The following is a 57,671-nucleotide window of genomic DNA, read 5'->3' as shown; positions in this document are numbered from 1 at the left end:
GCGTCGCGCCGTGCGCCGAACAGAAGTTGTTGGAAAGATTTGAGCCCATTCGGCGCTCGCATGACCTGGCGAAAATGCCGCTGATCAAATTCAATACGGCGCCGGATAGCTGGCAAAGATGGTTTGGCGAAATGGAGCCGGAACTCGCGTCACGGGAGCCGGATCTGGTCGGCGACAGTCTGCTGACCGGAATACAAATGGCTAGGTCCGGCATGGGCGTGATACTTGCACCGTTCCCACTCGCATCGCCAATGGTCACCAGCGGCGCTCTGAGCGTGGTGAAGCTGTGGGGCTCCTTGCGGATGGGACTACGAGACTTTTACTTTACCTATCGGAAGGTGGACACAACTTCCGAGAAGATAAAGGCGGTTCACAAATGGCTGAAGGTCATAGCCAGGGACCTCGAAGCGGAGTGTGCAACATTAGGGATTTGAGGAGGCTTCAAGCCCCCGCACCTGCCTGCTCTCCGTGCGAAATTGGCCTCCGGCCCTCGCGATGTCGGATGAAGCGAACGGCATGCTCGATCAGCGCATCTGCGTGACGACACGTCGCAGCGATCCGAGCGTACGCTAGTTCGATCAAGACTCGCGCCATCCTAATATAAACGTTTGCGAGCCGACAGCGCAAAGCTGCCACCAGGCCTATTCATTATTGAATTGGCGAGGCCATTGCATGAACGGTAATTATGAGCCTGCCCAACGGACGGAAGACTAGCCATGCCAACCAGCGCTGCTTCTGCCGAACAACAAGGCGCTGATCTTATAGGGCACAGTCGGGAGAATTCTCCAACGGTTGGCCATATCCGCAAACGGACGGTTCACGCAAATGGGCTCGATTTCCCGATCCTCGAAGCGGGGAGCGGCCCGCTCGTGTTGTGCTTGCACGGCTTTCCCGATCATGCGCGGAGCTGGGCTTACTTCCTTGACCGTCTCGCCCAGGAAGGATATTGGGCCGTCGCGCCCGCGCTGCGCGGATATTGGGCAGGCGGCGCCGCACCTGACGGATCGTACCGCGCCTTGGCGACCGGGCAGGACGTAATAGCGCTCATCGAGGCGCTAGGGGCCGAAAAGGCGGATCTCATCGGTCACGACTTGGGAGCACGTGCGGCCTACGCCGCGGCAAGCCTCGATGCGGCCCGCGTTCGCAAACTTGTCGGGCTGGCGGTTCCCTATGGAAAGGGATTGACAACAGCTTTCGTCGCTGACGGCGATCAGCAGCGACGAAGCTGGTATATGTTCTTCTTTCAAACACGCCTGGCGGAGATGGCTGTACAGCTCAACGATTTTGCATTTCTCGACCGACTTTGGCGAGAATGGTCGCCGGGCTATGTGCTGCCGGCTGCGGATCGGTCTGCTCTCAACGAGACGTTTGGGCAACCCGGAGTGCTAACTCAGGCGCTGGCATATTATCGGCAGTTGTTCACACCGCCATCTGAGGCGGAAGCCCAAGCCGTTGAAGCTCGTGCGAGCGGTCCAATCGCCGTTCCGTCGCTTTATCTGCACGGGACGGACGACGGCTGCATGTCCGCGCAGCTTAGCGAGGGCATGGAGGCAATGTTCACGAATGGACTCGAGCGCGTCGTGATGCCAGGTGCCGGTCATTTCCTGCACCTCGAACAACCCGATGATGTGTTGAACCACGTCCTGCGCTTCCTGAAATGCTGATCAGTCTCTGAGAGCCCGCGGCTATCCGTCCGTCGATGAACGCTTCGGTTTGATGAAACCCACAAGGATAACTCGATGTCGAAACGGAACCCCATTCTGATCACGGGAGCTGGCGGCGAGGTTGGCTCCGTCAGCAAGACGATGATCAGCATGCTATTGGAGAAGCAATATCCGGTGCGTGCTTTCGTGAGGCGGGACGACGAGCGAGCGGACGCGCTTCGACGGGCCGGTGCCCAAGTATTCGTCGGTGATCTCCTCAACATCGCCGACGTCGCGGCCGCCCTGAACGGGTGCCGGCGGGTCTACTTCAGCATGAGTTTGAACCCGTACTATGCGGACGCAAGCATCCTGATGACCGCCGCGGCGCGCGCCCAAGGGAACATCGAGGTCTTCGTCAACATTTCGGAATTCGAGCAGTCATTTATGACGTTCGATAGAATGACGGCAGCGCGCGACGTACGGCTCGCTTGGCTCGGAGGACTTGTCGCCGACTGGTCACCGCAACAGAGGGCCCATTGGGCAGCCGAGGAGGCGCTAAAATGGTCCGGCCTGCCGGTCGTCAACATCCGCGCAACCATGTTTGTCGAGAACCCGATCCTTGCATGGTTTCCACTGAAACAGTTGCTCGGTGCGGGCGAACTCCATCTACCCTTTGGTACGCAGAAGATCGCACCGATCGCCGCTTACGATGTTGCGGAGATTTGCACGAAGATCCTGATCGATCCCTCGGCGCATATATCGGCATCATACGCACTGACCGGGCCGGAGTTGAAGGACATGCATGGGTTTGCAGAGGATTACGGCGCCGCGTTGGGGCGGCGTATTTCGTATGTACCCCAGGACGTGGATCTCTGGGTCGAGACGTACATCAATACTGCCCTCGCGTCGCGCAGTCCGCATATTGCAGAGCACCTCGGAACCATCACGCGCCTGGTCGCAGGCGGACGTTATGATGTTGTCAATGGTGAGCTTGAAGCGCTGCTGGGGCGTACTCCCAAAGGCGTCCGTTGGGCGCTCGAACGATCCCCCCGTATTCGCGAAGCACTGGCGAAGGGATGATCTCGGCATCGTCCCGCAAGGCAGCTCTGCACCGTCCGGCTTGTGCGCAGGATATCTAAACCCGAGACAATGCACCGGAAGGCATCGCGCACCCCTGCTCGCCCAAAAACCAGGAGCGAGACTCCGAAAATTCATTCTCCAGAAAACGTCGCACCTGCAGGGTCAACTTCCTCAGATCGCTCTCGCGCCGACGAAGAAGCCAGACGTCCATTGACGAGGATTCCCGAGGCAGAACTCGAACCAGGCCTTCCATGCGAGCGAACGGGACCGCCAGGAACGCCAATCCGAGCCCTTGAGTGGCGGCGGCAAAATGGTTGATGATCGGCATAACTCGCAAGCTGCCCTTGACGTCACTCGCCGCCCTGAAGCGGGTGAGCAACTCCATTTGGCCGGCCCGTTCGCTGTGAAGTCCCGCGAAATCGGCCGAGCTGCCGATGATCTCGTGATCGAAAAGATCCGCTATCGTCCGCGGTGCGGGACGGTCGGCGAGATAGGCTTCGGAGGCGAACACACCGAAAGCAATCGTTGCGACTTTCTTCCCTATCAACTCGTTGTCGCCCGGATGTCCAAACCGTATTACGAAATCGAGATCGCTGGAAGCTAGGTCCTGTTGTTGGATCGTAGAGTTGATCTCGAGTCGAACCTCGCTCCTGAGCGCGCGCAGCTTCTTGACCCGCGGAAGCAGCCAATGCTTGGTCAAGCCTTCCGTGGCCGATATCTTGATCGCGAGCGACCGATCGCCGACGCGAAGCGAGAGGCCGCGATGAAACGATTCGAAAGATCTCAACATTTCTTCGGCAGATCGACGCAGAACCTCGCCCTCCTGCGTCAGCCTGACTCCGGAAGATATGCGAAAAAACAATGGAGCTCTCATATACCGCTCCAGTTCCTTCAATCGCCTGCTGAGCGTTGGCTGGCTCATTCCGAGTTCGCTCGCCGCGCGGTTGACGCTCCCTATTCTCGCCACCGCGAAAAACACTCGAAATAGATCCCAATTTGCCTCGGCGATGCGGACCATTCGCGGCGGAATCGCCTCGAGTTGATCAGCAGGTTCTGAGGATGAAACGGCATGCGAAACGCCGCCGTCTCTCCCAGATTTCGTGGTCCAAAGCTCGGCGGTCATTTTCCACCCACGAGGCTAACCTTTAGACTTGGTCTCTTCCGAAGAAGGGCTTGGCAGTACATGTCCGGTAGATCAGGCGTTGCTGTAACGCATTCTACTTTCGCGCCTGTAACGTCGGTCATGGGCACGTTGCAATCTGGTCGCGTCGGCCCTTTTGCTAAGCACCGGCGTTGAATGCAGCAGCGTTCCGTTGAACGAACTGGCGCACGGTCATCGCAGGCTCGCCTATCAGGCTTTTCACATCGTCGGAGAACCGATCATAGCGTCCTTCTTGATGAAGGACCGCCATCGTTGCAAGGTGGGCGACGAGATGGGGTGGAACGCCCATGCTTGCCAGTTGCTCCTTCCATGGTTCAAGCGGCACATCAACATATTCGATACGGCGACCGAGCGCTTCGGAGAACTCGCGCGCGACGCCGTCCAGATCCTGCGACACCGGACCGGTCAAATGATAGATTTTTCCGATGTGCTTCGACGGGTCGGCAAGAATTTCAGCCATAACCCGGGCGGTGTCATAGGCTGCGATCGCCGACGTCTTGCCGCGAGCGAACGGCAGCATCAGTTTGTTCTGTGCACTTACTGTATGGGCGGAAAGACGAAAAAAGAATGCGTCAAGAAAAACGGTCGGCCGCACCTCCACTACTGGCAGCCCTGCCCAGCTAAATATTTGCTCTGCGAGCCAATGCTGTTTTTGTGCCGGGCTGGGCGTGGTCGCATGGACGCTCATTTCGGCGACAGTCATTTGCGATATGTTGACGAATGCTTTGACCCCGTGATGTTTCGCAATGGCTGCCATGTTTGCGGCGGCTTCAAGGTAGGTACTTGCAATCGACATTCCGAAGTAAATGCGATCGCATCCCTCCACCGCGCGATGCACGGCCTTCAGATCCAATAGGTCGCCGACAACGACGTCCGCGCCTTTCTGACGTAGCGCATCGGCGCGACTGTCGTCTGTGCGAACGAGCGCGCGCACCTTCAGTCCGCGATCGATAAGCATCTCCGTCAGGGAACGCCCGACCGCTCCCACCTGCCCCGCCGCACCTGTAACCAAAATTGGGCTTTCAGGGTTCATGACATCTCGCCGTTTCAAAGGAGCACGTTCGTTACGATGTTGCAGGCGCCGGGAAGCAGGCCAACAATGTCTATATTATACTTACTTGTTTTTTACAAGTCACTAGCTGCGTGACTGCGTTGGAGAAGGCAGCGGTGGCTACCCCGGCGTTCGATCAGGTCTATTGCCAGATCAGCTCGCTGCGTTGGGTTGGTACGTCGAGCCCCGGTTTGGCTCAATGTCCTCAGTTTTTCTGGGAAACAGCTTTAGCTGCGGATTTTACCCGCTGAACCGGCCGGCGGACCAGGGCGTCGGTAGCTTGTTGCAGGTGCTGGAAACACTCATCGTGCTTGAGACCTCGATCCAACTTACCGCCGACGTGCCGGATGCCCCATCGGCCAAGGGCCAGAACGATGACGCCGAGTTCATAACCCCGGTCGGTAAGGGTATAAGCGGCTCGCGGGGGGTGATCGCTGTAGAACTTGCGACTTACGAGACCATGTGCCTCAAGTGTTTTCAGACGATCAGAGAGCACGTTGGGCGCCATGCCGGGCAGACGTTCCTGGAGGTCCTGAAACCGCATCGTGCCGGGGAGAAGGTCACGGACGATCAGTAACGTCCAGCGGGCGCCCACGATATCGAGCGTCCGCGCCACAGGACAAGACGCATCAAGGCTATTCTTTGCCATTCGGGGCTTAACCACCTGGTTTTCTGCAAATCGATCACGGGCCAACATGTGCCTTGCTGATATATAGTCAATATTTCTTTGATTGGAACACCTTTTGGCCGGTTTCCAACCCACAGTTGGCCAGCCGGTCGGGGGCCGATCGTGCGGGAATGAGCCGAAACATGGCGGAGAGCCAGCAGCAGCTGGCGATTATCCGATTCGGCGGAAGTTCAAATCGATCGCACGGCGGCAGAGAGGGCCGCCCAGCGCTGCGCAATGCCTCGTCTCTGGGCAAAACGGCCTGCCCGCATTGGTATCGCTCGCCCTTTCGCCGGGGGATGTGGCGGCAATCGTGACATTGAGACGCTCACGGCGACAGGTGGCGCCTGTTGCCGTGAGGCCCCGACGTTCCCTCTGTGATCACTCCGATGAGGCGTCAAGTACTTCGCTGAAAAGGTCCCAGCGGGTGCCGGTCCAGCGCTGCAGCCTCATCTGCGTGTAGTTCATGTTGATCTTGTCGCTCGTAGTGACGCTGATGCCGGGCAGCAGCGTCGGCAACGCCACATTCTTCAGGCTCTTTGCCTGCTTGACGATGTTTTCTCGGGACAAGTCGTTGCCGCACTGCTTGATCAGGTGCTCTAGCAGCATGGCTTGCGTGTAACCGAACAGGTAATTGCCGTCGGCAATGTCGGCGCCGGTCATGTACTTGTCGATGAAGGCCCGATAGTTCTTCATCCCGTCGGTACTGTCCCACTGCGCATCGGTCGCATCCATCACAATCGTGCCGACTATCACCCCGGTTGACCTCTCAAGACCCGCGGGTTTCAGGGTCGCACCAACAGAAGCCGAGGGGTAGTTCAGCAGGATTGTTGGCTGCCACCCGATCTCGGCAGCCTTACGAATGGCTTGCGCAGCGAATTTTGGCGTTCCCGCCACCAGAAGCGCCTCCGCACCTGAACTCTTCAAGGTCACGACCTGAGAATCCACCGTCGGATCGTTGATCTCATAGGAAATCGCAGTGACCTTCTTGTCGAAATCATTCTTCAGGATTGCCTTGAAAGCGTTGACGTAATCTTTGCCCAGATCATCGTTCTGATAGAGGATGGCATACTTCGCCTTCGGCAGCGTCTTCGTCAGGAATTTGGCGTAGATCTTTCCCTCGGTATCGAAACTGACCAGGCTGGTTGTCGTCAGGGGAAAATCCGTTACATCTGTGAATTTGTTCGACCCAGAGACGATAGCTATGGTCGGCACGCGTTTTGAGATCAGATATTTCGCCACCGCCGTATTGGCGGGTGTGCCAAGCTGGCTAAACATGAAGGCAATTTCATCGCTTTCAACAAGCTTGCGAGCATGCTCCACCGCCTTTGGCGGGCTGTAGGCGTCGTCATAGGCGATGTAGTTTATCTTCCGGCCGTTGATGCCGCCGCGGTCGTTAACGGATTGGACATAAGCGAGGATACCTCGGCCAACGAGCCCGATCGACGATGCGGGTCCGCTGAAAGGAAAGATTCCTCCGACCTTGATTTCAGAGGGCGTTACGCCCGGGGCATCAGCGGCAAGCGCGGATGATCCCAGGGCCAACAGCGACAACGCGAAAGCAGGTTTAAAAAACTTGAGCATGGCGTCCTCCCGATGAACCGCGGAGCGCGCGCCCTATCGGGCCGCAATCCTGCAACCTGCGGCCACTGGTTGGGCCGTCGTCTTTTCTCCAACTTACAGTTCTATTTTCGAACTCGTCAAGTACATTCAAAGCCGATTCACGAGGGGGATAGAAGGATCTCAACTTCAATCGGCCGCGAAAGCCCGTTGCGCCGGTCGCTATTCGGAAACTGGTCCTACCTTTTCGGTAAGGACGTAGCGTTCCTATATGATACTTATGGTATGCTGAAGTGCGCCCTGCGAATGCAGCCCTGCAGCATACTTGACCACCTTGTAGATGCTGTCGCCAACCAAAGGGCCGCCCCTGACTGCGGAACGCAGCCGGGTTCGTATGCACATCATCGGGTGCCCTGGATGAACAGCTCGATCAACGCAATGATGGTCTCTGGAGCGTCTTCCTGACTGAAGTGTCCTGCATTCGGCAGCTTAATGACTGGCCCCTCTGGCCATATTGCCTTGAAATCAGAGATCTGGCTCTCCGGCGCAATCGCTCGATCCTTCATCCCGACCGCAAGCATCGCAGGCTTCGACTGCAGGTTTTTGAGTAGCGGAAAGCCCTCATTGAGGTACGGAGCGATCCGACCGAGCAAAGCGTCAAGCGGAAACTCGATTGCACCCACACAGTCCTCTTTAGTTGGAAAGGCCGAGCCATAGGCCGCAAGCCAACGGGAATCTACCGCCGACAAATTTTCGAGACCTTGTGTCTTCATAATACTGAGAATATTGGCTTCCAGGTGTCCCAACACCTCGCCGATCGTACCGGCTTTGTGATGTTTAAGGATGAATTGAAACCAGGGCGTCGATCCTGCGGATGTTTTGCCATAGCCGGTCAACGTATTGAGGAGAAACAGGCGCCTGACGCGGTCCGGATGTCGCAGCGTGAATGCTGAGCCGATCAGCCCGCCCCAATCCTGCACAACGAGCGTAATGTTCCTGAGATCGAGCGCTTCGATCAATTTAGTCAGGTTGTCGACATGAGCTCTCAGTGAATACTCGCGATCGCGAGGAGTTTCGCTCTTTCCAAAACCCATGTGGTCAGGAACAACGACTCTGTGCGTGGCGGAAAGCGGCGGAATGAAACGCCGATAGAGGTATCCCCAGGTGGGCTCGCCATGCAGACAAACGATGGGTTCACCGGCCCCCTCGTCGACGTAATGCATCCGAAAGCCGTTCCCCTCAAAGAACCGAGGTTCGAACGGCCAACTCCCGCCAAAGGTCTCGTGCGCGTCAATCATCGGAGATCGCAGCTCCTTCGGTTCTCTTCATGCACCGGCTTCGCCAAGGGATGAAGGACGACACAGAGGTCACTCGTCAATTTCGACGCCTGGCGACGAAGCCTATCAAATCAAGCGGTTGCCGGGCTTTTTGAGTTTTCGTTCCTCAGTTCCCGGCGCAGAATCTTGCCAACATTGCTCTTCGGAAGTTCAGATCTGAATTCAACGTGCTTCGGCACCTTGTACGGCGTTAATTGCATCCTGGCGAAATCGATAACGTCTTGCGCCGTCAAATGCTGATCGAGGCGGACCACAAACACTTTGACAGCTTCGGTGGATTTTGCGTCGGGGATACCGATCGCGGCACATTCCATGACTCCCGGATGGCTGGAGACTACTTCTTCGACTTCGTTTGGATAGACGTTGAAGCCGGAGACAATGATCATGTCCTTCTTACGATCCACGATCTTGGTGAACCCGTCGGACGACATCACGCCGATATCGCCTGTCCGGAAGAAACCGTCGCTTGTCATCACAAGAGCCGTTTCATCAGGTCTGTTCCAGTAACCGGCCATCACCTGCGGCCCCTTGCAGCAAATCTCGCCGGCATCGCCGAGCGCCACCTCCTTGCCATCATCATCCCGGATCGAAATGTAAGTGGACGGGAGAGGCAGGCCGATCGTTCCGGAGAACTCTGCAAGATTTGCCGGCGTCGAGGTCACAGTCGGGGCCGTTTCTGATAGGCCGTAGCCTTCGGAGAGAACACATCCTGTCGCAGCGAGCCATTTATCTGCGACAGTCTTTTGGGTCGCCATTCCTCCACCGATTGCAAGCTTCAATTCCGAAAAGTCGACGTTCTTGAAATCGGGATGACGTAGAAGGCCGTTGAACAAGGTGTTGACGGCAGGGAAACTATGGACCTTGTACTTTCGTAGCTCCTTGACGAAACCAGGAATATCCCGCGGATTTACAATCAGAAGGTTGGTACCGCCTACTCGCACGGAAAACAGGAAACATGCCGTGAGCGCGAAGATGTGATAGAGGGGCAGCGCGCAGACTGTCAGGAAGGGCTCAACCAGTGGCGGCTTGTGCAAGACCGGTTTTGTCCACGCAGCAATTTGAAGCACGTTGGCCACCATATTGCGGTGAAGTAACGTTGCGCCTTTTGAGACGCCCGTCGTGCCGCCGGTATATTGGAGAAAGGCAACATCGTTGGGGCCTATTTTTGGCTTCTTCAGCCTCATCTTCCGACCGGCAGACAGCGCATCGTTGAACGAGACAGCGCCTGGCAGGGAATACGCAGGGACCATTTTCTTGATCGTGCGCACCACAAAATTGACGACTACGCCCTTGAAACCAAGCAGATCACCCATCCGGCCGACGATAATGTGCTTGATGCTTGTCCGCGGCAGCACCTTTTCCAGAGTCGTCGCGAAATTCTCTAGAATAACTATGGCTTCCGCGCCGGAATCCTTGAGCTGGTGCTCCAGCTCCCGCGGAGTGTAAAGAGGATTGACGTTCACTACTGTATAACCCGCACGCAAAGCGGCAGTTAACGCGACAGGATTTTGCAGAACATTTGGCATCATGACCGCAACGCGGGCACCCTTCTGGAGCCCCCTGCTTTGCAGGTAGGCCCCAATGGCGGATGACATCTCGTCCAGTTCGCCGTAGGTGATCGCCTTGTCCATACAGATAGCCGCCTTACGATCGACAAACGTCGCAAAGCTTTCTTCGAATAGTTCGATCAGCGAAGAATACTGGTGGACATCGACATCGGCAGGCACTCCATCCGGATACTGCTTCAGCCAAAACCGGTTCATCATAATTTCCCCCTGCAGAACAGCCGCTTTTGCGATCTGGTTGGACTTTCCCCTTGCCTTGGCGGCCGAATGCAGCCTGGGCAGAGAGAATTCTTGGCGAGCAATACAAAGAGGTTCGCACCTATCAAGTCATCAGATTGACGGCTCTACACCCGGTGGGGAAGCATCAGTCCTGACGTCTTCTACTGCTCCCGTCCCGTCGTGGTCGGTTTGAGGTCATCGCGCTTTTGCGGCACCGCTCTGTTGCGGTCGCGAGCAATTCGCGGCCAAGGCTGCTGGACGCTGGCATCGCTCTGGCCAGGACTAACGCGCCAAGCATACGACAAACCACATCCACCGCCTCGTCGCGCGTGGACGGCGCCTTGGGCAACAAATTTGCAATCGACACGATCATTCGCTCAACACCGTCGGCAAAAACACTTTTTAAGGCATCCGGCTGTCGAGCGACCTCGCCTGCCAGTGCAGCCGCCGGACATGTCGAGCCGGGCGCGTTCCGGGCCTCCTCTGACAGATACGACGTTATGAATTCATCCAGAGTCGGCATTCTTTCCCGCAAGCCGTCCATCTGTCTGAACGCGTGATCGAGTGCCTCGCCGGCCAACGCGTCTTTCGATTCAAAATGATTGTAGAAGCCGCCATGCGTAAAGCCGGCCGCCTTCATCAGATCATTGACCGAAATGCCGCCGAAACCACCCTCGCGAAACAGCCTTGAGGCCTTCGCAACAACCTTTTGCCGATTCTTCTGCGCCTGATTTTCAGTAATCCGCACGATCAATCTCCCAACCGCCACCCGGTAACAATGATATACATCATCATTAGCAATTGACAACGCCGTTTAATAATGATGATGATCATTATTGAGATTCACTGGCCCGCGAACGGCTCCAGGAGAGAAAATGCCATTTTGGAAGATATATCATCCGGTTGGCGCCTTTACCGCTGAAGACAAGCACGCCTTGTCACAGCGCATCACCGGGCTTTATCGCGCGCTGCCAAAGTTCTACGTCATCGTCGCTTTTCAGGAGGTTGCGCCAGAATCCTTCTACATGGGTGGCGAGCCGGCGCACAATTTCGTTCGCATCTGGGTGGATCATATCGCGCGATCATTCCCGCCTGACGCCAGGAAGTTGAAAGCCAAATGGATGGGCTGGGCGGAAAGTGCGCTGGCGCCCTACATCAAGGATCGCGGCAGGGATTGGGAAATTCATATCGACGAAACGCCTTTTGATCTCTGGCAGATTCAAGGCATGCCTGCGCCACCGCCAAATTCAGAATATGAGAAGCTCTGGCTCGAAGAAAACAGACCGGTGCCGTACCCGATTCAGGATCCGGTCTAGATCCATGCCAATTGCTGGAGGCTTAGATTGACATGAGCAACCTTCACCGTTTTGCAGTTGTCACCGGTGCGTCGTCGGGGATCGGCGATGCCTATGCCGAACGAATGGCGGAACGCGGCTACGACCTGATTCTTGTCGCCCGTCGCCGAGACCGGCTGGAAGACGTTGCCAAGAGAATTAAGATCAAGACAAACCGCGCGGTCGAGATAGTGACTGCTGACCTCTCAGATGCGAACGATCTGTTGCGCATCGAAGCGCTACTGACCGAGCGGGAGGACATCGACGTCCTGATCAACAATGCCGGCTTGGGTGCGCTTGGGCCTACCTCGAAAGTAGCTGCGGACGCACTGGAGAATCTGATAAGGATCAACATCCTGGCCTTGACACGACTGACTCGTGCCGTCTTGCCGGGCTTTCTGCGTCGAAATACCGGAACGATCATCAACATCGCTTCCATGATTGCGGTCATGCCGACGCCTTCCGGCGCGGGCTATTCCGGCTCCAAGGCATATGTCTTGAATTTCACACGCTCCCTCCAGATGGAGCTTGCGAAGACAAACATCGTTGTTCAGGCGGTACTTCCCGGCCCGGTTCGCACCGAGTTCTTTGAAGCATCCGGTCTTACAGCAGCTCCCTTTCCCAACGAACTGTTCATGTCCGCGGAGCAACTGGTTGACACCGCGCTCCAGGCATTGGCGCAGGGGGAGCTTGTCTGTTTTCCGTCGTTGGAGAATGCATCGCTCTGGACGGATCTTGAAAACGCTCGCATTGCATTGAGCCGTGCGCTCATGCAGTCGGGTAGTCCGGCGACGAGATATTCCGAAAAGGCTCTGTAACGAACAGTCCGGAGGCTCTTATGCGATCAGACGGTAAAGTGGCAATAGTAACCGGGGCTTCCACAGGAATCGGGCAGGCCTCCGCAAAGGCGCTGCATCGGGCCGGATTCCGCGTGTTCGGCACGAGCCGGCGCGCCGGCGCGAGTACCCTCGAGGGGATCACGATGGTCACCTGCGACGTGACGGACGACGCGTCGGTGAATGCAGCCGTCGGCAAGGTGCTCGATGCGACGGGGAGGATCGACGTTCTCGTGAACAACGCGGGCATGGGCCTGCTTGCCGGAGCTGAAGAATCTTCGGTCGTCCAGGCTCAGGCGTTGTTCGACGTCAACCTTTTCGGAGTGATCCGCACCACCAATGCGGTTCTCCCGATCATGCGAAATCAACAGGCGGGCCGGATCGTCAACGTAAGTTCGGTGCTTGGTTTGATCCCCGCCCCCTTCTCGGCCCTCTACTCCTCCACGAAGCATGCTCTCGAAGGCTATTCGGAATCCCTCGATCACGAGGTGCGGACGTTCGGCATCCGCATTTGCTTGCTTGAGCCGGCGTACACCCGCTCTTCATTCGAACAGAACATGTTGCTCCCGGATCGGCGCCAGGAGGCATACGCCTCGGCGCGAATACGCTCCGGCCCGGTTATGCAAGAGGTCATGAAGACGGCCGATAGTCCCGACGTTGTAGCCGAGAGGGTCGTGGAGGCCGCGACTACCACATCGCCCCGTCGGCGATACACCTGCGGAAAGGTTGCGCGCCAAGTGAGCGTATTGCGTCGTTTCGTGCCCGAAGGGATCTTCGACAAGAGCCTTCGCAAACAAATGGGATTGCCGGCGTAGCCGGATTTGCCTGAGCGATCTCGACCGGGCGTCAGCGCTTACATTGTGGTCGTTGCGGTGCGATGGTCCGATCCGGCGCGACCGACGGCTAAGGCAATCCATTGCGGTTCGGAGCCAATCTTGCGCCCGTCGGACGACGAGGTGTCGGGGAAAACTCAGAAAGGTAATCTCATTATGCGTCGCGTCGTCATTACGGGGCTGGGATTGGTGTCACCGCTGGGTTGCGGCAGTGAGTTGGCGTGGTCTCGCCTACTCGCGGCCCGTTCCGGGCTGGCCGCTCTTCCCGACTGGGCGGATGCCCTTCCCGCGCGGATTGCTGGAATCGTACCGAAAAAGATCGACGATCCGGATGGAGGCTTCGATCCGGATATAGTTGTTCCTCCCAAGGATCAGCGCAGGATGGATCGCTTCATCCTCTTCGCGCTGGTCGCTGCGGCCGAGGCCATTGCGCAGGCGGCTTGGACCCCTTCCGACGCGCATTCGCTGGAACGCACCGCGACCGTGATCGCGTCGGGCATCGGAGGCTTTCCGGCAATCGTCGAGGCGGTGCGCACCACCGATCAGCGCGGGGTCAAGCGCCTCTCGCCTTTCACCGTGCCCTCCTTTCTCGCCAATCTCGCAGCCGGTCATATCTCCATCCGTTACGGCTTCAAAGGTCCCATCGGTACGCCGGTCACCGCTTGCGCTGCGAGCGTCCAGGCGATCGGCGATGCCGCACGCTTGATCCGCTCCGGAGAAGCGGACGTTGCGATTTGCGGTGGCTCAGAAGCCTGCATCGATCTGGTGAGCCTAGGCGGCTTCGCCTCCGCCCGGGCCCTTTCGACGAGCTTCAACGAAACGCCAACGCGCGCGTCCCGCCCCTTCGACCGCGACCGCGACGGCTTCGTGATGGGCGAAGGCGCCGGTATCCTGGTCATAGAGGAGTTGGAACACGCGCTCCGGCGGGGCGCCAAACCAATCGCCGAAATCGCCGGCTATGGTACGACTGCTGATGCCTACCACATCACGTCAGGACCCGAGGACGGCGCGGGCGCGCGCCGCGCCATGGAAGGCGCGTTGCGGCAGGCCCGCCTTGAGCCCGGTGATATCCAGCATCTCAACGCCCATTCCACTTCGACTCCCGTTGGCGACGTCTCCGAACTGGAAGCAATCAAAGCCGTTTTCGGCCGCGACGGAAAGATTGCCGTGAGCGCCACCAAATCGGCGACTGGTCATCTGCTCGGCGCCGCCGGGGGTGCGGAAGCGATCTTCACGATCCTCGCGTTACGCGACCAGATCGCGCCGCCCACTCTAAATCTCGAAAATGCCGACGCTGCCGCGGAAGGAGTCGACCTCGTGTCCCGTGAGGCCAGGCGCATGACCATGGAGCATGCGATTTCGAATGGATTCGGCTTCGGGGGCGTCAACGCCAGCGTTATCTTTCGACGTTGGCAATAACCAAGCCTGCTGAGGATTACCCATTCGAAGCGATCATCCGACTTCCTTCCCAATCACGACTTTTGGGTAGAGATGGAGGGCGCGTAGATGGCGGTGGCCCCTCTCAATTGGGGCTGTTCAGCGCGGATTGGCCATGCCGGCCTTCTCATCTGCCTGTTCAGGCCTTGCGCCTGGTTGGTCTGGAAGTCCGATGGGTGCCGGCCAACCATGCTTTGGAAGCTGCAAACTCGCCTTCTAAAAATCGCCTGACCTCTCGGGTCAATTTTCTGAGGTCGCTCTCGCGTCTCCGGAGTAGCCAAACGTTCATCGTAACGGTCTCTTGCGGCAGCACCTGAACGAGCCCTTCGGCCTGCGCAAACGGTACCGCAAGCAGCGCGAGTCCGAGCCCCACACCGGCGGCGGCGAAATGATTGGCCACGGGATTGACCCGGACAACGCTACGGGTGCCCGCGGCTGTCGAAAAATACTCCAATACGTGTCTTTGACTCGGCCGAATATTGCGGAACGAAACAAAATCGGCGGTATGACCGATGATGTCGTGATCCTTCAGATCGTGCAATGATCGTGGTACCGGCCGCGCGGCAAGGTAGCGCTCGGAAGCAAATATGCCCATCGGTATATCGGCGACCCGCTTTCCAATAAGATCGTTCTCACCGGGATCTCCCATCCTGATAACGTAGTCCAGGTCACTCGTGGCAACGCTCTGCTGGTTCACCGTAGAGATTATTTCCAGATAGATCCGTCTATTGAGTTCCCGCAGCTTCTTGACGCGAGGCAGAAGCCAGTGCTTGGTCATTCCCTCAGTCGCCGATATCCTGACCACAGATGATCGCTGCCCGACCCGGGAACGCAGATCGCGTTGAAACGAATCGAACGCGAGCATCATTTCGCCGGCCGAGCGTTGCAGGTCTTCGCCTTCCTGCGTCAGCTTTACGCCTGACGAGGCGCGAAAGAACAGGGGCGCAGCCACGTAGCGCTCCAGTTCCTTAAGGCGCCTGCTCAGCGTCGGCTGGCTCATACCCAGCTCGTGCGCCGCGCGATTCACGCTACCGGTTCTCGCCACCACGGAAAATAAGCGAAATAGATCCCAGTTTGCTTCGGTCACGCTGTCATCCTTCGAGCAAGAGCTCTGGCCCCAAGCCGGCGCGCGCGAACGAAGCCACCGGGTAGGGAAGCGTGAGCGATAACATCCTCGGAGGGTTATTCAATATTGCGATCTCGTTCAACAAAATCGTCATGGCCTCCTCCGCGCGACGGCAGAATATGCCGATATTCAATATCGAAAACAACGAGCACCAGCGATGGCAAAGCTAACACTCACGACGATCAGAGATTTCGTAGGCGAAGATCTCGGGACATCTGATTGGGTCATTGTCGATCAGTCCATGATCGACCAGTTCGCGACTTGCACGGGCGACAAGCAGTGGATCCACATCGACCCAGATCGCGCGAGCCGAGAAAGTCCCGCAGGCGCCACCATTGCCCACGGTTTCCTGAGCCTATCATTGATTGCACCGCTCGGCATGGACTTGGGACTCGCTCCGGTCGATGCATCTGCCGTCTTTAACTATGGTCTGGACAAGGTCAGGTTTTTGACACCGGTAAAGTCCGGCAGCCGCGTTCGCCTGCAGATTTCCATGACCAGCGTCGAACCGAAAGACAACGGACGCTTGCTGATCAAAGGCAACGCTATACTGGAGATCGAGAACAGCCAAACGCCGGCCTTGGTTGCTGAAACGCTGACCCTGGTGGTTCCCTAGTCCTTCATCAATAGCGCGTCATCGCCGTATCACCGCGAAACCGATGGCGGCATGGAGTTCGCGCTTCGACGGGCCACGTCAGGAAGACGACAGCACGGACGTCAGGCCTCCATCGACGGCAAGGATTTGACCGGTAATGTGTTTGCCGGCATCGCTCGCGAAGAGAACCGCGGCGCCTTTCAGATCATCCTCGTCACCGATGCGGCGCAGCGGCGCGCCGGCGGCGAGCTTTTCCACTCCAACAGTCTCGATGGTACCCTTGGTCATTCTCGACGGAAAGAATCCGGGCGCCAGAGCATTGGCCGTAATGCCGTAGCGCCCCCAGCTTCCCGCCAGCGCCCGCGTGAAGTTGACCACCGCACCCTTGCTCGTATTGTAGGCAACCGTCTGCATATCTCCTGAACTTCCCAGCAATCCCGCGATCGAGGCAAGGTTGATGATGCGGCCATACTTGTTCGGAATCATCGAGCGCTTCGCCACCTGCTGGCTGAGGAGGAATAACGATCGGACGTTCAGGTTCATCACCTTGTCCCACGCTTCGATCGGGTGATCTTCCGTCGGCGCGCCCCAGGTTGCGCCGGCATTGTTTACCAGAATATCTACCCGCCCGAGCTTCTTGATCGTTTCGTCGGCAAGCCGTTTGACGTCATCGTCCTTTGAATTATCCGCCACGATCCAGTCCGCCTTGATACCCAAACCGGCAAGATGCGTCTGGGCTTTCTCCAGATCCGGCGCCTTGCGGGAGGAAATCACGAGCCGCGCCCCCTGCTCACCCAGCGCTTCGGCGATTTGCAGCCCGAGGCCGCGGGAGCCGCCTGTAACCAAGGCGTTCTTGCTGGTCAGGTCGAATGCCTTCTTGATGCTTCCCATATTCAAGTCCTCAAGCCTGTAAGTGAAGTTGCGCTGCCGGGCCGGCTACTTCCCGCGAAACACTGCCGAACGACGCTCCACGAAAGACTGAATGCCTTCCTTCATGTCTTCGCTGTTGAAAACGCGATCCTTGATCCTTGGAATGTAATCGATCGCAGCTTGTTCACCGGCCTCGATGTATTTCAACGCGGCTTCCTTGGTCACCTGAACACCGATCGGCGCGTTACCGGCGATCAGATTCGCGATCTCCATCGCCCGAGGGATCTGCTCGCCGGGCGCAACGACTTCCTGGACGAACCCGACCTTGTGAGCTCGGGCTGCGCCGAACTCATCACACAGGAACAGGTGATACATCGCATCCCCCCATCCCGCTCGCGTCAAATACCGGAAGTGGGCACCGCCAAGCGGTGCGATTCCGCGCTTAGACTCCATCTGGCAGAACCGGGCGTCGTCGGCCGCCACGACGATATCGCCAGCCAGCATCATTTCGATGCCGATCGTGAAGCAAATCCCTTGTACTGCCGTGACGATCGGCTTGCGGCATCGGTTCTTGAGCCCGAACGCATCGACGTTGCCTGGTTTGATCTCGGTATTCTCGGCCTTGGGTCCAAAGAACTTCGGCATATCGAGGCCCGCTGTAAAATCCGGGCCCTCGGCGCAGAGTACCCCGACCCAGTAGTCGTCCGTGCGGTCCAGAAGCGTCATCGCGTCCGACATCTGCGCCATCATCTGCGGACTGAATGAGTTCTTCTTCGCCACATTGTCGATGATAATCTTGAACACATGCCCGTGCACCTCGGTACGGATCTGACCGACCTGGGTTTTGGCCTCACTCATGCGCTGATCTCCGAAAAGTGCTTTCGGGCGCCTGCGCAACGGCACACAGGCTCTCCCCGTCGGCGTACAGCCGATTTTTTCTTTGCGAGGCCAGCTTGGAACGGCCGCCAAAGCACCTGCTACAAAATATTTGAATAACAGCTATTCAGCAGCGATGACTCTCGAATAACTGTCGGCCAATTGCCCAGTGCTGCGCCGTGGTCCTGCTGGCTCAACTAGCTGAGCCGGAGCAGTATTGGAAACTCGGCCCGACAGATTGACCCGCCGCACGGTCGATATCGGTCGCTAACCGGGCTGCCGGGCAGGCCCCGGCTTGGGCAAGTATCTTCCTGGCGAGGTGCCTCCCAAAAGAGCGATCAAACAAACCTGCAGAATATACGGCTTGGGCGAACCGAGGCGCCAAGCCGTGTTAGATAATCGATTTAGGTACTATAGATCGCCAGAAACTCCCGAGCAGCCTGCTCTGAGAGGAGCTTCATTTGGTCTTCCGCGGGAGGCTTCAGGACTCCCAAAAGAAGTCCTACCTGAAGATCGGACCACAAAAGTCCCAAGTATGCTCGCGCCATCTGCTTCGTCTCCGAGTGCTTCAGGAGGCCGCGGCTAACGGCGTGGTCGATCAGTTTCGCAAGCGCTTCGTGGGTCGCGCGGCGACCATTCCTATCAATAATGCGCGCGACTTCCGGTAGATCACCGCTTCTCGCAATCGCGAATCTGAAGACAGTGAGAGCGTCGGCGCGCGTGACGTCTTTGAGAAATATAAATCCGAACTCCCGGAGAACGTTAAAGAGTTCGTGCGATGTGCTGGGTTCGGGCAGTTCTGCGACGCTGCCACTGATCGCGCTTGCGCGTTCGGCGATGCAGGCGAAAAGGATCTTGTCCTTGCTCGGAAAAAGAGCATAGAGCTCGCGTTTCGACACATGGGCCTTGGTTGCGATCTCAAGAGTGCTTGCGCCTAAAAAGCCGTTCTCCTTGAGCGACTGAAACGCAACCGACAAAATTCGATCGCGAATAGAATTCTTCGAGTCGCCAGACTTCATTTCTCACAAGTCATAGGGGTCCTGCTAGGTTTCCGCTTGGGTGTCCCCGAACCTGGTATCGCGGAGGCTGATCGCTTCGCAGCGAATACGAATACGGTAGGCTATTTGCGATAGCGGAGCTGGATCATGGGAAATGCGTCGTAACGAGCTCCGACTTCAGCCGCAATCATCGGATCGTGCGAGGTCAATTTGGATAGTTCTGTTTCGTCTTCTACCTCGAAAAGGGACAAGCCGAAGCCGCCGCCCTGAGGATCAATAACCGGTCCATGCGCCACAATCTTTCCCTGCTCGAGCAGCTCCTGAAGATAGCCGCCGTGAGCCTTCATCAACTGCGCTTCGTCGCCGGTCATGGTCTTTAGGAAATCGTTGCGTGGCGGAATAAATTTGCAAAAGAAATGGGCCATTCCTGAGTCTCCCTGTGAACGCGACTTGGTTATCCAGAACTGAGTAAATCGGGCTTCGCCGATTTCGACCGTCGCGAATCCGCGCGACGACGTCCGTCGTACTCGGGCGCAAGTTCCCACAGCCGCTCAGCTCAATGCTGCGAATGCGGTCCGGTCAAAGGCCATCAGTTCTTCCGTACGGCCGTCGCGTACCTTCACCAGCCACCGTGGATCCTGAAGCAGAGCCCGACCTACCGCAACAAGGTCGAATTCCTCCCGATCCAGCCGGCGGATCAACTCCTCGAGGGACGCCGGTCGGGAGTTCTCTCCGCCGTATGCAGCGATGAACTCGCCGGTCAGGCCGACTGACCCGACAGAAATCGTCGGAGCTCCAGTCACCTTCTTCGCCCACCCCGCGAAATTCAGATCGGAACCTTCGAACTCCGGCTCCCAGAAACGGCGCTGCGAGCAATGCAGCATGTCGACGCCTGCGTCGACCAGAGGCTTGAGCCAGGATTCCAATGCCCGGGGCGTATCGGCCAGCTTTACGTCGAAGTCCTGCTGCTTCCACTGGCTGATGCGGAGCAGGATCGGAAACTCGGCTCCAACGGCCTTACGCACAGCACGGACGATATCGGCTGCAAATCGCGCCCGGCCGGGCAAATCCCGGCCTCCATAAGCATCTTCCCGGCGATTGGTGCCTTCCCAAAAGAACTGATCGATCAGGTAACCGTGCGCTCCGTGGAGTTCGACGGCATCAAATCCCAGGCGCCTCGCCGCAAGCGCCGCATCGGCGAAGGCGCGAATGGCGTCCGCGATGTCTTCTTCGCTCATCGGTTCGCCAAGCTTCTTCTCTGGTCGCGACAGGCCGGACGGACTGTCGTAGGAACCGGCAGGAGACCAGTCCTGAGCGCGGGTGCGAACGGCTCCGACATGCCATAATTGCGGAGCCATCAGGCCACCTGCGGCGTGCACCTCGTCGACCACATGTCGCCAGCCGTCCAGTTCTTTCTCGCCATGAAAGCGGGGAACGTTCGGATCGTTCAGGGAGGCCGGGCGGTCTACGCCGGTACCTTCCGAGATGATAAACCCGACCTTTCCTTCGGCGCGGCGGCGATAGTACCGCGCGACGTCGCCAGTCGGAACTCCGCCGGGGGAGAACGAGCGCGTCATCGGCGCCATAACAACCCGGTTCGGCAGGTTCAACCCTTTGAGCTTGAACGGTCGGAAAAGAACCTCGGTGGACACTCGCACTCCCTGAATTCAACTCAAAAGGCACCCCTAGTTTCATCAGGCGTGTACCACATACTCGCTTCCTCGACGATCAAAACGCCGGTAATTGCGACGGGGAAGAAGATCCGCCTAGTCGCTTTCGATCAAGGTCGCAGTAAATCGTTCCAAAATAGAACTGTCAAGCGAGACGCGTTAGAGATCGTTCCAATAGAAAGATATCCTACCCAAGCATTTGAGGGTGACTTAGGTCTGCTTCGCTGCGACCGTTCGACCAGTCACCACTTCTCGATCCATGGCCGCAGCACGACTTCGAATGCCCAGGTCGACCGATGCTGGCGATGGAGTTGCAGATAGGTTTCCGCGATGCGGTCCGGGTCAGCCATGTTGTCGTCGACAGTCGTTCCCGCCAGTCGGTGTGCGCGGGTACCGTCTTCCCGGGTCCAGCCAATCGCCGCATCGATCGGCACGTTTGCTATGTGGATGCCGTGCGGCATCATCTCCCTTGCCATGCTTTGTGCGAGCCCGGACTTGGCATGACATGCCATTGCAAAGGCACCGCTGGACGGGAAACCTTTGAGCGCTGCGCTGGCGTTCGTGAAGATGATGGTCCCTTTCGCGCCGTTGGCATCGAGTTCGTTTCCGAGCATGAGTCGAGCCGCTTGTTGACCCACCAGAAAGGCACTGAACGCCGCGTTTCTGAGAGTTTCAAACGCCATGACCGGGTCGGCCTCGACGACGCTCTTGCGGAAAATGCCGGGAACCCGGCCATCGATATTATGGACGACAAGCCTCGGTGTCCCGATGTCTCGAACGACATTCTCGAACAACTCTTTCACCGCCGCCGGTTCGCTTGCATCGCAGGCGTAGCGACGCACGCCATGCGTCTTCTCGAGAGCCTCAAGGACCGGTTTTTCGGGATTCCTGGCTGCTACGCCGACACGTATGCCGTTCTCCGCGAACAGCCTGGCGCAGCTTGAGCTAATGCCTGGCCCGCCGCCGACAATAAGTGCGGTCTCTTGTACGGCAGATGAAACTTCACGTTTGTTGGACTGAGTCACGTTTCGCGCTCCCTTCTGAGTCTTCAAGTTGATGAGCGAGGGCACGGCGCGCGGGGATGGTTCGAATAGAATTCACGACGTACCAGACCACGCCTTTCGGGGATATTTCGACGATCAGACAACACATGGGTGCCATTCCGGCGCGCCGGAAAATCCTGAAACCACCTGCCCCCGGACAAGATCGCGGATGACCAGCGATGTCCAGCGAGCTCCCACCATATCGGGCGTTTGGCAACCGGAGAAAGACTGTTCTAGGTTCGCCTTAGGTTCGCCCAAGGTCACTTAGATGCAGCAGGCGATGCAAGCAGCTCATTGGCCAATTCGCCCTGCCTTCTGCAAGGCCTCAGGTCGCGATCCGTGCACGCCGAGAAATCAAGAAGGAAAGCATCGGCCAAAGGCCTGCAGGAGCCTCGGTGAACCGCGGAAGCGAACGCTCCTGCGCAGCAGCAGCCAAGGCAGCTTCACCTCCTTGCGGACAAAGCGCAGCCACGCGTCACTATCGGCCGTCATAGCGAAATCTGCTGCACCGTGAAGACCATTGGTGACCTTTATCGTCTTGTTCCTGATCTCGACGGTCACTTCCGCGGCTTCACGGCCGACGAATGTGAAATGAAACGCCGCATTAAGGCCGGCAGACCGTCCCCGTTGAAAGACCAACGTAAGTGATCTCAGAAAGGCAACAATCGAACGCAGATTCGAAAGTCCGTTGCGGACACGTTTGATGGGCTTGTGCGCGAAGCGGCGTGGCACGTAGGCCTCAGCGTCCGATCCGGCGACGACGTAAACGGTCTCAACTTTTTCGGTAAGCGGTTTAGCTATTTCCTCCATGTATTGTTTTCGGTCGGCGAGATACGGACCGATCACATCTTCGCCTGCAGGACACACAGCCATACAGTAAGCGGCTTTGTAATTCGCACCGAAGGAAAGACTTTGCCACATTGAGGCCGTTTCTGCCGTCGTCACCTTTTCCCGATAGGCACGCGAATTTGGGCTGTCGACGACCGTATTTACCCAATCGGTGAAGCCGCCTGAGAACTCACGATAGTTGTGCGTGTAGCAAGCCGCGAAATCAAAATGCCCGTCCGGTGCGATCGCACCAGTGGGACAGGCGGAAACGCAGAGCTTGCATTCCAGACAAGGGCTGTAGTCGAGCGGTCGGGAATAAGCGCTAACTTCCGCGTCCACCAAAACGGTCCCGAGAAGTATAAAATTGCCGAACTTGGGATGGATGACGTTGCGATGAATGCCCATCCGACCAAGACCGGCCGCTTCGGCAATGGGCTTATGCGATACCAGCCACTGCTTGCCTGCGCCGAATCGGTCCATCTCCATCGGAAAGCCGACGGCAGCTGCATTGATCGCTCGAACGCCAATGCCCTCCAGTCTACTGACTATCTCTCGAACCACACCGTCTGTCTCGTGAACGACGTGGTGAAATTCGACATTTGCGATGGATCGCATTGGAGTTCGGATGTTCTCGCGATTCATCCGGCATACAATGCTGATGACGGATTTCGTCCGTGGGAACACGCCGATGATATCTGCACGGTGTGCCGCGATATCTTCTCGATCGACCTCGACGAACCCTACGTCGTCCGCCCCCGCTTCCAAACACAATGATCGAAGCCGGCCGGCATCCAATGTGTGCGGCGGGGACGCCTTTGCCTCGGCTCGATGTGATACGACGGTTGGATGGTTTGCTAAATCGACCAAACTCGCTCCCTCATCAGCAGGTTCAAACCGGTTGCGATCTCGACGGCATCCCTCTTGAATAATAAAACTATAGTGACTTGTATTTCCATAGTCAAATTTGATATCAGTACGCACGAAGCGTTCGACGGGCTTGGGGAAACAACCGCTCGTCGCCGCGGGACCGCAACTCCGCCGAGCGGCGTGGCCGCTCTGACTTCTTTGTTCAACCAGACGGCTTTTATTGCTCAGGCAATTGCGTATGCAAGAAGAGAGAAATCAAATGCTAACCTCGTCCAAACCCAAAACGAGCCTCTTGCAGGTATCCGATACGCTTAGCTTGCGTTACGAAAAGACTGGCGATGGACCACCATTGGTTCTTGTGCATACGATCCGCACACAGCTCGAATATTTTCGCGGTTTGGCGCCGCTCCTCGCCAAGTCATATACGGTCTATGCTATCGATCTGCCTGGACACGGTCATTCGCCGATCGACCCACTTGCGCGCTTCGATGAGCCGTATTTCAGGCAAGGCGTCATTGGCTTCATCGAGAAGCTCAACCTCACCGAGGTCACACTTGTAGGCGAATCGATCGGGGGCGCTCTGGCTCTCACGGTTGCGGCCGCAATTCCGCAACGGGTCGAGCGCGTCTTCGCGATCAACCCTTACGACTACGAAACCCGTTACGGAGATGGCATCCGGCGCGGCAACTGGTTCGCGAATTTCATCATCGGAAGTTTGCAAATCCCGATTCTAGGCGCATTCAATGCGTCGGTGGAAAACAAGATGGTGCTCGGCAAGATCATGGCTGGCGGATATCACGATCCACGAAAACTTCCTCCCGACCTTCTTACCGAGTTCGACCAAGTGGCGCATCGTCCCGGATACAAGCGGGCCGCGCGCAAGGTGCTGGCGGGTTGGCAATCCTGGAGTAAGGCGCGGGACTGGTACCGGGCAGTTCCGGCGCCCGTAACGCTCATTTATGGCGACAGCGATTGGTCGCGCCCGAACGAACGGGAGCGGACCCGAGCACTGCTCCCCAACGCGCGCATGTTCACACTCAAGGATACCGGTCACTTTTCAGCGGTTGAAAATCCATCGGAATTGGCACGCATCATACTGGGAAGCTAACACCTCACGCTGATGTTGGATGCCTTCCGTCCGTCAAGGCGATGTTTGGATGACTCGCTAGATCGACCACAAACTAGTTCCTTCCACAGCAGGCCGAAATCGGCCCCGTTCTCGATCAAATCTAAAGAATTTAAACAAAACTTCGTCACTTGCAAAAAAATAGTTATTTCAGGTAAAAGAAGAAGGAAGCGATGAACGACTCATAGGGAATGACCGCGCGATGCCCGCGGGGCCTCAACTATGCCTGTAAGGTTGGGAGCTCCTGAAGAGCAGACTGGCGCCAACCGTCGTATTCACAACTGCTGGAGCATTCGCAATGCAATTGACTGTCAATGGCAAGCGATACGACTTGAACATCGAACCGGAAATTCCGCTTCTTTGGGTCCTTCGAGATGAACTGGGAATTGCAGGACCGAAGTATGGCTGCGGCGCTGGCCTGTGCGGTGCGTGCACCGTCCACGTCGACGGCACCGCGGTCCGCTCCTGCTCTATCGGTGCTGGAGAGGTTCGGGGCAGCGTGACAACAATCGAGGGGCTCGGAACACCAAAAATGCCGCACGTGATTCAGCAGGCTTGGATCGAGCACCAGGTCGCGCAGTGCGGCTATTGTCAGCCTGGCCAAATGATGACCGCGGCCGCCTTTCTTTCAAAAAATCCCAATCCGTCCGATGCCGATATTGCTGATGCGATGGATGGAAATCTCTGTCGATGCGGCACCTACCCTCGCATCCAGCGCGCCGTCAAAACTGCAGCCCAAATGATGAAGGGAAAATAGCGTGGCTCGGCTTGCAAAGATTGCGCGACGCACGTTTCTGATTGGATCCGCGGCGATCGCCGGAGGCGTTGCGTTCGGCTACTATCGGTATCGCAAGGAACCTCCGAATCCGTTGCTGAACGGGCTCGCGCCGGGCGAAGCCGCGATCACTCCCTACGTCCGGATCGATGCAAAAGGCGTCACGCTCATTACTCCTCGAGCCGACAAAGGCCAGGGCTCCTATTCCATCCAAGCCCATCTGCTTGCCGAAGAGCTCGATGTGGATCCGCATGCGGTTCGTATCGATCCTGGTCCGCCAAGTCCCGTATATTTCAACACCCGGATCATGGACGACAGCCTGCCCTTTGCGACAATCGATGATGGTTTCTTGGCACGGGGCGCGCGTGGTGGCGGCGAAGTATTAAGCCGTCTGCTAGGTATGCAGATCACGGGTGGTTCCTCCACCGTACCCGATGGTTACCATAAACTTCGCATGGCGGGGGCTGTTGCGCGCGAGACTTTGAAGGAGGCGGCCGCCAGGAGATCGGGAGTGTCCCCATCGCAACTCAAAACTAAAGACGGCCAGGTCATTCTGCCCGACGGCAAGTCGGTTACTTACGCGGAACTAGCCGTTGAGGCAGCGCAGCTTGCACTCACTACTGATGTCACGCTCCGACCAGAACAGGAGTGGCGCTACATTGGCAAGAGCATGCGCAGGATCGATATCCCTGCGAAGTCAACTGGTACACAGCGGTATGGGATTGACATTCGCTTGGATCGAATGGTGTACGCAACCGTGCGTGCCAATCCCGGTATGGGAGGCACGATCAAACAATATGATGCCTCTACCGCGGAAAAGATGAGGGGCGTAAAAAAGATCGTCCCAGTCAAAGACGGTGTCGGCGTCATCGCCGATAACACGTGGAGAGCCTTCCAGGCCGCGGGCGCGATCAAGATCGAATGGAACGATCCTCCCTATCCGGCCAACTCGTCTGGAATGTGGAAGGTTTTAGAGAGTTCGTTCTCCAAAGACCTGCAGGACAGCCGATTTCGCAACGACGGAGACGTCGAGAAGGCATTGACCGCCGCATCCAACCCGATCGAGGCTGAGTATCGGACGCCGTATCTAGCTCACGCACCACTCGAACCCATGAATGCGGTTGTACTCTATACGAAGGAACGGCTCGACATCTGGACGGGAACGCAGATTCCGCTATTCCTCCAGGTGCACGCTGCGAAGCTGGCCGGACTGCCGGAAGACAAAGTCCATGTTCACGCCCAGCCGATTGGCGGCAGCTTTGGAGCACGACTCGACGATACCTATGCGCTTCAGGCCATCGAGCTTGCGATTGCGATGGAGGGCGTTCCGGTCAAAATGACTTGGAGCCGCGAAGAGAACATGGCGCACGATTATCCGCGCCCGATGCAGTTCTCACGCGCAAGAGGAACGGTTCGCGATGGCAAGGTCGAGAGCATGAGCATTGATATCGCCGGCCAATCAATGGGGGCCTCTTGGTTTAACCGTTTGCAGGCGCCCGTTCCTCCCGGTCCCGACGCTACGAGTGTCAACGGTGTCTGGGATCAACCTTTCGCGATACCCAACTACCGGGTGACAGGTTACCGCGCGGAAGAAATGGTGCCCGTCAGCCCGTGGCGATCGGTTGGAGCCTCCGGCAATGGCTTCCATCATGCGTCCTTCTTGGACGAATTGATCCATGCCGCCGGCGCTGATCCGATGTCGGAGCTTATTCGCCTATGCAATCATGAGACTTCGAAGGCCGTCTTGCAGACGTTGCGGGATATCTCCGGCTGGAAGGGATCGCGCATGGACAACGGGCGAGCACGTGGGGTCGCCCTGGCATTATCGTTTGGCGTGCCGATGGCACAAGTCGTTGAAGTAAGCGATACGCCGCAAGGCATCAGCATCGACAGAGTCTACGCCGTTTGCAACGTTGGGCGCGTACTCGACCCGATTAATTTCGAGGCGCAAGTCCAGGGAGGGATTATCTGGGGCCTGGGCCATGCGATGAATTGTGAGCTGACTTACGATAATTTCGCGCCGGTCCAGACCAATTATCACGCGTTCGAGGGAATGAGATTCCATCAGGCACCGGAAATCATCGTCAAGGGATTGCAGCTTGGCACTGAAGTGCGCGGAATTGGCGAACCCCCCTTCCGCCTGCGGCACCGGCGCTCGCGAACGCCATTTTTGCACTCACAGGAAAGCGTCTGCGCGAACTGCCTCTGAACAAGAACGTTAAGTTCGCGTGACAACAAGAGGGTCGCGGAGATGCATCCGCGACTATTTTGGGTAAGAGCTACATCGCGCCATTGTCGGCGCGGTGGACCGCAGGATCTGCTCGAGGGGACAATGTTCTTGAAGGCATGGGCGATCGATTGATATAGAAATCAGCGACCGAACATATGGGACAGTGCCGGGTGAAAACGGATAGCACTCTGCCGACTGAAAAAAGACAGAGGATCTTCAGACACTCTAACGATTCCAGAAGACCGAAGAGCAGGTCAATGCTCCTCCATCTCAGCTTCTGAGGGCACACCATGGAATATAGCTCAACAATAGCCTTCGCTATTGAACTTATACCCGATGTAAATGCCGAAGATGTTCGGTACGAGTAACTTTTGACGTTACGGCGAATTGCAGACTCAAACCGGACATCGCTAGGTCGGAACGGTGCCAAAAGGCGACATCCCCCTGACCTCGGCAAGCGGCCATCAAAGCAAGGAGCAGCTAGTACGATTACCGCTACAGCTTGGATAAGATGGCGCGCTTGACGGCCTGACCGGCAATGATCGTCAGAAATGCCACCACGGGGCCGAGGGATACCAAGGCGACAATGCCGTACGTGGAAGAAATCCAGTTGAACGCGCTTGCCCCGAAGGCGGTCCCCACCAGCCCGAACACGCTGTTTTCAATCAGCTGGCGGGCACCAGTGTCCGAGTAAATGGCGATCAGCCACGGCACACCGGTACCGATAGAAATGCACAACGCGATAGTGAGATTATCCATAGGCGTCCCGGCTCTCCCCTGCCACTTTCGCTGGCTGGCGCGGCAAGCAATGCCGGCGCGTCGCCACCGGTATGACAAACTCGCCGCAAACTACCTTGCCTTCATCTAGCTCGCAGCCATTCGGATTTGGCTACGCGCTTATGAGTCCAACCTTTGGTCGGCTAGATTTAAGCAGGTTCAGATCTCGGACAGGATCTGGTCCTGTGACCGTCACGTTATCATTAGGCGCTCAAGACGAAACTTACATCTTGTGGCCACTCTGGCCCAGAGCGACAAACCAAATAGCGTCACTCATGCCTACCCCGCGAGGACCGATGGATGTCACATCACTGGTAGTCATAGAATCCTCGGCCGCTCTTCACGCCAAGACGGCCCTCGGCAATCATCTTCTTCAGCAAAATGCGCGGCCCCTCAGGCAGGCCGAGCCGGTGCTGGGCATAATTCTCTTCGATGCTCAGCACCACGTCCAGGCCCACAGCGTCCATGAGGCGGAAGGGGCCGGTCCGTGAACCGGTGGCTTGGCTATAAATGGCATCCACCACCTCCGCCGACGCGACACCCTCGGCTACCACGGCCAGCGTCTCGCGTTTGATGGCGGCCCAGATGCGGTTGAAGATGAAGCCCATGCTCTCGCGCTGCACCACGTAGGGTGTCAGGCCATAGCCGGGCAGCACGTCAACCAGCAGTTGGATGACAGCCGGGTCGGTGTGGCCACACGACATCAACTCCATCGGCGTGATGCCCGGCGGCATCAGGAAGTGCGTGTTCAACAGGCGCGCCGGGTTCTTCACGCTGTCGGCAAAGGCACTCGAGGAATAGGACGAGGAGTTGCTGGCCAGGATGGCGTCGGGTTCAGAGAGCGCATCGACCTGCTTGAAGATGTCCTTCTTCAGTTCAAGATTTTCGGGCACCGACTCCACGACGAGCCACGCATGCTTGAGCGCGGCCATCATGTCGTCAACCCCCACGATGGTGCCGGCCTTGCTCCCCGGCAGCGTGGCCAGTACGGCAGGCAACTTCTCTTTGGCAAAGGCGACGCCCGCATCCCGCGTTGCGGCGCTGCGGGCATACAGGCGCACCTCGGCGCCGCGCGTCGCCAGCATCAGCGCGATGCGGCGGCCGAGCGTGCCCGCACCCAGGATGGCGACGGGGCGGGTGGCGATGTTCTCGGGAAGCGTGAACGTCATGGCGATGCCTCGCGGGTTTGGGCGGAGACAGGATGATTAATCATTCAACCGTTGCTGGACGAATCCGATGCGCCCGGCAGCAGGTGGTTCCTGTACCGCTCACGAAGCTCTGACTTCCTGATCTTTCCTGTCGCGGTATGGGGAATTGAATCTATGACAACGTCATCGGGCATCCACCACTTCGCGATCTTGCCTTCGAGAAATGAAAGAATATCGATCTTGGTCGTCGCCACGCCCGGCTTAAGCTGCACGACGAGAAGCGGTCTTTCGCCCCATTTCGGGTGGGAGACCGCGATCGCCGCAGCCTCCAGCACGGAAGGATGAGCGATGGCAACGTTTTCGACTTCGATGGAAGATATCCATTCGCCGCCCGACTTGATAACGTCCTTGGATCGATCCGTTATGCGCATGTAGGCGTGCTCGTCGATCGTTGCGACGTCGCCGGTGTCGAAATAGCCCTCCTTGTCCAGGACTTCGTCATTCACCCCATAATAGGCCTTGGCAACGCTTGCACCACGGACCTTCAGCCTGCCAAACGCCTTTCCGTCGTGGGGAAGCTTCTCACCAGAATCATCAGTGATCTTCATTTCAACGAGGAACGGCGCAAAACCCTGGCTGGAAAGCTGGGCGATCCGCTCCGCGCCCGTCAAATTTGCGAACGGCGGCTTCAGGCTTCCAATAGAGCCGATAGGTCCCATCTCCGTCATACCCCACCCCTGCCGTGTAAGGATGCCCATCCGCTCAAAGGCTTCAATCATGGCAGGTGGTGGCGCCGCGCCACCGATCGTCAACTGCCGAAGCGCTGGCAAACGCAAGTTGTTCGATTCCATATGCTGTTGAAGCATGAGCCAGACGGTCGGCACACCGGCCGTAAACGTTACTTCCTCATCCCGCAGTAGTTCATATACGGACGCGCCATCGAGCTTCGCGCCAGGAAAAACAATCTTACTGCCCACCATCGGCGCGTGGAATGCGAGCCCCCAACTGTTGGCATGAAATAACGGGACAACTGGCAGGACCGTATCGTTGCAACTAAGGCCGATTACGTCTGCCTGTGCCGTCATTAGTGAATGGAGTACATTTGACCGATGCGAGTACAAAACCCCCTTTGGGTTCCCGGTGGTGCCTGACGTATAGCACAGCCCGGCGGCGGTGTTTTCGTCGAAGCATTTCCAGGCGAAGTCGCCGTCCACGCTGTCGATCCAGTCCTCATACGCGATCGCACCGCGTAAGGAAGTGCCCGGCATGCGGTCGGGATCGGTCAGTATGACGAAGCGCTCGATGAATTCGAGTTGCGATGCAAGGTTCTCAAGAAGTGGTACGAAGGTAACATCAACAAGAAGAACTCTGTCACGTGCGTGATTGATGATCCATGCGATCTGCTCGGGAAACAAGCGAGGGTTTATGGTGTGGCAGACGGCACCGATACCCATGATTCCGTACCAAATCTCTAGGTGTCGCCAAGTGTTCCAGGCCAGGGTCGCGACCCGATCGCCAAGCACAACGCCGTCGCGATCCAACCGCTGGGCGACTCTTAGCGCACGCCTTCTGATCTGACCGTAATTGGTTCGATGGATCGGCCCCTCGACAGACCGCGTCACCACCTCGCGGTCCGGATAACAAGTCGCGGCGTGATCAATAATCCGCTGACAAAGCAACGGCCACTCTTGCATTAAGCCCAACACGGGATGCTCCGAAAGTTACTGACGCGTTTAATATCTTTGAATCGGACGCCGTCGGCACAATGGACGCGATTGCACCACGAGGCCATCGTGCCGCAAAATGATAAGTTGACTAACGGCTATTCAATCATGGATTCGACGGACAGGCCGCCATCTGCAAATCGACGAAAAATACCGGTCCGGGCATGGAAGCCGAGGATGCGCAGAATCCGTGGGAAGGCGCGGGTAAGCTGCGCATCAGATAACCCAGCACGCGCAGTGAGGCATCCAAGCCGTCACCGGGACCAGCAGTCGCTCTAACGCTAACGATGTAGGTTCGAGGTCGGCGACAGTCTTTTCCGACAACAACGCCCTGGTCAATAATCCTTTTTCTGCGCCAGGGTCACCAAATGCCCTCTCTGATAAAGATACACTTCCCAAGAGAAGATTTTGACCCCCTGCTGTTTCTGCTTGTTTCTATTGCCGGATGGCGGCACAGGCCTTCTTGGGACGGGCAGGCAAATGCGGCGCGCACACTTAGTGACGGGTGAACACGTCGCTCGAGGACGCAAGAGGGGTTGATTTTGACGCGCTCAAGCCGTCCATCAATCATTCCCTCGGGCTGCTGGCCGCGCCGCATGTCCGCCGCAATGGCCGCAGGATATTGCGGGGAGACGACGGTAGAGGACTTCCTCAAACGAGTGGGGAAGGATTATCCTCTGCCTCGTGTGGCAGAAGGGCGTAGACGGCTATGGTTGATCGACGATCTGGACGCAGCGATAGCACCAAGCATGGTGCAAAACGATCTCGCCGAGGATTTGCAACCGTGCAATTGCCCCGGCACGTTATTCCCAAACAGCTCGCTCGCGGCGAGACGGCCTACTACTACAATGTGCCGACAAAGTACCGGAAACTGAAGTGTCCGGTGGAGAACGAACCGCTTGGCACCGACTTCGCCGTGATGACCAAGCGCGCCGGCGTGTTGAACGGCCAGTTCGATGAGTGGGACACGCAGCGAAAGGGGCTCCCGATCAGCGCGCCCAACACGCCGAAGTACGGCACCATTGATTGGCTGTTTCGGGAATACAAGATCAGCAGGGCCTATCTCGATAAGGTCGGAGTGCGTTCGCGCGACGATTATGAATGGGCGATGGATCAGGTCTGCAACACGCTCACCAAGAAGGGTGATCGCATCGGCGACCGCCTTGCCAAGACCATCACGCCGCGCGCCGCCGACAGGCTCTATGACAAATTCATCGAGCGCGAGGACGGTGAGCGCCTGCGGACTGGCGAAAAGCTGGTCGTGCTCTGCCGCAAGTCTTGGCGCGTGGTTCGCCGCCTCTTCCCAGACGAGTTTCCGAAGGATGTTCCAAACCCGTGGGTCGGCGTCACTATGAAGACCCGCGTGAAAAAGAAAAAGCCGGCCGTGACGCGGGACGAGGTCTACGCCTTTGCGCATGGTTGCATCGAGCACGGCGAAGTCGAGGCGGCGGCGGTCGCCGTTATCTGCTTCGAGTGGCTGCAGCGCCCCGAAAACGTCATCGCCGGACACATCAAGTGGAGTGGCTATCGCACTGGTTCCAAGTCGACGATCCGCATCGAGCATCACAAGACCGGCGAGATCGTCGACCATCCGCTCGAAGATGGCGACATCAAGTTCGATGAGGAAGCTGAGGAGGTGCTGTCGCGCTTGAAGCGTCTCGGCACCCCGATGATCCTGTACGAGATCGAGGAAGGTAAGGCTAAGCCGTTCGGTTTCAGCACGATGCAACACAAGGTGCAGCGCATGCGTGTGAAGCTAGGACTGCCGTCGCACTTCACCTTCGACGCCGGCCGTCACGGCGGCATGACAGAATTGGAGGAAGCGGAGCTAACCGACGGACAGGGCCGCGCGCTGTCAGCGCACCGGACGCAGCAGAGCTACATCGGTTACGCCAAGCGCACCGAGAAGCGCGTGCTCGCGGCCACCCACAAGCGGCACGCACACAGGCTGGCGAACGAAATGGCGACAGACGTTCAGAATGAGCAGCAGAAAAGCGTTCAGAATGCAAGCCCTGAACAAAGGGTGATTGCTGAGTGATTTCAACTGGCTGGGGCGGGAGGGATCGAACCTCCGAATGGCGGAATCAAAATCCGATTGATTATTTAACGATTTCAAGTCGCATTTGGAAAAAACAGCCAAAACGCTCCCTAGCAATTCCAATAGCTTGGCAGCCATTTCCAAATAAGGACGCAGTCTTTGCGGAGCGCGCGGTGGGCTGCGCCCACACGCTCAAGAGCTTCGGTGTGGAGGGGAAGCATGTATCTTGGTTGCACAGTATGACGGTCACAGGTCCCTCTGGCGATATTTCGCGGTTCATCCGACATGTCCGGCAAAAAGAGAAGGCAATGCTGGGGGGACATCAGATTGGCGCGGTGGATCGGCTCCAGCGCGCCCGCATGTGAAGGCCGCGCAAGTCGACGCAAACGACAACGCACGACCCAGCTCGTCGGAATTCAATTGCGCCAGCGCTCCGCTGTCGATCCGTCCGATCGCGCGCAGAGCGAACAACAGCGCAGCTTGAAAGCTGTCGCCTGCCCCGACGGTATCCATCACAGCTATTGCGGGCGCCTCGACCGTCACCAGACCCGCTCCGCTGTGCCAGGCCTGAGCTCCTTTGATCCCACGCGTAACGACGACCAGACTTGTACCAGTCGCGATAAGCGAACTCGCCCTTTCAGCGTAGTCGCCCCCGCCATAGAGAAATTCAAAATCGACATCCGACATCCGCACGATGTCGGCGGCAGCGGCAAACGCATTCATCCGATCGATGTAGCGCGGCTTGTCGCTGACCAACTTGGGACGGCAATTCGGATCGAAGGAGATCGTGGTCGAGCCGCCCGCGTCTTCGATCATCGCCAGCGCCTGGGCTGCCCCTTTGTCGTTGGCAAGGGTGGTCGATCCGACATGAATCGCTTCGATCACGTCGAAGGGGATGGAGCCCTGCCGGTAGCTCCAGTTTCGGGACGCCGTCGCCTCGTCGTAGAACGCGTATTGCGGCTCGCCCCCCACGTGACGGACGAACGCAAGCGTCGTCTGATGCCCGCTACGCGTCGCATAGCGAAGGTCGACCCCGGAACCAAGCGCGTGGTCGGCGATGATGCGTCCGAAAAGATCGGTCGAAATGCCGCCCACAAACCCCGCCGGCGCCCCGAGGCGCGCCATGCCGACGGCGATATTGAGACAGGAGCCCCCGGCAACGGGTACGGCCGCGTCGCGCCCGTCAATGGACGTGACGGGCAGGAAATCGACCAGAGCGTCTCCGCAGCTCAGCAGCATGGCTCTAGTTCTTCGCGGCAAGTTCAGCGATCGATGCGATCTCCCGCATGGCATCGCGGCTGTCAGAATCGAGTTTCCGCATCAACCCGTGAACCTTTCGTTTGATCCGGTGGAAGTCCGCCATTCCGGTTGCCGCCGGTTCGCTCAGCCGACCGATCGCGGACATCGAGGCCATCGCCTCACCGATCGATCCGCGGGACTTCGCCGCCACGGCGCCCAGCATGGCAGCGCCGAGCAGGACAGGCTCCTGTGTCTTGGGGACGGCAATGTTCAGGCGGGTCGTATCTGCCATGATCTGGCGAACGAGCGGACTTCGTCCGGCGCCGCCGCTGATCACCATCATATCGCTTTCGACGCCGTGCGATCGAAGGGATTCCACGACATCGGCAAGGCCGTACGCAAGCCCGCAGAGCCCGGCCACGAACAGCCGCTCCATCGAACCGATGTCGACGTCGAGGTCCATTCCCGCGACCACCGCACGCGCGTCCGGATCGGCAAATGGCGACCGGCTGCCGAGAAACTCGGGCAGGACATGGATGTCACGCGCAAGCAATGCTGCTTCACCCAGGCTTGCCGCGCGCGAGACGATACGCCGCTCGAGAAATTCCAGAATTTCCATGCCGGCGGCACGTGCCGCTGCAACGGTCTCGTCATACGCTGGATGGGATCTGACGAGATGGTCGATGGCCGCACCGGCGGCGGACTGACCGCCTTCGTTGAGCCAGAACCCCGGAACCATGCCTGAATAATAGGGACCCCAGACGCCGGGGACAAAGCACGGCTCACCCGTCGTCGCCATGATGCAGGCCGAGGTCCCCATGATGTAAGCAAGACGACGACGCACATCGACCGGCTCACCCGACTCCCCGCGCCCACCGATCGTGCCCACGCCCCCGGCGTGCGCGTCGATCAGCGAAGCGCCGACCGGCGTTCCCTCGAGCAGGCCGAGATCGTGTGCCGCGGACTTCGTCAGGCCGGCACCCAGCGGCACGCCAGGCGCGACGATCTCAGTTCCGATTCGCGCATATTCGTCCGAGGCAAGATCGCCAAGACCGATGCGCTCCAAATAACTGCCACTCCAGCGCTGTTCGTGAGCGAGATAATTCCATTTGCACGCCAGCGTACACATCGAACGCGTCGTCGATCCGGTGGCGCGAAACGACAGATAGTCGGCGAGGTCGAAGAAATGACCGGCCGAGTGATAGGTCGACGGCAGGTGCCGCTTCAGCCAAAGCAGTTTTGGAATTTCCATTTCGGGCGACACCGAACCGCCGACATAGCGCAGCACGTCGTTCCGCGTCTCGTTGACCCGGCGGGCTTCGGCAATCGCGCGATGGTCCATCCAAACGATGACATTTCGCCTGATGTCGCCGGACACGCTGACCGTCAGTGGGTTACCGGCATCGTCCACGACCACGAGCGAACAGGTCGCGTCGAAGCCAATACCAGTGATAGCGGAAGCGGGAAGCGCAGCTTCTGCCATGGCTGCGCGGACCGAGGCTGCGCAGGCTGCCCAGATCTCGGACGACGACTGCTCGACGACGCTCCCCGCTTCGTGCCACACCGTGATCGGATGCCGGGCGGTGGCCAGCAGACTGCCGTTCTCGTCAAATATCCCGGCGCGTGCGCTCGATGTTCCGACATCGATGCCGACGAAGGCTTGCTGCATGGCAATCCTCTTCAGATCAGCGCCAGTTCACCAGCACGTATAGCCTCCGTCAACGATGACAACGCTGCCGGTCATCAGGCTTGCGGCGTCGGACGCCAGGAACAGGACGACGGAGGCAATTTCATCGACCTCCCCCATTCGCGCCATTGGCGTGCCGCCGATCCAGGCATCGTACATCTGCGGGCTGTTCTTGACGAAGGCGTTGAGCGGGGTGGCAACATAGGTCGGCGCCACGGCGTTGACCCGTACGCCGCGCGCGCCCCACTCGGCAGCGAGCGACTTGGTGAGATGGTGCACTGCGGCCTTGGAGGCGTTGTAGTAGCATTGCCCCTGCGGTTTGTTGACGATGAAGCCGGACATCGAGCCGATGTTCACAATGGATCCAGCCTTTGCCTCCAGCATGTGCTTGCCGAAGGCGCGACAGCACCAGAACGTGCCGTTCAGATTGACGTCAATGACGTTGTTCCAGTGTTCGTCGGCAACCTCTTCGGCCGGCGTCTCGCTTCGCGCGATGCCGGCATTGTTGACGAGGATATCGATGCCGCCGTAGCGGGATGCCAGTTGATCGGCGACCTCGGTAACACGCTTCGAGTCCGTCACGTCCATGATAACGGACTCGGCATCCAGGCCTTTCGCCGTCAGGCTGGCGCACCCGGTATCGGCAAGCTGGGGGTCGCGATCGGCGATCACGACTTTCGCTCCGGCCTCCGCCAGTGCCTCGGCACAGGCGAGGCCGATTCCCTGGCCGGCGCCGGTCACCAGGGCCGTTTTTCTATCAAGCTTGAATTTTTCCAGATACATATTCTTGTTCTTCCTGTTTGCTCATCGCGGCACGGCGCGCTATCCGCTCATGTGCTGATGACCACGCCGTCCTTGTCGAAGCGGTGCAGGCGCGCCGGATCGGGCGAAAGCCAGACGCGGTCACCGGCCTTGAGACTGAATTCTCCGATGCAGCGCGCCGTCAGCATTCCGAGCTTGCCGGCGTCGACATAGAGGAAGGTGTCGCTGCCCAGATGCTCGGCGACCGACACGGTGCCGGGCCAGCCTTTCCCCTCCTTGCCGATCTTCAGATGCTCGGGCCTGACGCCGAGCGTCGCTACACTGGGTTCGCCGACCGCTTCCCCTGGTACAAAATTCATTTTCGGCGATCCGATGAAGCCAGCGACGAACAGGTTCGCCGGGCGCTCGTACAGTTCCAGCGGCGAGCCGTATTGTTCGATGTTGCCCGCGTTGAGCACGACGATCTTGTCCGCCATGGTCATGGCCTCGACCTGGTCGTGGGTCACGTAGACGGCGGTGGTTCCGAGCTGCTTCTGCAGCTTTGTCACTTCCATGCGCATCTGGACGCGGAGCGCGGCATCGAGATTCGACAAGGGCTCGTCGAACAGAAATGCCTTGGGCTCGCGCACGATCGCGCGTCCGATCGCGACGCGCTGACGCTGACCGCCGGAGAGGTCGCGCGGCTTGCGCTCCAGATAGGGGGTCAGGTTCAACGTGGCGGCCGCGGCCTCGACCTTGCGGTCGATCTCCGGTCGCGGCAGCCCGGCCATTTTCAGGCCGAACGCGATGTTGCCGCGGACGCTCATATGCGGATAGAGCGCATAGGACTGGAACACCATCGACAGGCCGCGCTTGGCCGGCGGTACGTCCACCACGTTCTTGCCGTCGATCAGGATCTGCCCGCCGGTGACGTCCTCAAGCCCGGCGATCAGGCGCAACAGCGTGGTCTTGCCGCACCCGGACGGTCCGACGAACACCACGAAGGAGCCGTCCTCAATATCAAGATTGGCGTCCTTGATGATGTTGACCGGCCCGAACGATTTCCGGACTCCCTGCAGCGTGATCTGGCCCATGATCTTTGTTCCCCTGCTATTTGACGGCGCCGAAGGTCAGTCCGCGCACAAGCTGCCGCTGCGTGAACCATCCGAGAATGATGATCGGAGCAATGGCGAGCGTCGAGGCGGCCGACAGCTTTGCCCAGAACAGGCCCTCGGGGCTCGAATAGGATGCGATGAACGTAGTGAGCGGTGCTGCTTCCAGCGTCGAAAGGTTCAGCGTCCAGAACGCCTCGTTCCACGCCAGAATGAAATTGAGCAGCAGCGTCGAGGCGAGGCCCGGGACCGCCATCGGCGTCAGCACATAGACGAGTTCGCGCCCGATGGTGGCGCCATCCATCCGCGCCGCCTCTAGGATGTCCTTCGGGATCTCCTTGAAATAAGTAAACAGCATCCAGATGACGATCGGCAGGTTGCCGAAACAAAGGATGATGACGAGACTGGTGCGGGTATCGAGCATGCCCAGATCCCGGACGATCAAATAGATCGGAACCAGCACGCCGACCGACGGCATCATCTTGGTCGAGAGCATCCAGAGCAGAACGTCCTTGGTGCGTTTTGTCGGCGAAAACGCCATCGACCACGCCGCCGGTATCGCGATGATCATCGCGATCAGCGTCGATCCGCCGGCAATGATGATCGAGTTGAGCGCATGATGAAAATAGTCGCTGCGCTCCTGTACTGTCGCATAGTTCTCCGTGGTCCAGTGAAACAACAGGAATTTTGGCGGCATGGCGAACGCATCGAGCTCGCTCTTGAAGCTGGTCAGGACCATCCAGAGGATCGGCAGGAAAATCAGAAATCCGAACAACCACGCGGCAACCGTCGACACCCATACGCGCCTTGTCGTCACCTTTCGTGCCATCGCTATGCCTCCAGATTCCGTCCGACGATCCGCACCAGGAAGAAGGCCACGATATTGGCGATCACGACCGCGACCAGTCCGCCGGCGGAAGCGTTCCCGACGTCAAACTGGATAAGCGCCTGAGCGTAGATCAGGAATGCGATGTTGGTCGTTTGCAGGCCGGGACCGCCGCCGGTCGTAACGAAGATCTCGGCAAACACCGTCAGCAGGAATATCGTTTCGATCAGGATGACAACGGTGATCGGCCGCGCAAGGTGCGGCAATGTGAGATAGATAAACTTCGAAAGCGCGCTCGCGCCGTCCATCTCGGCCGCTTCCTTCTGTTCCTCGTCTTGCGACTGCAGCGCCGTCAGCAGGATGAGGGTCGCAAAGGGCAGCCATTGCCAGGCGACGATCAGGATCACCGCGAACAAGGGCACATCGGTGAACCAATCGATCGGTGTCAGTCCCAATGATGTCGCGATCCAGGCGAACAGTCCTGAGACCGGGTGCATGAGCAGGTTTTTCCAGACCAGTGCGCTGACGGTCGGCATCACGAAAAACGGCGCGATCACCATCAGCCGAACGACACTGCGCCCGAGCACCGGCTGGTCAAGCAACAGCGCGAGCGGTGTGCCGAGCAGGATCGTAATGGCCAGGATCGAGCCGACCAGCACCAGGGTGTTCCGCAGGGAGGTCAGGAAGGCGGGATCGGTGAGAAAGTATCGAAAATTCTCCAGCCCGACGAAGCTCCAGTTTTCGGAGTCGAGCAGGCTGTAGTGCAGCGTCGAAAAATAGATCGTCATCGCCAGCGGGACAATCATCCAGATGAACAGCAACGCGACGGCCGGCATCAGCAGAGCCCTACCGAGAACCTGTGTCTGCTGGGTTGCCATCGCCGCCTCCGGGTAACCTTAGGGAAACTCGATGAGACTGCCGTCCGGTCATTCATCGGACCGGACGGCAGTCAGTTTGCGGCTCGCCGGGAGGAGATCGCCGCAGAGGTCGGCGCGGTCGCGCTATTTGATGTAGCCGGCGCGCTTCATTTCACGCTCGGTGGCCGATTGCGCCGCTGCGAGCGCCGCTTCGACCGTCGATGAGCCGGCCAGGGCGGCCGAGAATTGCTGGCCGACGGAGGTCCCGATACCCTGGAATTCCGGGATCGCCGCATATTGCACCCCAACGTAAGGCACCGGCTGCACCGTCGGCTTGTTCGGATCCGCCGAGTCGATCGACGCCAGCGTCAGCTTGGCGAACGGCGCGACCTTCAGATATTCCGGATTCTGGTAGAGCGAGGTTCGCGTTCCGGGCGGGACGTTGGCCCACCCCTCCTTCGAGGCGACGAGCTTGCTGTATTCCTTGCTGGTCGCCCAGGCGATGAATTTTTCCGCCGCGGCGGTCTTCTTCGAACCCGCCGGGATGGCGAGATTCCATGCCCACAGCCAGTTGGCGTTCTTGCCGAGCCCCGCATTCGGTGCGAGCGCGAAGCCGACCTTGTCGGCCACCGTAGAGTCCTTCGGATTGGTGACAAAGGACGCCGCCACCGTGGCGTCGATCCACATCGCGCATTTGCCGGAATTGAACAGCGCCAGGTTTTCATTGAAGCCGTTCGAACTTGCACCGGGAGGACCCGCGACCTTCATCAAATCGACATAGGTCGAGAGCGTCTTCTTCCACTCTGGCTTGTCGAATTGTGGCTGCCACTTCTCGTCGAACCAGCGCGCGCCGAACGAGTTCGACATCGCGGTCAGGAACGCCATGTTCTCGCCCCAGCCCGCCTTGCCTCTCAGGCAGATGCCGTAGACGCCGCCGGACTTGTCGGTGAGCTTGTTCGCCGCATCGATCACGAAATCCCAGGTCGGTTTTTCCGGCATGGTCAGGCCGGCCTTCTGGAACAGGTCGGTTCGATACATGACCATCGAACTCTCGCCGTAGAAGGGCGCAGCGTAGAGCTTGCCCGATACCGAGGCGGCATCACGAATCTTGGGAAGCAGATCCGCGGCGTCGTAGTCGGGTCCCAGATTGTCGAGCGGAATGAGCCAGTTCTTCTTTGCCCAGATCGGAACCTCATAGGTGCCGATGGTCAGCACATCGAACTGCCCCCCCTTGGTCGCGATGTCGGTGGTGACGCGCTGGCGCAGGACGTTCTCTTCGAGCGTCACCCATTTCACTGATATGTCAGGGTTCTTGGCGGTGAACTCGCTGGTCAACGACTGCATCCGGATCATGTCGCCATTGTTCACCGTGGCTATGGTCAGGGTTGTCTGTGCGACGGAAGGGGCTGCGCCCAGCAAGGTAGCCGCGCCCAGGAGGGCGCTGAGGACGTGTTTCACGGTAACCTCCCTTATGGCATTGAGCATATGCTCACGCCTTGCATTTATGTTCACACCGAGTCCCAGCGTTGTCAAGGATCGGATAGCGCTTCTGCACCGGACTTGCAGGCGGAGGAACATAGTTCGCCGGGGTCGCATAGCCGGGGGAAACCCGCGCGCCGAGGCCGAAAGGTCAGTCGGTGGCTACTGCTTGAGGATGGCGCCCGCGGTCGCCTCATCGGTGATCAGCCCGTTCAGCAGCCGCCCCTTGAGCGCCGCCCTGATGGCCGCAACCTTGGCACGCCCGACCGCCGCTCCGATGGTGAGGGCCTCGGCAGGCACCTGCGGTGGAATGCTGGTGAGGCGAAGGTTTGTCCCGCCCTTGATGAGGTGCCCCTCCTCGTCGAAGGCCCAGCCGATCAGTTCGCCAACGGCGCCCAGCCGCATCATCTCAAGCAGCTCTTCGCGCGAGACAAAACCGTCAACGTGGACTTGTGCCTGCCGATCCATCTGCCCGACCCCGACGAGCCGCAGGTCGGCCTTGGCAGCGACCGCCCTTACCTTGGCGATCGGATCTATCTTGAGCATCTGGTCGCGCTCGCGCTCGGACGACATCAGAAACGGCAGCGGCATCGGATAGTGGCGCGCCTTGGTCCGGTCGGCGAGACGACCAACGGTGTCGAAGAAGCTGGCCGAGCCGTCGGCCGAAATGTTTCCGACCAGCGACACGATCTGGTGGTTCGGACAGTCGATCGGAGACACGCGCTCGACGGCAGCCCGCACGGCTCTGCCGGTGCCAAGCGCCACGATCGTCGGCTTGTCGGACCGCAACGTCGATTCAAGGATGTTGGCGGCGCGCTCGGCAATTCCAGCGGCCGACAGCGGCTTGGCGGGATCGGTCGGCACGACCTCGCAATAGGCCAGGTGAAACGAGTCTTTCAGGCGTGCCGCCAATTCCATGCATGCCGCGATCGGATGCTCGAGGCGAAAGGTGATCAAGCGCTCGGCAAGGCACAGTGAAACCAGGCGCTGCGCCGAGGCGCGCGAAACCTGCAGCATTCTGGCAATTTCATCCTGGGTGTGACCGGCAATGAAATAGAGCCAGCCGGCCCGCGCGGCTTCGTCCAGACGCGACTTCTCGTTATCGGATGCTGCCATCAGTCTCCTTGCCGATCCGTCCGCCAGAAATCCGCCATTCGTCCGAACACGCGATCGGCGCCCGCTTCGCGCAGAATGGCCTTGCCGTCACGCGATTGATAGTGGCTGCCTCCGACAAATCCCCAAACGGTCATGCCGGCCGCCTTGCCGGCCTTGACGCCGCTAACGCTGTCCTCAATCACGAGGGTGCGGCCTGGATCCACCTGCATCCTTTGGGCTGTGTACAGAAAGAGGTCGGGTGCCGGCTTGCCGCGTTCCACCATTTGCGAGGTATAGAGACGCGCGTCGAAATGCGGCGCGAGGCCAGTCAAAGAGAGCGAGAAGGACACCCGATCGATATCACTGGACGAGGCGACGCAATGCGGGATTTGCAAGCCTTGCAATACCGAGTCCACCCCTTCGATCGGGCAAAGCGACGAGAGAAACGCTGCTCGAACCCCTGCCCTCAGCTCGGCCGCAAATTGCTCGGGGATCGATCGTCCCAACACTTCGTAATGTTGGAAGACCGCCGTCACGCTCCGTCCAAGGAACAGATCCAGCGCCTGATCGACGTCAAGGCTGATGCCGTATCTGGCCAACGTGTCGGAGAGACAGCGACAGCTCAGCACCTCGCTATCGACCAACACGCCGTCGCAGTCGAAAATGATGAGATCAGGCCGGATCATCGCTAGTTTTCCCAACCCAATCAGAGCATATACTCAGAGAATGAGCAATAACCCTTCCCTCTCGGGCTTCCATACAGCCACCAGGGGCAGATGACCTTGAGCGAAATCGTCGGCGGCGCCCCGTATGAAGCGACCACCATCGCCGGCGGCGATGGTTCGCGCCAACCCACCGAGATCGAATTGGCGGGCGCCCGTCACTAGCGCGAGTTCTTGGCCAAGACGGCAAACAAGCTTTTCGGTTGAGAACGGGAAACCGGTGGAGGGCCGGGACGGCTGATGTCGCAGGCTTGCCGGCGACCTTCGATCGCAACCAGAATACCGGAGATCGACGAAATGAACACCAACGGATCCAAGACAGCCGCACCTGCCACCTCGGGCGGCTTCTCCGACGATGCTGTTCAGGCGCTTTCCGCGTCCTTCACGCGGCTTTGGCGGACATATTCGCTGTTTACGTCAAGACGAAGAACTTTCATTGGCACATTTCTGGGCCGCATTTCCGCGATTTTCATTTGCTGCTTGACGACCTGAGCGAGCAGATTTTCGCGACGACGGACGCGATCGCCGAGCGGGTCCGAAAGGTGGGCGGCACCACGATCAGATCGATCGGCCATATCGCGAGATGCCAGCGTGTGCGCGACAACAATGAGGCCGACGTCCACCCCATCGACATGCTGGAGGAACTGCGCAAGGACAACGAGTTGCTCGTGGCAAGCATGCGCGAGGCACATGCCGGCGCGCGAGCCCGCTCGAGAACTGGATCGGCGAAGGCGGGTCTGGCTTCTCTTCGAGACGACCAGGCGCGGCGAATCGTAGCGCGTCGCTGACCTATGTCTGCTTTCTCCGTTTTTTCGCCGGTTTCCACCCCATCACCACTTCCACACTCCACCTTGCATCCGTCAGCCGGCGATCAGGAAATCAGCCAGGGCGGAGACCCTGGCGGAACGTGCGCGAGCCGTCGGCGTCACGAAGTACAATCCGCCTTCCGGCAGCCGCCAATCCGTAAGAATCGGTTCAAGCTGCCCATCCGAAAAATATTGGGGTCGCGATAAACTCGGGGAGTTCGGTGATCGCTAACCCCTCAAGCACTGTCGGCAATAAAGCCTCGATACTTGTTCCCCGTAGCGGCCCCGTTGGTGTAATCAGAGACTCCTCACCTTTTTTCAGATTAGTGAAGCGCCAGACATCACGCTTCGATCTATTGGCGTAGCTCAGGCATTGATGGGTGACGAGGTCGTGTGGATGCTGCGGACGGCCATATCTTGCAATGTAGGTTGGCGATGCAACGACGAACCGTCGAACAGGTGCGATCAGTCGCGCGACGAGCGATGAGTCTTCCAGAACGGCAATGCGCAGCGCTGCGTCGTAGCCGTCTCCGATCAGGTCCGTGCGCGCATCGGTAAGGTGAAGATCGACTGCGATATCAGGATAGCGCCGAAAAAATTCGGGCAGCATGGGTGCGACCCAGCGCGTGCCGGAAGACAGCGGGGCCGCAAGTTTCACGAGGCCCCGCGGGCGACTGGAGGCCTCGCGCGCGAAGTCCTCGACCGCCTCTCCGTCCGCGAAGATCCTGGACGCCCGCTCGGCGAGCGTGTGACCGTAGTCAGTCAACGCAAGTCGCCGGGACGTTCGGTTGAACAGGCGCCCGCCAAGGCGTTCTTCGAGACGCGTGACGGCTCGCGAGACCGTGGCAACCGATACGCCCATGGTCCGGGCCGCCGCGGCGAATGAGCGCTCCTCGGCGACTTTGGCGAACATGGCCAGTCCCTCGAAGTCGGGCAGCTTTGACATCGACAATCCTGCAACGATCACTTTCAATCATTTCTATTTCGAAAGCGCTACCTCCACAACAATATTCACCTCACCCGCAATTAGATGTGGAGGTCCACTTCAAGGAGGCTTCAATGTTCGCGACCCGGTACCTTCCCTTTGTCGGCCGCCTGATGATCGGTCTTCCCTTCGCCATGAGCGGCCTGAGCAAGCTCGGCGCCTACAGCGCCACTATCGGGATGATCGGTGCCGTCGGATTGCCTTTCCCGCCGCTGGCTTTCGCCGTAGCTGTCGCGATTGAACTCGGCGGCGGTCTACTTCTCATCGCCGGCTATCGCGTCCGGTATGCGGCCCCCGCTCTCCGATGTCCTCCCGGCAAGCATATAGAGAGCGACGTGGAAGAACGACCACAGCTCTCCGGCGACGAGATAGTCCTCTAAAGCTTGAGCGCGAATCTTAAGGTCTTCAGCCTTCACGATCCCCGTGGAGGCAGCGACGCGATGGAGCTCCATGAGTACTTCGCGTAGCGGCGGCATCCTTGCCGGCCGAGTAATGACAGACGATATGCGGCACCTTAGCTGCTCTCCAAACAGCGCTGCAGGGATCACAGCGCGAGCTGCGGCCTTCTATCAGACTAAGCCAAGACGATCGTAGCAAAAGCACCAATAGCAGCGGACTCCGTCGGCGTTGCCCAGCCAGCGACCATTGCACGAAGGCAGTTCTGTCTCAACTCACGATATGCATCCTGTCGATAACTGACGCTCAGCTGTATGCCGAGCAATTGCTGGGGCTGCTGAGGGAACCGCTCTACCAGGCACTCATGCTGAGCCCCGCAATGCGCCAGGAGGCAGCAGCAGCCGACCGCGTGAGCGCCAGCATCGAAAGCTTCATTCGTGGATGCGCGAGCGTGAGGAGCATTACCCGATGAGCGCAGCTAACGATATTGTCCAGTCGAGGCGGTCCTGGCCGGGGCGAAATAGAGAGAGCCCTTCGAGACTGAATGTCGTCGGCGATGTCCCGCCAGACCTGACGAACAACGTCGACGAGAATGGATCCCTGGTGACCGTCGATCCAGCCGACTGGATCGTCTGTTTCGTACCCGGTCTTCGACGGCAGTGGTGGCATCGGTTCGTCCACCACAGACATAAGCACGTCTTTGCCATGCGACCCACGGGCACGGGGAGTTGGCTACTCGTGGAGCCGCGGTGGACGCGCAAGATGGTGACGATCTTGCCGCCGGCCGATGCCGTCAGATTTCTCCGGTGGGGTGCGACGGGCGATATCCTTCGTGTCCGCGAAGCGGTGTCGGGTAAAGCAGCCAGATTCGCGGCTGGTCTAACTGCGCGGTTCTCTCGGCGTTCCTGCTGGGGCGATCGAGCTGGGCATGGACGCCGCACGGTCTCTACCGGCGACTGCTCCGGGAAAAGTTGACACGACGCGAGAATGTTCAGCAACTTCTCGTCGACCAGTTCACCAAAGTCGTCAGCCAGTACTCGTCCAACGCGCTGAGTGTCGATGCCGACCAGCTTTCCCTGCCGCTAAGGGAACTGCTCATCATCATCGGGCGTAATCTTCTCGAAACGATGATGACATCGTCGTTGTTGGAGGTTTGTTACACAGCCCGATGCGACGCAGGCCTACGCAAAACACGGTCCTAAGCCAGCCATCGCGGTTCTTAAATTCTCGCAAACGCGAAGCAGGCCGGCGAAATCGATCTTGCGGATTGTGAAGCCGATGCCCGCCGGTTTCTTGGAATGCTCCACGGAAACGTCCATCTGGAAGCCGTGCTTCAGCTCGGCGACATACCAACGCTTTCCGAGATCGATTTGCGCGCCCGCATCGCGGTGAAAGTCTTTCTCGACGGTGCCGCAACTGACGCGACGCCAATCCTCGCACGAGAAGCCTTAACGGCAGAAGATCGTTGAAAGAACTGCAATGATCACAGCCGCCACACCATCGTCCGGCCGAATTTGTTAGGCTCCCGTAATAACGGCATCATCGGGAACTTCAACCCACTCATTCTAAATACGGACTTGATAATGACCGCTGCTCGACTTCCACTCGGCATCTTTGACCACATATCCGTCAGCGAACGAGCAACACAGGGTCTTTCCGCTCGCGTAACGATTTCCTTCAGTGGCGAGTTCACCTAGCGGCCGTCATTCCGTGAAAAGCAGAAGCCGATCATCGCCTCCGGCTGCTCCTGCTCCAGCACGCCCCAACAAGTAGCGAAATCACTACGCAGAGTTTACAGGCAAATCAGCTGTGCTGCTCACGACCGCCTGCGTGTCCCAACTGAAGTCCGCCCTCACATCAGCGCCCCGCTTGCCGCAAAGCCGGTGTGGCTTGCAACAAAGTTCCTGACGTGTTCGGGTACCGATACGCTATCGATATCGCAGCGGGCTTGGATTTCTTCGGCTACTTGGTTGGAAACATCCTCGATCCAGTGCTCAAGTGTGTTGAAGGCCATGACGCGAACCGGAGCGTTGAATTGACCGGTTAGGAGATCGGAGATGATCGTTTCGAGGTCGTCCCGCTCGATCTCTTTTTCAGGGCAATCACTGCGTGACGCGCCGAAACTATCGAACACTAGGTAGACTGTCTGATCAGCGCCGTAAGGCACTCCCGTCAGCAAACAATTTGGCATATGCACCGCCATGTTGCTCTCCTTCGATCGAAGTTACTATAAGGTCTGCCATGCTACTTCTAGTCGGAAGCCGACAATCTGGATGCACTGTTGCGCAAATTTTGTACGGCATTTGATTTGATGGCCGCCCTTTAGCGCCATGCAGCCGGGCATGACTGCCGAGTCGCGTGCCCGGCGCCATCCTTATGAACCCGAGGATCGGCGCCAAATACGCCCTGGATCGTTTCTCTGCATCGGCTTCGTCCGGGAAAAGATCAACAGCTTCGGTGAGAGCGCGCCCTCGCCGTTCGCGGCTGACGTAGTCCGGCCCACGCGATTGGTCCGGTAGGGCGCGGAAGCGCATCCAGCTAAGCGCCGAGCTGTACCTTTTCATTGTCCTTGCCAGAATGCAGCACGTTGAAGTCTGAGACGCCGTCGACGCCGAGACCACGGCCGCCACTCGTTGGCGCATGGGTGCACACGCCCGCGTAGCTCCACGCGCCGAGCTGCTTGCTCACGTAGAGTCGGACGTTGGTCAGCATGATTCGGTCAAGTGGTGCGGCGCGTGTCCAAGACCTGACCGGAGATCCGCGTTCCATCCCCTGATCGACCTTCCTTGGGCGGTTTCACTTTCCGTCGATCGGCAAACCAATAGCAGAAGCATTGGACAAGCAAGATTGCGAATCGCACCAATCGCTCGAACTCCGTTAACCACGGATACTCGCGGGTGCTCGGGATTGACGACCAGATTGCTCTTTTCATTCAGGTTTCGCGGAAAGCGCGGGAGAAGCTATCGAAGGCCGGCTTCATGATGTACTCGAAAAACGTACGCTCTCCTGTCTTGATGTAGATGTCGGCCGGCATGCCGGGTGTCGGGATGAATTCAGGCATTCGCTTGAGAATATCGTCTTGGTCTAGGCGCACCCGAACCACATAGAATTCCCGACGCGTGTCACTCGCAGGGCGTGTTTCGGCCTTGACCTGTACTTGCTCCGCCAACGCGTCCGCTGACACGTAGATGACGCTCGCGCCGACCATGGGCGTGATGCGCTGGTTGAGCGCCGACAGCCGCACCAGCGCCTCCTGACCTACGCTCACGTGCGAAATGTCCTTGGGACTCACATGTGCCTCGATGACGCGCTCTTCGCCTGTCGGTAGGAGCTCAAGCAGCACGGCGCCAGGAGAGACGACGCCGCCCGGTGTATGGAAGTTCCTCTTCACGACGATGCCCCGGACCGGCGAGCGTACGTCGACCCGGTCGACGACATCCTGCGTGGCGCGAATCTGTTCCTCCACGTCATCCAGGTCCGCTTCGGTCTCGCGCAGCTCCTTGATCGCATCCCGGAGCGCCGTCGAGTGGAGCTGGGCTATTCTTTCGTTCGCCTGAGCGATCCTCTCCTTCGAATCGGCGATGCGGCCAAGATACTCGCCAAGCTCTCCCTCGAGACTCGCCTCGGAGCGTTGCAGCGCCAGCACATCCGACTTGCGGACCAACTGCTGGCGAAGAAGCGAATTCTTGTCCTTCAGCTCTTCGGCGAACAGGGCAATACGCTGTTGGGTGGACTGCACTTGAGCCTGATATCCGCGGATGCTTTCCTCCAGCCCCGCGATTTGCTTCATGAGTACGCTTTCCTGGGTCACGAGACTGGTCCGGCGCGCCCTCAGTTCGGCACGTTGCCGCTCAAGAACCGCTTTGATTTCCAGATCACGTGCGCTCGCGCTGAATGCTGCGGGAGTTTCGATTGTCTCTGAAGAGCTCATCTCAGCTTCGAGACGCGCCTTCATGGCGAGCAGCCGATACTTTTTTAAAACCAATCGCCTCAGCTTGGAGTTGGCAGCGGTGTCGTCCATGCGAACGAGCACCTGGTTCGCCTCCACGGCATCACCGTCCTTTACCGCAATCTCGCGGATGATGCCGCCCTCGAGGTGCTGGACCAGCTTGTTCTGTCCGGTAGCCACGAACGTGCCCGAGGTGACGACCGCACTGTTCAGTGGAGCGACTCCGGCCCAAACACCGAAACATCCGAGCCAAACGACCAGCATGGCGAGGCCGGTGAAGATGGGCCATTTGGCGCTCAGCGGAACGCCGCGGTACCACTCACCGGTGCTGTCCTTTTTTGCTTTCATCCTGTCCTCCCGCGCGGTCACCTCACGGGCCAGAGGATTCGATGCGTTGCGGCTGCTCCGGCTTACCTGCGGCGGCCCCGCCGGGCGACCGAACCAGGCGATGCAGCACGTCGCTCGGAGATCCGAATGCTTCGGCCCGTCCGGCCCGCAGGATGAGCACTTTGTCCACGCTGTTTAGCAGCGCAGGGCGCAGGGTTACCACCACCGCGGTGACCCCCCGCTTCTTGGCGCGCTGCAGGGTCTCGGTCAGAGCCAGCTCCCCCGCCGCGTCGAGATTCGAGTTGGGCTCGTCGAGGACGACAAGGCACGGATCACCGAAGAATGCCCGGGCGAGCGCGATGCGCTGCTTCTGTCCCCCGGAGAGCGGGCCGCCGCCGCGGTCGAGCACGGTCTCGTATCCTTGCGGCAGCTGACAGACCATGTCGTGAATGCCCGAGAATATCGCCGCCTCATAGATGCTCGCGTCGGGCAGGTCGTCCCGCATGCGGCAGATGTTCTGCTTGATCGTCCCGGGAAATAGCTCGACCTCCTGGGGCAGGTAGCCCGTATATTCGCCAAACTGGCGGCGATCCCAGTTGCGCAGCTCTGTTCCGTCCAGCCTGACCTTGCCGGCGGTCGGCACCAGACAGCCCACCAGAATGCGCGCTAGGGTCGACTTCCCCGACCCAGACGGTCCGACAATGGCAAGAGACTCTCCGGGCGCGAGCTCGAGCGACACGCTATTGAGCACCGGCTCCTTCGAGCCGGGCGGCAAATACAAGACCCGATCCACGGTCAGACGGCCTTGCGGCTTGGGCAGGCGCAGCTTCGGCGTCTCGCGCTGGAATGACTCGACCGCCTGCTTGACACGCGCATAGGCCGATCGCGCCTGAACGCAGCTGCGCCATCCCTCGATCAGGCCCTCGAGCGGCTGCAGGGCGCGGCCGACGATGATTGCGGCCGCGATCATCATGCCGCCCGTGATCTCGGCGTTGAGGGCCAGATAGGCGCCCACGCCGAGGATCGTGATCTGGGTCACGAGCCGGACGAATTTCGACGCACCGCTGATCCAGAAATTCCGGTCAAGGGCCTGGCTCTGCACCGTCAGAGCCGGCGCCTGCCGGCGACCCCAATGAAGAATGCTCTCGCTCAGCATTCCCATCGCATTGATCACCTGCGAATTTCGCGCCAGCGACTCGGCCGCGGCATCGGCCTCAGCAGCATGCAGGCCTGCCTCGCTCAGACGCTCCGAGGTCGCTTTCTGGTTGAGTACCGCAATCAGCACCAGTGCCAAGCCCGACACGACAGCGATTAAGCCGAGATCTCGGTGAATGAGAAATATGACTCCGAAGTAGAGGGGCGAGAGCGGCGCGTCCATCAGCATAAGCATGACGGGGCTCGAGATGAATCCCCGCACTTGGTGAAGGCTACGAATCGCCTGGATGGTCCCGCCCTCGCCGGCCCTGGCGTTGTTGATACTGCTCGCCAAGACTGCACCGCCGAGCACCGCCTCCATCTTGGTCGCAAAACGCCCCAGCACCTGCCGACGCAGAATGTCGATGATCGAGAGGATGCCGATGAACGCCAGCGCGAGAGCCGAGAGCATCAGCAGTGTTTCGAGGCTGCGGCTCGTCAGCACGCGATCGGAAATCTGGAACAGGTAGATCGGCAGCGTGAGCATCAGCAGATTCACGACGACCGAAAATGCAGCGACCGCAATCAGGTTCGTGCGCGCGACCGAACGCCAGGTAGCCAGCGGGTTGACAGGTCCAACATAGTCGCGGGCCTCGCCGCCGGGTGTGACGCGAAGGTGATCTGCAGAACGGCTGTGCGGCGCTTTGTCCAGTATCTCGACGGCCGCCATGTTCGCCCCCGCTATAGGATAGCAAGTTCAGGGTCTGTTGGCTGATTCGTATCTGCGATCTCGGGAGGCGGCGGCGCAGTGTCAGACGCCGACGCGGCGTCGGCCGAAGACCCGGTATCCTGCGGGGGAACTGAGACGTCGCTGCTAAGGTTAACGCCGTAATCGGTGTACTCGGTTCCGGTGTGCAGAGCATTTTCTGATGGCGGTGGCTCATCGTTCAAGGCGATCACGTCGCCTGCGGCCCCATCGACCGGCGCCGCATCCGCAAGAGCGTCGTTGGCCGCGGTCCCGGTGTCGGCCGGATCTGACACCTCGCTGGTCGGATCGCTCACAGTGGCAGCTGTTGTCGTCGGCGCCGGCTCGGTCGTCTCAACTGGCGCCGCGTCCGCAAGAGCGTCGCTGGCCGCGGTCCCGGTGTCGGCCGGATCTGACACGTCGCTGGTCGGATCGCTCACAGTGGCAGCTGTTGTCGTCGGCACCGGCTCGGTCGTCTCAACGACCGGCGCCGCATCCGCAAGAGCGTCGCTGGCCACGGTCCCGGTGTCGGCCGGATCTGACACGTCGCTGGTCGGATCGCTCACAGTGGCAGCTGTTGTCGTCGGCGCCGGCTCGGTCGTCTCAACTGGCGCCGCGTCCGCAAGAGCGTCGCTGGCCAAGGTCCCGGTGTCGGCCGGATCTGACACGTCGCTGGTCGGATCGCTCACGGCGGCAGCTGTTGTCGCGAGCACCGGCTCGGTCGTCTCAACGACCGGCGCCGCATCCGCAAGAATGTCGCTGACTGCACTTGCCGGTTGTTGTGCCACGTCACCGGTCACCGGCGCAATCGTGCCGCCGGTGTCATCGGTCAGCGTAGTCGCGGTGTCGGTCACCGTCGCGAGCACCGGCTGCGCCGCCGCCTCGAGCGGCTCGATTGTGTTGGCGCCGACCTCATCGGTCAGCGTAGCCGCGGTGTCGGTCACCGTCGCGAGCACCGGCTGCGCCGCCGCCTCGAGCGGCGCGATTGTGTTGGCGCCGACGTCATCGGTCAGCGTGCCCGCGGTGTCGGTCACCGTCGCGAGCACCGGCTGCACCGCCGCTTCGACTGGCGCGATTGTGTTGGCGCCGGTGTCATCGGTCAGCGTGCCCGCGGTGTCGGTCACTGTCGCAAGCACCGGCTGCGCCGCCGCCTCGAGCGGCGCGATTGTGTTGGCGCCGACGTCATCGGTCAGCGTGCCCGCGGTGTCGGTCACCGTCGCAAGCACCGGCTGCGCCACCGCCTCGAGCGGCGCAATCGTGGCGCCGGTGTCATCGGTCAGCGTGCCCGCGGTGTCGGTCACCGTCGCAAGCACCGGCTGCGCCACCGCCTCGAGGGGCGCAATCGTGGCGCCGGTGTCATCGGTCAGCGTGCCCGCGGTGTCGGTCACTGTCGCGAGCACCGGCTGCGCCACCGCCTCGAGCGGCGCGATTGTGTTGCCGCCGACGTCATCGGTCAGCGTAGTCGCGGTGTCGGTCACCGTCGCAAGCACCGGCTGCGCCGCCGCCTCGAGCGGCGCGATTGTGTTGCCGCCGACGTCATCGGTCTGTGTAGCCGCGGTGTCGGTCACTGTCGCGAGCACCGGCTGCACCGCCGCCTCGAGCGGCGCGATTGTGTTGGCGCCGACGTCATCGGTCAGCGCAGTCGCGGTGTCGGTCACCGTCGCAAGCACCGGCTGCGCCGCCGCCTCGACCGGCGCGATTGTGTTGCCGCCGACGTCATCGGTCTGTGTAGCCGCGGTGTCGGTCACCGTCGCAAGCACCGGCTGCGCCGCCGCCTCGACCGGCGCAATCGTGCCGCCGGTGTCATCAGTCAGCGTAGCCGCGGTGTCGGTCACCGTCGCGAGCACCGGCTGCACCGCCGCCTCGAGCGGCGGGATTGTGTTGGCGCCGGTGTCATTGTTATTGCTGTTAATGCTGAGAGCACCGCCGGTTCCAAGCAGGGGGGCAGAGCCGATAATCGACGGGCTGAAACAGTCGCCAAGCACGTTGGACTGAACGGATTCGGGCGTTGCCCCAGCCTGAACTTGAGCGCTTCCGAGGTAAGAATTCGCTGATAGCGGGTTGACGGAACTATCGTCGATTGAGTCTAGTGAGGTTTGAGCGTTATGCTCAGCAACATCGCTGCCCTCGGCGGCGACATCTTTGCCGTGGGCGGGGCTCGGCTTGAGCGCATCGTCATGCGGCTGCGCCAAAAGCCCCGTCGGATCGAGCTGGGCCGCACGCGCCTCCGACGAGGCGGCGGGCCTTTTGGACGTCTCATCCTCTGCGCCCGTTTTCGCAGGATCAATCGCCGGCAGATGGTCATTCGCCTCTTGCGGCGCGGCGCCTGCGTGAGCCGTTTTGACGACCTCCTGCTCGGCCGCCGCGGATTTGAAAATGCCGACAAGAAACTCGTCGCAGGCAATCAGCGGGGCAATGAAGAACGACCAGGTCAAGAAATTGAAAGAGCCGGATCGCTTGTCCGCACGCTGCACCCCAGCTTCGAAGATTCTCCGTTCTTGTTCGAACAGTTCGCGTTTTTCTACTTCGTTCATGCGCTTTTCTACTTCGTTCATGATTGCCGCCTTTTTTCTCGTTCGAATCAGAAACTACTCTCGCGCATTCCCCGCCGTGCGGTCTTTCGGCGCATCAGGCGTCCGTGTCGTGCGACGTGTCCGCCGGCACGTCATGCCCTACGTCGAAGTGATCCGCAGGACCCATCTGGCCGATGACGTATTCGAGGGCGTCGTCGGACGACATCGAGGCGAGCGCGGCCTGCATGTCGCCCGATTGATCCAGACCACGGGAGCCGAAATCGCCATGGGAGAAGTCGGTCCTGGCCAGCGCTTCACCCGGGTCAGGATAGGTGTCGCCCTTGCTGCCGTCGTCGGACGGCTTGGAGTCGCGATAGTCCTTCTGCGGCGGGCAATCGTCGTTCTTGGCGTCCTTCCAACCACCATCGGGCTTGGAGTAGTCCTCGCGACCCTTGTGATCGTCATTCCACTTGGAGTGCTCGCCGTTGCCGCAGTCGTCGAGCGTGGTTGGGTTGCCATCCTCGCGGGGGACGCCGATTCCTGGAATCTTGACCAATCCGAAAATGCTCGTGACCCAGCTCAGGATAGACATCGTTTCGCTCCTAGCTTCGGGTTTGCGACGGGCCCATGCCTTGTCCGGATCACCGCGCCCTCACCCTAATGTCGCCGACGCGCCACGATGGATGCAGCGCGCAAAACAAATTCACGCATCATTCGAGCTGCCGGCGCATGGCCACGAGTTCTCTCCGGATCCACGCCTTGACTGTGCCGACCGGAACCCGGAGGTATTCGGCGATCTCCTCATGCGTGCGTCCGTCGATGATCGCCAGAAGCAGGCTCGCGCGGCGCTTTGGCTCGAGTTGATCGAGCATGGTCCGTAGCGTCATGCTGTCCGGGATGCGAGACGCGGGATTCGGGACCCCCTGTTGCCGCTCGCAGACGGCGTTCAGCGTGTGGTCCTCGAGCACGAGTTCCCGCTTGGCGTTCTGCTGCATCCTGAGTGCTGTGTGACGGACGATCGCGTAGATCCAGCCCCGCGCGGATCCGCGTGCAGGATCGAAGCTTTTGGCACATCGGAGAATCTGCGCGAATGCATCGTGGATGACGTCCTCCGCACGCGACCTGTCGTGGACGATCCGGTGCGCCACCGCGCGCAACTGGTCCTTCTCCCGGGCGTAGATCTCGCCGACGGCAGACCGCGATCCGGCGGCGCACTCGATTAGCGCCGTTTCATAAGTGAGAGCCGTTTCGCAATCACAATATGTGTCTGCCTGCGCTGCGCTGGAGCAAGAAGCCTCATTGGTGAAGCACGCGCGTTGGTGGGGCACGGTACGCAACCCCTATTCCGTGCAAGGCAATATTGGTGACTTGCACTTTCCGAGTGCACAATGAACTGGCAGTCAAACTTAAGTCAGCGGCTCTACTTCATTCGTTAAAAATTGTTTCGATCTGGGCCATCACAAACGCGTGACGTCGTTATCAAGCCGGCACGTCATACTCGCTCGCCGCGCGAGCGACCGTTATTCGCTGCACGCAATCAGATGATCGTGCCTCGGCGAGGATTTCAGCGTCGCAGCACCGATTGAGGATCTAGTCAACGGATTCAAAACTCGAACTGCAGGGAAGCGAGCGCTGTCTACTACTGGCTCACGATTGTGCTGGTAGCAGGACTTGTCGTCGCGGAAGCTTCCATCACTGGGCCAGAGGATTTCATGCGGAAGGTGATTAACGCGAGTGGTCCGAAGTTGTTTCTGCAGATGGCTACGCTGTAACGCTCCATGCGAAGGCGGCGTTACGGGCGGGTGACGGCTCTCGCGGACTGTGATCCGACAGAATAATGCGCGGCTCGGAGCTCTCCGAGTCCTGAATTTGAGTGTTAGAGGGCCGAGCTCAGGTCCGCTCCGAGCCGAACCGAATTGGTCAATCGTTCCGGCAACTCGTCGAAAATGCTGACACTCCTGTGAACAGTGTTTTCGCATGCTTCAAGGGCGGACAAGGACTCCAAGCCATCGCTCGACCCCCATCAGAACGATTTAGATGCGCCTCATTAATCCAGCCTGGACTTGTAGCTGGTTGACTCGGCAATGGCGGCACCGATCGACGATCTGGTCGACGGATTCCGAAACGTGAATTTCGGCGGAAGCTGCAAGAACGAGATGTTGCTTGGAGAAGGACCGCTTGTATGCGATAGCGCGCCGGATCGTCCACAACGCGTTGCGGAGGACGTCATCCACGATGCATTCGCGCTGATTGCCACATGACGTTCCGCTTGACCAAGAACGGCGCAAAAGAGGACTTAGTGCTATTGACGCGAATGGGATGGACCGGCCGCGCTCCTGCCCCTCAAAAGGCCTCGGAGCCTGCGGGGCTTATTCTATTAAGAGAAGAAGCACAGCTATGCCTCGCGCCTCCACAATTCACGCAGCAACAGTCGTCGGAATAGATGTGGGGAAGAACACGCCTTATTACCGCGCGATTGCAACGACGCTGTAAATCTGCTCCGCCGACTTGGCGACAGGATAGAAGCTACGCGCTTCATGCCAGACCTGAATGCATGCGCCTGGGATCACATCATCTGCGATATCGCGCTTGCCCACGATGCGGTGAGCCGCTCGCAGCAGCCGACGCGCTTCCTGTCTGTAAATCATTCTCCAACGCGGTCTTGTCTTCTGCGAGTGCCAGCAGAGCCGTTCTGAGATCATACTCACGCCAGGAAAGGCTGGCACCTGCGCATGCGCGCGCGCTTGGTGCCGAACCTATCAGTGGAAGATCTCGACCCTCAGCGTGGACTCGACGAGAACGTTGGCTGCTTCCGCAGATGGCGTAGCAATAGAACAAGAAGCGCGCGCCTAGCGGTGCCGCACAGAAAAAATTTGTGCGAAGTGCATCCAGATTGGCGTCTTGCGACTAGCTATAACGTGGCAGCAGTTACAGCAATACCCCGCCACTTACATCGAAAGGAGACGAACATGGAGAAGATGGAAAAGTTTACTCACCCCATCGAGTTGTCTGATCAGGAGCTCGATCTGGTTGCGGCTGGCTCAGGCTGCTGCACAGGAGGAAACACGAACAACGGCGGCATTGGCGGCCTCATCGGCATCGGGTTCCTCAACGACAACAACGTCGCGGTTCAGGTTGGTGCTGGAAACGTCGCCGTCCAAAAAACGTAGCCACCCAATCTGCTCGTTCCCTGGGTGGTGCACCGCCCAGGGACGCGCGGAGCGAGCCACAATGAGTTCCAACTCTGCCGCACTGCCGACGCAGGTCAGTTTCTTTCGGCCCGATGCGGGGGCGAACCCGCTTTTTTCTTCCATACTAGGAGCGGTTCTCCATCGCATTGTGCGGTCCCCATCGTGGCGCGGCGGAGGATATCAGGCGCAGAGAGATATCACGTGTAAATATTAAATATGACGAACGAAACGTCCCGAAACGTCCAACGAAACGTAAGAAGGTGCGTTCATGGCGACACCGCCAGCTCTATTTCGCCAGGAAGCAATCGACTTTCTGCATCAACGCCACAGCTGGGGCGAGGTCGTATCGCTGCAGCCGATATCGAGCATGATCCTCAGCTGGACTCTTGCGGGCCTTGTTGCTTTCATTTTGGGTTTTATCTCCATCGCTCAATACGCCCGCAAGGAAACCG

Annotated in this window: 50 protein-coding genes and 2 pseudogenes (2 of these 52 running past the window's edge); 17 read left to right on the top strand and 35 right to left on the bottom strand. The window is 59.1% G+C overall.

Annotated features, from left to right (window positions below; all coding sequences use genetic code 11):
- From IVB05_RS13585 to IVB05_RS13575, 3 genes are all read left to right on the top strand, one after another.
- Nucleotides 1–434 carry the end of a LysR substrate-binding domain-containing protein gene (locus IVB05_RS13585; protein ID WP_247784865.1) on the top strand. The gene continues 499 nt to the left of window position 1, outside the view, so only the last 434 of its 933 coding nucleotides appear in the window; the start codon falls outside the window, past its left edge; the stop codon is at nucleotides 432–434.
- A 282-nt stretch (nucleotides 435–716) separates the two neighbouring features.
- A complete protein-coding gene (locus IVB05_RS13580; protein ID WP_247784864.1) occupies nucleotides 717–1,664 on the top strand; it encodes an alpha/beta hydrolase in 948 nt (315 codons plus the stop codon).
- Nucleotides 1,665–1,739: 75 nt separating this feature from the next.
- A complete protein-coding gene (locus IVB05_RS13575; protein WP_247784863.1) occupies nucleotides 1,740–2,723 on the top strand; it encodes an NAD(P)H-binding protein in 984 nt (327 codons plus the stop codon).
- Nucleotides 2,724–2,778: 55 nt separating this feature from the next.
- Here IVB05_RS13575 and IVB05_RS13570 read toward each other — a convergent pair whose 3' ends face one another.
- The 7 genes from IVB05_RS13570 to IVB05_RS13540 all read right to left on the bottom strand — a co-directional run bounded on the left by IVB05_RS13570 (nucleotide 2,779) and on the right by IVB05_RS13540 (nucleotide 11,032).
- Nucleotides 2,779–3,846: a LysR family transcriptional regulator gene (locus IVB05_RS13570; RefSeq protein WP_247784862.1), complete on the bottom strand. Its 1,068-nt coding sequence runs from the start codon at nucleotides 3,844–3,846 to the stop codon at nucleotides 2,779–2,781.
- 157 nt (nucleotides 3,847–4,003) lie between these two features.
- Nucleotides 4,004–4,918, bottom strand: coding sequence for an NAD(P)H-binding protein (locus IVB05_RS13565; RefSeq protein ID WP_247784861.1), 915 nt, complete (start codon nucleotides 4,916–4,918; stop codon nucleotides 4,004–4,006).
- 223 nt (nucleotides 4,919–5,141) lie between these two features.
- A complete protein-coding gene (locus tag IVB05_RS13560; protein ID WP_247784860.1) occupies nucleotides 5,142–5,633 on the bottom strand; it encodes a helix-turn-helix domain-containing protein in 492 nt (163 codons plus the stop codon).
- 351 nt (nucleotides 5,634–5,984) lie between these two features.
- Nucleotides 5,985–7,187: an ABC transporter substrate-binding protein gene (locus tag IVB05_RS13555; protein ID WP_247784859.1), complete on the bottom strand. Its 1,203-nt coding sequence runs from the start codon at nucleotides 7,185–7,187 to the stop codon at nucleotides 5,985–5,987.
- A 377-nt stretch (nucleotides 7,188–7,564) separates the two neighbouring features.
- The gene (locus IVB05_RS13550; protein WP_247784858.1) at nucleotides 7,565–8,461 is read right to left on the bottom strand and encodes an alpha/beta fold hydrolase; all 897 of its coding nucleotides are present in this window, start codon (nucleotides 8,459–8,461) and stop codon (nucleotides 7,565–7,567) included.
- Between the two features lie 110 nt (nucleotides 8,462–8,571).
- Nucleotides 8,572–10,263: a long-chain-fatty-acid--CoA ligase gene (locus tag IVB05_RS13545; RefSeq protein ID WP_276578746.1), complete on the bottom strand. Its 1,692-nt coding sequence runs from the start codon at nucleotides 10,261–10,263 to the stop codon at nucleotides 8,572–8,574.
- Nucleotides 10,264–10,429: 166 nt separating this feature from the next.
- Nucleotides 10,430–11,032 (bottom strand): TetR/AcrR family transcriptional regulator, encoded by a 603-nt coding sequence (locus tag IVB05_RS13540; RefSeq protein WP_247784856.1) that lies wholly within the window; start codon nucleotides 11,030–11,032, stop codon nucleotides 10,430–10,432.
- Nucleotides 11,033–11,159: 127 nt separating this feature from the next.
- On the opposite strand from IVB05_RS13540, the gene IVB05_RS13535 reads away from it, so the two are divergent.
- The 4 genes from IVB05_RS13535 to fabF all read left to right on the top strand — a co-directional run bounded on the left by IVB05_RS13535 (nucleotide 11,160) and on the right by fabF (nucleotide 14,706).
- Nucleotides 11,160–11,600, top strand: coding sequence for a tautomerase family protein (locus IVB05_RS13535; protein WP_247784855.1), 441 nt, complete (start codon nucleotides 11,160–11,162; stop codon nucleotides 11,598–11,600).
- A 32-nt stretch (nucleotides 11,601–11,632) separates the two neighbouring features.
- Entirely contained in the window at nucleotides 11,633–12,436 is an 804-nt protein-coding gene (locus IVB05_RS13530; RefSeq protein ID WP_247784854.1) for an SDR family oxidoreductase, read from the top strand.
- A gap of 20 nt (nucleotides 12,437–12,456) precedes the next feature.
- Entirely contained in the window at nucleotides 12,457–13,269 is an 813-nt protein-coding gene (locus tag IVB05_RS13525) for an oxidoreductase (RefSeq protein WP_247784853.1), read from the top strand.
- Between the two features lie 174 nt (nucleotides 13,270–13,443).
- Nucleotides 13,444–14,706, top strand: a complete 1,263-nt coding sequence (gene fabF, locus IVB05_RS13520; protein WP_247786681.1) for a beta-ketoacyl-ACP synthase II — start codon at nucleotides 13,444–13,446, stop codon at nucleotides 14,704–14,706.
- 157 nt (nucleotides 14,707–14,863) lie between these two features.
- On the opposite strand, the gene IVB05_RS13515 is transcribed toward fabF, so the two are convergent.
- Nucleotides 14,864–15,811: a LysR family transcriptional regulator gene (locus IVB05_RS13515; RefSeq protein ID WP_247784852.1), complete on the bottom strand. Its 948-nt coding sequence runs from the start codon at nucleotides 15,809–15,811 to the stop codon at nucleotides 14,864–14,866.
- Between the two features lie 196 nt (nucleotides 15,812–16,007).
- Between IVB05_RS13515 and IVB05_RS13510 the strand changes: the two genes are divergently transcribed.
- Nucleotides 16,008–16,466: a MaoC family dehydratase gene (locus IVB05_RS13510; RefSeq protein ID WP_247784851.1), complete on the top strand. Its 459-nt coding sequence runs from the start codon at nucleotides 16,008–16,010 to the stop codon at nucleotides 16,464–16,466.
- Between the two features lie 78 nt (nucleotides 16,467–16,544).
- Here the strand turns inward: IVB05_RS13510 and IVB05_RS13505 are convergent, their stop codons facing one another.
- From IVB05_RS13505 to IVB05_RS13475, 7 genes are all read right to left on the bottom strand, one after another.
- Entirely contained in the window at nucleotides 16,545–17,336 is a 792-nt protein-coding gene (locus IVB05_RS13505) for an SDR family oxidoreductase (RefSeq protein WP_247784850.1), read from the bottom strand.
- A gap of 45 nt (nucleotides 17,337–17,381) precedes the next feature.
- Entirely contained in the window at nucleotides 17,382–18,173 is a 792-nt protein-coding gene (locus tag IVB05_RS13500; protein WP_247786680.1) for a crotonase/enoyl-CoA hydratase family protein, read from the bottom strand.
- Between the two features lie 422 nt (nucleotides 18,174–18,595).
- On the bottom strand, nucleotides 18,596–19,210 hold the full coding sequence (locus IVB05_RS13495) for a TetR/AcrR family transcriptional regulator (protein ID WP_247784849.1): 615 nt from the start codon (nucleotides 19,208–19,210) through the stop codon (nucleotides 18,596–18,598).
- Nucleotides 19,211–19,311: 101 nt separating this feature from the next.
- On the bottom strand, nucleotides 19,312–19,614 hold the full coding sequence (locus IVB05_RS13490; protein ID WP_247784848.1) for a YciI family protein: 303 nt from the start codon (nucleotides 19,612–19,614) through the stop codon (nucleotides 19,312–19,314).
- Between the two features lie 126 nt (nucleotides 19,615–19,740).
- Entirely contained in the window at nucleotides 19,741–20,841 is a 1,101-nt protein-coding gene (locus tag IVB05_RS13485) for an NADH:flavin oxidoreductase (RefSeq protein ID WP_247784847.1), read from the bottom strand.
- A gap of 260 nt (nucleotides 20,842–21,101) precedes the next feature.
- A complete protein-coding gene (locus IVB05_RS13480) occupies nucleotides 21,102–21,884 on the bottom strand; it encodes an SDR family oxidoreductase (RefSeq protein ID WP_247784846.1) in 783 nt (260 codons plus the stop codon).
- Between the two features lie 372 nt (nucleotides 21,885–22,256).
- Nucleotides 22,257–23,711 (bottom strand): 4Fe-4S binding protein, encoded by a 1,455-nt coding sequence (locus tag IVB05_RS13475; RefSeq protein ID WP_247784845.1) that lies wholly within the window; start codon nucleotides 23,709–23,711, stop codon nucleotides 22,257–22,259.
- Nucleotides 23,712–23,835: 124 nt separating this feature from the next.
- On the opposite strand from IVB05_RS13475, the gene IVB05_RS13470 reads away from it, so the two are divergent.
- From IVB05_RS13470 to IVB05_RS13460, 3 genes are all read left to right on the top strand, one after another.
- The gene (locus IVB05_RS13470) at nucleotides 23,836–24,705 is read left to right on the top strand and encodes an alpha/beta hydrolase (protein WP_247784844.1); all 870 of its coding nucleotides are present in this window, start codon (nucleotides 23,836–23,838) and stop codon (nucleotides 24,703–24,705) included.
- Nucleotides 24,706–25,021: 316 nt separating this feature from the next.
- The gene (locus IVB05_RS13465) at nucleotides 25,022–25,480 is read left to right on the top strand and encodes a (2Fe-2S)-binding protein (protein WP_247784843.1); all 459 of its coding nucleotides are present in this window, start codon (nucleotides 25,022–25,024) and stop codon (nucleotides 25,478–25,480) included.
- A 1-nt stretch (nucleotide 25,481) separates the two neighbouring features.
- Nucleotides 25,482–27,707, top strand: coding sequence for a molybdopterin cofactor-binding domain-containing protein (locus tag IVB05_RS13460; protein WP_247784842.1), 2,226 nt, complete (start codon nucleotides 25,482–25,484; stop codon nucleotides 27,705–27,707).
- A gap of 516 nt (nucleotides 27,708–28,223) precedes the next feature.
- Here the strand turns inward: IVB05_RS13460 and IVB05_RS13455 are convergent.
- The 3 genes from IVB05_RS13455 to IVB05_RS13445 form a co-directional block, all read right to left on the bottom strand.
- A complete protein-coding gene (locus IVB05_RS13455) occupies nucleotides 28,224–28,487 on the bottom strand; it encodes a hypothetical protein (RefSeq protein ID WP_247784841.1) in 264 nt (87 codons plus the stop codon).
- A 326-nt stretch (nucleotides 28,488–28,813) separates the two neighbouring features.
- Nucleotides 28,814–29,674 carry a 3-hydroxyacyl-CoA dehydrogenase family protein gene (locus IVB05_RS13450; RefSeq protein WP_247784840.1) on the bottom strand — a complete coding sequence of 287 codons (861 nt, stop codon included), beginning with the start codon at nucleotides 29,672–29,674 and terminating at the stop codon, nucleotides 28,814–28,816.
- Nucleotides 29,675–29,718: 44 nt separating this feature from the next.
- Entirely contained in the window at nucleotides 29,719–31,359 is a 1,641-nt protein-coding gene (locus IVB05_RS13445; RefSeq protein ID WP_247784839.1) for a long-chain-fatty-acid--CoA ligase, read from the bottom strand.
- 802 nt (nucleotides 31,360–32,161) lie between these two features.
- Between IVB05_RS13445 and IVB05_RS13440 the strand changes: the two genes are divergently transcribed.
- Nucleotides 32,162–33,415: a hypothetical protein gene (locus tag IVB05_RS13440; RefSeq protein ID WP_247784838.1), complete on the top strand. Its 1,254-nt coding sequence runs from the start codon at nucleotides 32,162–32,164 to the stop codon at nucleotides 33,413–33,415.
- Nucleotides 33,416–33,691: 276 nt separating this feature from the next.
- On the opposite strand, the gene IVB05_RS13435 is transcribed toward IVB05_RS13440, so the two are convergent.
- From IVB05_RS13435 to IVB05_RS13395, 9 genes are all read right to left on the bottom strand, one after another.
- Entirely contained in the window at nucleotides 33,692–34,654 is a 963-nt protein-coding gene (locus tag IVB05_RS13435; RefSeq protein ID WP_247784837.1) for a carbohydrate kinase, read from the bottom strand.
- A 4-nt stretch (nucleotides 34,655–34,658) separates the two neighbouring features.
- Complete coding sequence (locus IVB05_RS13430) at nucleotides 34,659–36,323, bottom strand: FGGY-family carbohydrate kinase (protein ID WP_247784836.1); 1,665 nt, start codon at nucleotides 36,321–36,323, stop codon at nucleotides 34,659–34,661.
- Nucleotides 36,324–36,350: 27 nt separating this feature from the next.
- Entirely contained in the window at nucleotides 36,351–37,124 is a 774-nt protein-coding gene (locus tag IVB05_RS13425) for an SDR family NAD(P)-dependent oxidoreductase (protein ID WP_247784835.1), read from the bottom strand.
- Nucleotides 37,125–37,171: 47 nt separating this feature from the next.
- Nucleotides 37,172–38,176, bottom strand: a complete 1,005-nt coding sequence (locus IVB05_RS13420) for an ABC transporter ATP-binding protein (protein WP_247784834.1) — start codon at nucleotides 38,174–38,176, stop codon at nucleotides 37,172–37,174.
- Between the two features lie 16 nt (nucleotides 38,177–38,192).
- The gene (locus IVB05_RS13415) at nucleotides 38,193–39,023 is read right to left on the bottom strand and encodes a carbohydrate ABC transporter permease (protein WP_247784833.1); all 831 of its coding nucleotides are present in this window, start codon (nucleotides 39,021–39,023) and stop codon (nucleotides 38,193–38,195) included.
- A gap of 2 nt (nucleotides 39,024–39,025) precedes the next feature.
- Nucleotides 39,026–39,898 (bottom strand): sugar ABC transporter permease, encoded by an 873-nt coding sequence (locus tag IVB05_RS13410; protein ID WP_247784832.1) that lies wholly within the window; start codon nucleotides 39,896–39,898, stop codon nucleotides 39,026–39,028.
- 123 nt (nucleotides 39,899–40,021) lie between these two features.
- A complete protein-coding gene (locus IVB05_RS13405) occupies nucleotides 40,022–41,335 on the bottom strand; it encodes a sugar ABC transporter substrate-binding protein (protein ID WP_247784831.1) in 1,314 nt (437 codons plus the stop codon).
- Between the two features lie 183 nt (nucleotides 41,336–41,518).
- Nucleotides 41,519–42,472, bottom strand: coding sequence for a sugar-binding domain-containing protein (locus IVB05_RS13400; protein ID WP_247784830.1), 954 nt, complete (start codon nucleotides 42,470–42,472; stop codon nucleotides 41,519–41,521).
- Complete coding sequence (locus tag IVB05_RS13395) at nucleotides 42,472–43,137, bottom strand: HAD family hydrolase (protein ID WP_247784829.1); 666 nt, start codon at nucleotides 43,135–43,137, stop codon at nucleotides 42,472–42,474. The genes IVB05_RS13400 and IVB05_RS13395 overlap by 1 nt, the downstream gene beginning before the upstream one ends.
- A gap of 60 nt (nucleotides 43,138–43,197) precedes the next feature.
- Here IVB05_RS13395 and IVB05_RS13390 point away from each other — a divergent pair.
- Together IVB05_RS13390 and IVB05_RS13385 are read left to right on the top strand one after the other, a co-directional pair.
- Nucleotides 43,198–43,338: pseudogene (locus IVB05_RS13390) on the top strand (NAD(P)H:quinone oxidoreductase); the annotation flags it as partial.
- An 86-nt stretch (nucleotides 43,339–43,424) separates the two neighbouring features.
- Nucleotides 43,425–43,961 (top strand): DNA starvation/stationary phase protection protein, encoded by a 537-nt coding sequence (locus IVB05_RS13385; RefSeq protein WP_247784828.1) that lies wholly within the window; start codon nucleotides 43,425–43,427, stop codon nucleotides 43,959–43,961.
- A gap of 72 nt (nucleotides 43,962–44,033) precedes the next feature.
- Here the strand turns inward: IVB05_RS13385 and IVB05_RS13380 are convergent.
- Nucleotides 44,034–44,925: pseudogene (locus IVB05_RS13380) on the bottom strand (LysR family transcriptional regulator).
- 113 nt (nucleotides 44,926–45,038) lie between these two features.
- Between IVB05_RS13380 and IVB05_RS13375 the strand changes: the two are divergent.
- Entirely contained in the window at nucleotides 45,039–45,344 is a 306-nt protein-coding gene (locus tag IVB05_RS13375) for a DoxX family protein (RefSeq protein WP_247784827.1), read from the top strand.
- Between the two features lie 1,868 nt (nucleotides 45,345–47,212).
- On the opposite strand, the gene IVB05_RS13370 is transcribed toward IVB05_RS13375, so the two are convergent.
- The 7 genes from IVB05_RS13370 to IVB05_RS13340 all read right to left on the bottom strand — a co-directional run bounded on the left by IVB05_RS13370 (nucleotide 47,213) and on the right by IVB05_RS13340 (nucleotide 55,356).
- On the bottom strand, nucleotides 47,213–47,563 hold the full coding sequence (locus tag IVB05_RS13370) for a hypothetical protein (RefSeq protein WP_247784826.1): 351 nt from the start codon (nucleotides 47,561–47,563) through the stop codon (nucleotides 47,213–47,215).
- 335 nt (nucleotides 47,564–47,898) lie between these two features.
- Entirely contained in the window at nucleotides 47,899–48,072 is a 174-nt protein-coding gene (locus IVB05_RS13365; RefSeq protein WP_247784825.1) for a hypothetical protein, read from the bottom strand.
- A 220-nt stretch (nucleotides 48,073–48,292) separates the two neighbouring features.
- Nucleotides 48,293–49,657, bottom strand: a complete 1,365-nt coding sequence (locus IVB05_RS13360) for an HlyD family type I secretion periplasmic adaptor subunit (protein WP_247784824.1) — start codon at nucleotides 49,655–49,657, stop codon at nucleotides 48,293–48,295.
- 22 nt (nucleotides 49,658–49,679) lie between these two features.
- On the bottom strand, nucleotides 49,680–51,500 hold the full coding sequence (locus tag IVB05_RS13355) for a type I secretion system permease/ATPase (RefSeq protein ID WP_247784823.1): 1,821 nt from the start codon (nucleotides 51,498–51,500) through the stop codon (nucleotides 49,680–49,682).
- 11 nt (nucleotides 51,501–51,511) lie between these two features.
- Nucleotides 51,512–54,070 carry a hypothetical protein gene (locus IVB05_RS13350; protein WP_247784822.1) on the bottom strand — a complete coding sequence of 853 codons (2,559 nt, stop codon included), beginning with the start codon at nucleotides 54,068–54,070 and terminating at the stop codon, nucleotides 51,512–51,514.
- Between the two features lie 73 nt (nucleotides 54,071–54,143).
- Nucleotides 54,144–54,620: a hypothetical protein gene (locus IVB05_RS13345; RefSeq protein ID WP_247784821.1), complete on the bottom strand. Its 477-nt coding sequence runs from the start codon at nucleotides 54,618–54,620 to the stop codon at nucleotides 54,144–54,146.
- Nucleotides 54,621–54,738: 118 nt separating this feature from the next.
- The gene (locus IVB05_RS13340; protein WP_247786679.1) at nucleotides 54,739–55,356 is read right to left on the bottom strand and encodes a sigma-70 family RNA polymerase sigma factor; all 618 of its coding nucleotides are present in this window, start codon (nucleotides 55,354–55,356) and stop codon (nucleotides 54,739–54,741) included.
- Nucleotides 55,357–56,997: 1,641 nt separating this feature from the next.
- Between IVB05_RS13340 and IVB05_RS13335 the strand changes: the two genes are divergently transcribed.
- Together IVB05_RS13335 and IVB05_RS13330 are read left to right on the top strand one after the other, a co-directional pair.
- Nucleotides 56,998–57,198 carry a hypothetical protein gene (locus tag IVB05_RS13335; RefSeq protein WP_247784820.1) on the top strand — a complete coding sequence of 67 codons (201 nt, stop codon included), beginning with the start codon at nucleotides 56,998–57,000 and terminating at the stop codon, nucleotides 57,196–57,198.
- A 289-nt stretch (nucleotides 57,199–57,487) separates the two neighbouring features.
- On the top strand, nucleotides 57,488–57,671 hold the 5' end (the start) of the coding sequence (locus tag IVB05_RS13330; RefSeq protein WP_247784819.1) for an HlyD family efflux transporter periplasmic adaptor subunit. It continues 1,067 nt past the right edge of the window; the window shows 184 of its 1,251 coding nt (coding positions 1–184); its start codon is at nucleotides 57,488–57,490; its stop codon lies beyond the right edge, outside the window.

Source organism: Bradyrhizobium sp. 170 (genome assembly GCF_023101085.1).
Classification (GTDB): Bacteria; Pseudomonadota; Alphaproteobacteria; order Rhizobiales; family Xanthobacteraceae; genus Bradyrhizobium.
Note: the sequence above shows the minus strand (reverse complement) of the source record. Positions and strands in the feature narration are given on the sequence as shown.

Bases quoted from the DNA above. Each gene is read 5' to 3' on its own strand.
- IVB05_RS13580 (WP_247784864.1), top strand. From the start codon at position 717: ATGCCAACCAGCGCTGCTTCTGCCGAACAACAAGGCGCTGATCTTATA.
- IVB05_RS13575 (WP_247784863.1), top strand. From the start codon at position 1,740: ATGTCGAAACGGAACCCCATTCTGATCACGGGAGCTGGCGGCGAGGTT.
- IVB05_RS13570 (WP_247784862.1), bottom strand. From the start codon at position 3,846: ATGACCGCCGAGCTTTGGACCACGAAATCTGGGAGAGACGGCGGCGTT.
- IVB05_RS13565 (WP_247784861.1), bottom strand. From the start codon at position 4,918: ATGAACCCTGAAAGCCCAATTTTGGTTACAGGTGCGGCGGGGCAGGTG.
- IVB05_RS13560 (WP_247784860.1), bottom strand. From the start codon at position 5,633: ATGTTGGCCCGTGATCGATTTGCAGAAAACCAGGTGGTTAAGCCCCGA.
- IVB05_RS13555 (WP_247784859.1), bottom strand. From the start codon at position 7,187: ATGCTCAAGTTTTTTAAACCTGCTTTCGCGTTGTCGCTGTTGGCCCTG.
- IVB05_RS13550 (WP_247784858.1), bottom strand. From the start codon at position 8,461: ATGATTGACGCGCACGAGACCTTTGGCGGGAGTTGGCCGTTCGAACCT.
- IVB05_RS13545 (WP_276578746.1), bottom strand. From the start codon at position 10,263: ATGAACCGGTTTTGGCTGAAGCAGTATCCGGATGGAGTGCCTGCCGAT.
- IVB05_RS13535 (WP_247784855.1), top strand. From the start codon at position 11,160: ATGCCATTTTGGAAGATATATCATCCGGTTGGCGCCTTTACCGCTGAA.
- IVB05_RS13530 (WP_247784854.1), top strand. From the start codon at position 11,633: ATGAGCAACCTTCACCGTTTTGCAGTTGTCACCGGTGCGTCGTCGGGG.
- IVB05_RS13525 (WP_247784853.1), top strand. From the start codon at position 12,457: ATGCGATCAGACGGTAAAGTGGCAATAGTAACCGGGGCTTCCACAGGA.
- fabF (WP_247786681.1), top strand. From the start codon at position 13,444: ATGCGTCGCGTCGTCATTACGGGGCTGGGATTGGTGTCACCGCTGGGT.
- IVB05_RS13510 (WP_247784851.1), top strand. From the start codon at position 16,008: ATGGCAAAGCTAACACTCACGACGATCAGAGATTTCGTAGGCGAAGAT.
- IVB05_RS13505 (WP_247784850.1), bottom strand. From the start codon at position 17,336: ATGGGAAGCATCAAGAAGGCATTCGACCTGACCAGCAAGAACGCCTTG.
- IVB05_RS13500 (WP_247786680.1), bottom strand. From the start codon at position 18,173: ATGAGTGAGGCCAAAACCCAGGTCGGTCAGATCCGTACCGAGGTGCAC.
- IVB05_RS13495 (WP_247784849.1), bottom strand. From the start codon at position 19,210: ATGAAGTCTGGCGACTCGAAGAATTCTATTCGCGATCGAATTTTGTCG.
- IVB05_RS13490 (WP_247784848.1), bottom strand. From the start codon at position 19,614: ATGGCCCATTTCTTTTGCAAATTTATTCCGCCACGCAACGATTTCCTA.
- IVB05_RS13470 (WP_247784844.1), top strand. From the start codon at position 23,836: ATGCAAGAAGAGAGAAATCAAATGCTAACCTCGTCCAAACCCAAAACG.
- IVB05_RS13465 (WP_247784843.1), top strand. From the start codon at position 25,022: ATGCAATTGACTGTCAATGGCAAGCGATACGACTTGAACATCGAACCG.
- IVB05_RS13455 (WP_247784841.1), bottom strand. From the start codon at position 28,487: ATGGATAATCTCACTATCGCGTTGTGCATTTCTATCGGTACCGGTGTG.
- IVB05_RS13450 (WP_247784840.1), bottom strand. From the start codon at position 29,674: ATGACGTTCACGCTTCCCGAGAACATCGCCACCCGCCCCGTCGCCATC.
- IVB05_RS13435 (WP_247784837.1), bottom strand. From the start codon at position 34,654: ATGCTGCTGAGCTGCGGAGACGCTCTGGTCGATTTCCTGCCCGTCACG.
- IVB05_RS13430 (WP_247784836.1), bottom strand. From the start codon at position 36,323: ATGCAGCAAGCCTTCGTCGGCATCGATGTCGGAACATCGAGCGCACGC.
- IVB05_RS13425 (WP_247784835.1), bottom strand. From the start codon at position 37,124: ATGTATCTGGAAAAATTCAAGCTTGATAGAAAAACGGCCCTGGTGACC.
- IVB05_RS13420 (WP_247784834.1), bottom strand. From the start codon at position 38,176: ATGGGCCAGATCACGCTGCAGGGAGTCCGGAAATCGTTCGGGCCGGTC.
- IVB05_RS13415 (WP_247784833.1), bottom strand. From the start codon at position 39,023: ATGGCACGAAAGGTGACGACAAGGCGCGTATGGGTGTCGACGGTTGCC.
- IVB05_RS13410 (WP_247784832.1), bottom strand. From the start codon at position 39,898: ATGGCAACCCAGCAGACACAGGTTCTCGGTAGGGCTCTGCTGATGCCG.
- IVB05_RS13400 (WP_247784830.1), bottom strand. From the start codon at position 42,472: ATGGCAGCATCCGATAACGAGAAGTCGCGTCTGGACGAAGCCGCGCGG.
- IVB05_RS13395 (WP_247784829.1), bottom strand. From the start codon at position 43,137: ATGATCCGGCCTGATCTCATCATTTTCGACTGCGACGGCGTGTTGGTC.
- IVB05_RS13375 (WP_247784827.1), top strand. From the start codon at position 45,039: ATGTTCGCGACCCGGTACCTTCCCTTTGTCGGCCGCCTGATGATCGGT.
- IVB05_RS13370 (WP_247784826.1), bottom strand. From the start codon at position 47,563: ATGGCGGTGCATATGCCAAATTGTTTGCTGACGGGAGTGCCTTACGGC.
- IVB05_RS13365 (WP_247784825.1), bottom strand. From the start codon at position 48,072: ATGCTGACCAACGTCCGACTCTACGTGAGCAAGCAGCTCGGCGCGTGG.
- IVB05_RS13360 (WP_247784824.1), bottom strand. From the start codon at position 49,657: ATGAAAGCAAAAAAGGACAGCACCGGTGAGTGGTACCGCGGCGTTCCG.
- IVB05_RS13355 (WP_247784823.1), bottom strand. From the start codon at position 51,500: ATGGCGGCCGTCGAGATACTGGACAAAGCGCCGCACAGCCGTTCTGCA.
- IVB05_RS13350 (WP_247784822.1), bottom strand. From the start codon at position 54,070: ATGAACGAAGTAGAAAAGCGCATGAACGAAGTAGAAAAACGCGAACTG.
- IVB05_RS13345 (WP_247784821.1), bottom strand. From the start codon at position 54,620: ATGTCTATCCTGAGCTGGGTCACGAGCATTTTCGGATTGGTCAAGATT.
- IVB05_RS13335 (WP_247784820.1), top strand. From the start codon at position 56,998: ATGGAGAAGATGGAAAAGTTTACTCACCCCATCGAGTTGTCTGATCAG.